The sequence below is a fragment of the Enterococcus casseliflavus NBRC 100478 genome, assembly GCF_001544095.1.
Lineage (GTDB): Bacteria > Bacillota > Bacilli > Lactobacillales > Enterococcaceae > Enterococcus_D > Enterococcus_D casseliflavus.
Genome location: NZ_BCPT01000004.1, coordinates 173,014 through 222,871, shown reverse-complemented (window position 1 = coordinate 222,871; position 49,858 = coordinate 173,014). Strand labels below are relative to the sequence as shown.

Sequence of the window (49,858 nt, the reverse complement as noted above, 5' to 3'; positions counted from 1 at the left end):
TTTGTCAACAACTTTTTTTAATTAATTTTGTTGATGTATCAACATCAATTAACTGTTTTAAAATTGCGACTTCGTTATAATATCATCTGTCGAGCTGTGCGTCAACTACTTTTTTCAATTCTTTTTAGGAATTCATTTAGTCATTTGGCACATGTAATAATATACCAACTAAATCCCTTACGGTCAATCATTTTCTATGGCTTTTTTCAATTTTTACAAACCCGTCTAATCGCATTGGATCCAGCTTTTATCGTTCGCATTTAATCCGTTTTCTGGCAACTATCGTGGCGTTTTTCCCTCTAATTCCTCGCTGTTTTTCTCCCTGATCCAGCAGACAAGAAAAAAAGCCGCCCATCTCTTGCGAGTGGACGGAGTTTTTTTATCTCATTGTTGGGAATAATAAAACGTCGCGAATCGATTGCGCATCGGTCAATAGCATCACTAAGCGATCGATCCCGATCCCTAATCCACCAGTTGGCGGCATACCGTATTCAAGTGCTTCTAAGAAATCTTCATCCACCCCATGGGCTTCATCATTTCCTGCTTCGCGCTCTTTTTCTTGCCCTTCAAAACGTTCTCTTTGATCGATTGGATCATTTAGTTCCGTGAAGGCATTCGCAAATTCACGACCAACGATAAATAATTCAAAGCGGTCGGTAAAGCGTTCATCTTCTGGATTCTTTTTCGCTAATGGCGAAACTTCCACTGGATGACCGAAGACAAAGGTTGGCTGCTGTAACGTTTCTTCAACAAATGTCTCAAAGAATTCATTGATGATATGGCCAACAGTCATGGTATCAGTGATTTCAACATGATGTTCTTTCGCTAAGCTGCGGGCTTCTTCAACGGACATTGGTCGCCAGAAATCAACACCTGTTTGATTTTTGATTGCATCGACCATATGGATTCGTGCAAAGTCGCTAGCTAGATCTACTTCTTGTCCATCGTATTGGATCGTTGCTGTGTGCAAGACTTTTTCAACAGCATTACGGATAATGCCTTCGGTCAGATCCATCACATCTTTGAAATCTGTATATGCCGTATACGCTTCTAACATCGTAAACTCAGGATTATGGGTCGTATCGATCCCTTCATTTCGGAAAACGCGGCCGATCTCATAGACTTTTTCCATGCCGCCCACGATCAATCGTTTTAAGTGAAGCTCAAGAGCGATCCGTAAATACAGATCCATGTCTAAGGCATTGTGGTGGGTAATGAAGGGACGAGCCGCTGCACCACCTGCTTGATTATGCAATACTGGCGTTTCGACTTCGATATACCCATGACCGTCAAGGTAACGACGAATTTCGCTGATGATTTGGCTTCGTTTCATGAAACGATCAAAACTTTCTTTATTACTGATCAAATCCAAGTAACGTTGACGGTAACGTTGTTCTACGTTCGTCAAGCCGTGGTATTTGTCAGGCAATGGACGCAATGCTTTTGATAAGATCACGATTTCTTTGGCTTTGATGGTCACTTCACCGGTATCGGTCTTCATGATTTCACCAGATACGCCGAAGAAATCACCTAAGTCTGCGTGTTTGAATACTTCGTAAGGTTCATCCCCTACTTGGTCTTTACGTACATATATTTGAATACGGCCTTCGCGGTCTTGTAAATGCGCAAAACCAGCCTTACCTTTTCCACGTTTTGTAACGATTCTTCCTGCAATGCTTGCTGAAAGATTCATTTCGGCTAATTCTTCTTTGGTTCTTTGATCAAATAACTCATGTAACTCGGCAGAATTATGGGTGCGTTCGAATCGCTTGCCAAAAGGATCAATGCCTTCTTCCCGTAGTTTTTCCATCTTTTCACGGCGAACCAACATTTGATCATTCAATTCTTCTTGTGTTTGTCGTTCCTCTGTCACGAGTTTTCCTCCATTCTTAACTTGGGTTTCCTTCTTATAATGCCAATGATGACGCAAAAAATCAAGCCGAACTTTCGAATCGACTTGATTTGTTTCTTATTCCTTAAGAGTTGCTAGCGGCTGTTTTTCGGTCTTTTCCACAAATGCATCTAATAAATCAAAAATCGTCTGCTTATCTTCCGCTTGGTTAATTGCCGCTTTGACTTTGGCTGCCCGCGAAATACCTTTTAAGTAGTACGCAGCATGTTGACGAAATTCTCGCGAAGCGATTTTTTCCCCTTTTAGATCAGCCAAACGTTCTAAATGAAGTTTCGCTGTCGAAATTTTTTCTCGCGGTGTTGGTTCTGGCAATAACTCGCCTGTCTCCAAGTATTGCTTGGTGCGGTGGATCATCCATGGATTGCCTAACGCTGCCCGTCCGATCATCACTGCATCTGCACCGACTTCTTCCAACATTCGCTTGGCATCTTCAGGGGTTTTGACATCGCCGTTGCCCATAAAGGGAATCGTGATACTTTGCTTCACTTGTTTCAACACGTCCCAATCAGCCGATCCTTCATACATCTGTACACGGGTTCTGCCATGCATACCGATCGCTGCGGCACCCGCTGCTTCTGCGGCTTGGGCATTTTCAACCGCAAAGATATGCTGCTCATCCCAGCCGATCCGCATTTTTACGGTAACGGGCTTGTCGATCGCACTGGAAACAGCATGGACCATTTCATAAACCTTGTCGGGATCTAAAAGCCACTTCGCACCAGCTTCTGCTTTGATGATTTTGTTTACAGGACACCCCATGTTGATATCAATGATATCGGCAGTTGTGTTTTCTGCGACAAATTGCGCTGCTTCTACTAAGGATGCTTTATTCCCACCAAAAATCTGAATACTAAGAGGATGCTCGGTCTCGTCAATAAATAGCATCTCAAGGGTCTTCTTGTTCCGCAGTTGAATCCCTCGATCACTGATCATCTCACAGACGACTAAACCCGCGCCAAATTCTTTGACTGTCACACGAAACGCAGAATTGGTGATCCCTGCCATTGGCGCAACGACGACGCGGTTGGGAATCTCAACCGAGCCGATCTGCCATGTTTGTCTATCTTTCACTTACGCTTCCGCCTCTTTCTTCAATGCCGCCAATTCCGTTTCATCAAAATGATACTTGTTGCCACAAAACGAGCAGACTGCCTCTGCCCCGTGGTCTTCATCGATCATCGCTTGGATCTCATCAGCCCCCAAGGTAATGATCGCCGTCGCAAATTTTTCTTTCGTGCAATCACAATGGAACTGGACTGGCATTTTTTCTAGTACTTCGATCGTCGTGTCTGGCAACAATGTCTCTAAGATCTCTTCTGGTGATTGTCCTTCATCGATCAAGGTTGATACTCGAGGCAATTCTCCCAAACGTTTTTCGATGGCATCAATGATCTCTTCACTGGCACCAGGCATGATCTGCAGCATAAACCCACCGGCTGCCCGAATCGAATCATCGGTTTCTACTAATACACTCAGACCAACAGCAGAAGGAATCTGTTCTGACACTGCTAAATAATAAGTAAAGTCTTCCCCAAGCTCCCCAGAGACGATCGGTGTTTGTCCAGAGAAGGGTTCTTTTAGCCCTAAGTCTTTGATCACGGTAAAGATCCCTTGGTCACCCACTGCGCCCCGAACGTCCAATTTCCCTTGAGGGTTCAACGGCAGACTGATCTGCGGATTTTTTATGTATCCTTTTACGTCCCCACGGCCATTGCTGTCTACGACGATTGCCCCAGCAGGACCATTTCCTTGAATTTTGACGGTCAATTTGTCTTCCCCTTTTAAGGTACTGCCTAATAACAAACTTCCCACCATCGCTCGCCCTAAAGCAGCGGATGCCGTATTCCATGTTTCATGGCGTCGTTGTGCTTCGGCGATCGTTTCTGTTGCCGATACTGCATATGCTCGGACGAAGCCGTCATATGCTAGTGCTTTTACTAAATAATCCTTCATCTTGATTCTCCTTTTTATTCATTAATGAATCATACTAGGAAGCGCCGCTTTTTTCAACTGAATGTGTTTGAATTTAAGGAAAGTCTTCTTAAATAGAAACAAAAAGGCACCGAGTTTCCTCGGTGCCTTGATACGTCTTATTTTAGGCGTTATCATCTTTGTTTTCTTGATCAGTCGGTTGGCTTTCGCTATTGCGGCGAACATCTTCCAATTGTTGATCAAAATCGTTTGATGGTGCATCTTCGCTGTGTTTTTCTGCAGCTTGCTTCTCTGCATCTTTTTCTTCCAGCGCACGTTTCGCTTCTTCAAACGTTTGAGCTTTTTCACTAGGATACTCAGAGCTTTCGGTTCCTTCAGGCATTTTGCCTTCTTCAAACAAGGATTTGATTGCTTTTGCATCTAATGTTTCATGTTCAAGCAGTTTTTCAGCGATCAATTTGTGCTGCGCACGGTGTTCTTCAATGATTTCATGGGCTTTTTGATGGGCATCCATTAAAATCTTGCGAACTTCTTGATCGATTTCAAAGGCAACTTGTTCAGAGTACGCTTTTGTTTGACCATAATCACGACCGACAAAGACTTGATGGTTTCCTTCATATTGAACTGGACCTAATTTGTCGCTCATTCCATATTCTGTCACCATGCTTCTTGCAAGCGCAGTTGCTTGTTCAAAGTCATTGGAAGCACCTGTTGATTGTACACCGAAGATGATTTCTTCTGCCGTACGTCCGCCAAGCAACCCAACGATTTGTTCAAACATATCTTCTTTGGTCATCAAGAATTGATCTTCTTTCGGTAAGGCGATCATGTAACCACCCGCACGTCCCCGAGGAATGATCGTTACTTTGTGTACCACACGGGCACGACTCAAGACTAACCCAACAATGGTATGTCCTGCTTCATGGTAAGCAACCATTTCACGTTCGCGTTTGTTGATGACCCGATCTTTCTTCGCTGGACCAGCGATCACGCGGTCTTCTGCTTCATCGATATCTGAAGCATCGATTTTTTTCTTGTTACGACGAGCAGCAACTAATGCCGCTTCATTCAAGACGTTTTCCAGATCCGCACCGGCAAAGCCTGGTGTTTGTTGGGCAACGACTTTCAAATCAACATCATCTGATAAAGGTTTGTTGCGGGCATGGACACGGAGGATCGCTTCACGACCTTTCACGTCTGGACGACCAACCAAAATCTGACGGTCAAAACGACCTGGACGTAGCAACGCTGGATCTAAAACATCCGAACGGTTCGTTGCGGCAATGACGATCACGCCTTCATTCCCATCAAAACCATCCATTTCAACCAACAACTGGTTCAATGTTTGTTCCCGCTCATCATGTCCGCCACCCATACCGGCACCACGTTGGCGACCGACTGCATCGATTTCATCGATAAAGATGATGGCTGGTGCATTTTTCTTCGCTGTTTCAAATAAGTCACGCACCCGGCTTGCACCGACACCGACAAACATTTCAACGAAATCTGAACCAGAGATCGAGTAAAACGGTACGCCAGCTTCACCAGCAACGGCTTTGGCTAGTAATGTTTTCCCGGTTCCTGGAGGCCCCTCAAGTAAGACACCTGCTGGGATACGAGCACCTAATTCAACGAAGCGTCGAGGGTCTTTCAAGAATTCCACGACTTCGACAAGCTCTTGTTTTTCTTCTTCTGCACCGGCTACGTCTGAAAAACGCACGCGGTTGGCTTTTTTATCTGCTTCTTTGGCTTTTGATTTGCCAAAGTTCATCACACGGCCGCCACCGCCACCGCCGCCACCTTGTTGGCTCATCATCATGTAGAAGAAGAAAATGATGATCACAAGTGGTAAGAAGCTAACCAAAAGCGATAACCAAATGCCGCTGTTGGATTCTTCTTCGATCGTGGTTTTGACCCCTTCTGCCGAGGCCAAACTGGTGACTTCGCTTAGTGTGGAATCATTCGGTAAAATGATCGTTGAAAAGCGGGTCGAACTCGCCTGTGTATTACCTAAAACAGACAAGCTGTTGTCATTGCTGACGGTTTGTTCTTCATTGTATTCACCCACGATTCGATACACACCGTTAGCGGGTTGAACAGTAAACTGTTTGATCTTCCCGTCTTTCAGCTGCTCTGTAAACGTGGAGTACTCGATCGTTGGGGTCTGCTGATTGCCATTTCCAAAAATGAAATATACGACCATGACCATCGCCAACAAGACAAGTACATAATATAAGGTATTTTTTACCATACCGTTATTTTTCTTATTCATGCGTACCTCCCTGGCTATTTTGTTTTATCAATCCTGACCATTTAATTGTATCACAATTGATTTAGAACAGTCACTAATTTGACTGATAAACACTAGGTTTTAAGACGCCAACGTAAGGTAAGTTTCGATATTGCTCTGCATAGTCCAGTCCATATCCAACAACAAACTCATTTGGCACATCGAAGCCGACATAATCTGCATCGATCTCAACAACACGACCTTCTGGCTTATCTAATAACGTTACGATTTTCACTGATTTCGCTTTACGGTATTTGAATAGATCCACCAGATAAGCCAATGTGCGACCGCTGTCAATGATGTCTTCAACGATCAAAAGATCGCGGCCCTCAACATTTGTATCTAAATCTTTGATGATCTTGACTTCTCCAGATGAAATCATGGCATTGCCATAACTTGAGACATCCATGAAGTCTAACTCCAAGTAACAATCCATCTCACGAACGATGTCTGCCATGAAAGGAACGGCACCTTTCAGCACACCTACGACTAGAGGATTTTTATCCGCATAAGCCGCCGTTAATTCTTGACCAAGTTCCACACAACGATTTTTGATTTCGTCACGGGAAATCAAAATTTTCTCAATATCTTTATCTAGCATAAAGTTCTCCTTCCAACTCTTACTTCTGGTATTTATAAAGAAGTATGTAGTGTATTTTATCAGTTTCTGGCGCAATACTCAAATAGGAAAATGTATGAGGTAGTAAGGCAATCACCTCTTTTTCAAGGTTTGTGACGACCCAACTTTTTTCTCGCACTTCATTAGGAATTTTTGAATCGATAAAAAAACGACTGATCTTTTTGGTCAGACCACGCGCCAAGCGGATTCGGTCTCCCGGCTGGCGCTTACGCACCACCAGCTCAGAGGAATAGTTTAGCGGTAAATCTTGGGAAAACTCTGACCAATTTGTGATTTTTTTGGGAATATGCTGTTCATTTATCGGAAAATACCCAATCCATTCCTTTTCAGAAAGATAGATCCCCTCCCCTAAAACCAGTCGCTGACTAACTTCTGTCAACGGCGCTGCAGGCCTTTGGGAAACAGTAACAGGTTCCAATAACAATTGATCATAACTGCGCCGCAGCTGCCACTGTTTGTGCAACGCCAATTGCCATTGCCCTTTCTTTTCATCCAGTAGACGCAATAACTGCGGCAGCTGTTTTTGATTGAGGGGCTGCTTCGTAAAAGCTTCTGCTTGCTGTAAAAAACCCGCATAGAAAAAATAGCGCTGCGCTGGAGAAAACGTCGGCAGCTGTTGCAGATCGATCACTAAGCGAGCAGCTTGCTGTTGAACGAACGCAGACAACCATTGCTGCTGCTCTTGTTGGATCAACTGATTGGCAAACTGTACTTCTTCAGAAAGCTGTTGAAAATGCGGCAGCAGCTGCGGATTTTCCGCTTTTAAGGCTGGCACTACTTGCTGGCGTAGTCGGTTTCGCAAATACAGCGGTTCGTGATTGCTTTCGTCTTCAAAGTAGGGAATCTGCTGTGCTTGCGCATAGTCGTAAATCGCTGCCTTGCTGACAGTAAGCAGTGGACGCAACAAGATCCCTGTGTGAAAAGGCTGCTGCTGTTTCATCCCGCCAGCCGATCGCAAACGACCTTCTCGCATCATCTTCATCAACATCGTTTCTACTTGGTCATCACTGTGGTGAGCAGTTAGCAAAACATCATAGCCTTCTTGAGACATGACATCGGCAAAAAAGGTATAGCGAAAGTTTCGAGCGCTAGCTTCTACGCCGGTTTCTGGCGGATTTTCCCAGCACCGTTCATAAAAAGGAATGCCGCGTTCTTGGCAGTACTGCCGTAAAAAAGCCGCTTCCTTGGCAGATGCTGGGCGCAATTGATGGTTCACATGTGCCACACCAAAACATGGCTCTTTTTGCATTTCAGGAAACAACTGACAAAAGATCTGCAACAAGACCATCGAATCGACGCCCGTCGATACCGCCAACAAAAAGCGGCGTTTTTTTTCAGGATCGATGGCACTGAGTTGCGCTCGAACGGTTTGAATGACCATCATTTGCCCTCCTTCTCATATGGTAATCCCACAAGAAAGAAAGCTGAAACAAAACGAACCAACAGTTTTGTTCCAGCTTTTTCCAACTTGCTATTCATGTTTAGTTACGGCGTCCGCCGCGGCCACCGCGTTTTCCTTCTGTATTTCGACGTAATGACGAAAGACGATCATCACTATCTTTTAGAAAAGAACTCATCAATGAATCGAAGTCTTGTTTATTTACATTCGTATTTTGATTGCGTGAAAAAGATTTTTTCGGATTTGGTCGATTGAATTCTTTTTTCGGGTATTCACGTTTTTCTTCCGGTTTATCTTCTGCTTTGCGGATCGATAGGCCGATTTTTCCATCGTTGCCGATTGCCGTAACAAGTACTGTCACTTCATCCCCAACAGACAACACGTCGTGAATGTCTTTGACGAATCCGTTTGATACTTCACTGATATGCACCAAACCAGTTTTCCCTTCACCAAGATCAATGAACGCACCAAAATTTGTAATACCAGACACTTTGCCCTTTAGTTTCGCTCCAACTTCGATTGACATATAAAAAATGTTCCTCCTAATTTTTACCCATTTAAAATAATTCAAACTACTGCGCTGAGTAGGTATGACATTGCTTAATCTTGTGACTCTGTGGATGATGATTCTTGTCCGCTTTGCGAAGAACGCTCATTGGTGTTTTGAGAATCCGTCCCGTCTGGCAAGACTGGATAGATTTTTTCACCATCTTTTGAGTAGAAGAATCGGCTGCGGGCCAATTTTGCCACATACTCATCGTCTTGCAGCAAGGCAACGTCTCGCTCCAGTGAAGCCACCTTTTGTTCTGCCTCTTTTTGTTCGGCGACTGTTTCCGCCTTATATTCCTTTAGCTTTTGCAGGCGCATTTGATCGTTGAACATTTGAATCCCTACGATCGCAAATATCGCTAATGCCGCCACGAAAAACGCCACCAGCCGACGTCGGCGAAACACCACTTGCCGCCGCTCTTTTTCAAACTTGGCAAATTGCTCTTTCGCATAATCGGTCTGCAATAGTTCTATTTTTTTATTTGATTCTTTTGCCACCTGAACTCGCTCCCGTCGCTGTCTTTGTTTTTTACATTATACCAACATCCGCAAAGCTTGTCTAACTGAAAATGCCGTAAAAATCAAGCATTTTCTGAGATTCTTTCCTCTGAAACGATCTCATACATTTTTGCAGCGTCTTCTTTTTTCGTCGATTCATGCAATTCATTGACTTTTACTTCCAAGACCTTATTCCCGAATTGAATGCGCATGGTATCGCCTACTTTGACGTCACTGCTTGACTTGGCTAATTTGCCGTTGATCTGAATGCGTCCCTTGTCTGCCACTTCTTTGGCCACAGAGCGACGCTTGATGATGCGGGAGATTTTAAGAAATTTATCTAATCTCATGTTTTTCACCTCTTCTTAATAGTTTCTTTCCAAATGGAACTAACAGCCATTCGCGAATCGTTAACAATTTGATTTTGATCGCTGCCCCGATAAAGGCTGCGCCTCCCAGACCGACACCGCCTAGGCAAAAAAGCAGTGCCTGTAGTCGATGGGTCAAATGACCGTTCAATAAGATCGCAACGAAGCTATAATATAAGAATAGCACGCTTGCCATGATCCCTAAACAAATAAATAGTTTTTTTCCATAATTTCCTTCATGCCAAAAGTGATTGATGCTGCTTTGTGCTCGACGCTGTTCGGAAACCACAAAACAGCATAAGGTCGCGCCTAACCCCAACAGTGTACTGATACTCGCTCCTGCAGTCCCATAAGAAGCAGTCAGCGGCCACATCGATAGACATTTGATCAAAAGACCGATCCCCGCAGCGAGCAAGCCGAAGGTGTAGGTATTGCGACTTTGTTGAATGCTTTGATAGGCTTGGATCGTCGCCATCAGAGCGATGGAAAAGACAAACAATACCAGCGCCGCATTGCCAGAACCGTCTTTGAATAAGGCAAAGTTGATATAAGGCAGCAAAATCGCTAAGCCCACGGCGGAAGCCGAAGCAATCCCGATCGTCAGGCGCAAATACATTTTTGCCGACTTTTCAAACAGCTGCTGATTTTTTACCGTCAAATACTTGGTCAACGTTGGCAAAAACGTCGAGCTTAACGCCATCGCCACCACAAGACCTAGTTGGACGAGGGGTTGTCCGCGATCATAGATCCCTTTTGAAATTCGGGCTGCTTGTGCCGTCATCCCCCCCGCTTCTAGCGCATTGGTCAATAAAAACGAATCCGCTAACTGGAACAAGATCAAATAGCCGCTATAAATCGTCAACAGACCGCCTTCTAAGAAGAACCGTTTCTTCAACGAGGCGGATAAAACAGCGGGATTTTCTCCTGTACTGGTGACTGGTTTATGCCATAGCGATAGGCGTTTACCGTTGATTTGTCGGCTATAATAACTTAAGATCCACCACGCTGCAAGGCCCCCGACTAAGGCACCCATCATGGCGACAGTCCCCGTTTGATAAATCGTCCAGCCCAATTGCTGGAAAGCTGCCGCAGCACCTAAAATCACACCAACTCTAAGCAGCTGCTCTACGACTTGGGAAACTGCTGTCGGCACCATTTGCAAATTTCCTTGAAACATTCCTCGATAAAAGGTCAAAGGCGGGACAAATAAGAAGGTAAAAGAAACGACTCGAATCAAGCCCGCCAGTTGGTGGTCCCCCATCACTTGCGCAATCGGACCGGCAAATAAAAAGGTCACCGCCCATAAACCAATCGCAGACCAAAGCACGAAAGGCGTCAACGCTTGCAGCCGTTCCTTGCTTTTCAAAGGATCGGGTTCTTCAGCGACGATGCGGGAGATAAACTGTGGCAACCCTGACAACGCTAACGTCATCGCCAATCCATAAATCGGATAGACTTGTTGATACACATAAAACCCTTCGTCCCCTACCAGGTTCTGAAAAGGGACCCGATAAACGGCACTTAAGATTTTTGCGATAAAGGAAGCGATCGTTAAAATAAACGCCCCTTCCATCGTACGCTTCAATTGTGATTTCGGCATCCCGCTGGTTCCTTTCTAGCCTTGGCTGGCGTATTTTTGTTCCCGTAACGCTTTGACAAAATCTTGGATTTCTAATAGCCAGGTGCTTTCCTTCATCACTGGCGGAATCTGTAATTTGATGGTCATTTGCTCATGATCGACACCCATCGTGGCTTTTAATTTAGTAGCTTTCAATGCTTCAAACAGCTGCTCCACCGAATAATTTTTCGTGCCGACTTTACTCAAAGTAAACGACACCGTCTGCTGCTGCTTGCGGATAGTTTCTAACAAGGCACGATCGCCGTTCATTTTGATCTCGCCCACCGTTAAGAGATGCGCCACTTCTACAGGGTATTCACCGAAACGGTCTAACAGATCATCTTGAAGTTCATCAACTGCTTCTTGGGATTCCAGCTCACGAATTCGTTTGTAAATCTCGATTTTTTGCCGTTCGTCTTCAATATACGAAGTCGGTAAGTAGGCATCGATCCCCAGATCGATCTCGACGGTCGTTTTTTCTGTTTGGGTATTTTTCCCTTGTTTACGAGTGACTGCTTCAGAAAGCATTTGCGAGTACATGTCAAACCCGACTGCATCGATAAAGCCGTGCTGCTGCGCCCCCAATAGATTTCCTGCCCCACGAATCGAAAGATCTCGCATCGCGATCTTGAATCCTGAACCTAACTCCGTAAAGTCCTTAATGGCTTGCAGCCGTTTTTCACTGACTTCGTTCAACACTTTTTGCTGTTCATACATGAAATACGCATAAGCGACTCGATTGCTCCGACCGACACGGCCACGCAACTGATACAACGTCGAAAGCCCCATGTAATCGGCATTTTCCACAAACAACGTATTGGCATTGGGAATATCCACACCGGTTTCAATGATCGTCGTCGTCACCAACACATCGTATTGCCCTTCAATAAAGTCAAACAGGGTATTTTCCAATTGGATCTCGGTCATTTGCCCGTGGGCATACGCGATTCGTGCATCTGGCACTAACGCCTGCAGTTCTTCGACTTTTCGCTCGATCGTATCGACACGATTATAGAGATAAAACACTTGGCCCCCGCGTGCCATCTCCCGTTGGATCGCTTCTCGCACCGCTCCTGGATTCATCTCCATCACATAGGTTTGGATCGGGTAACGATTTTCCGGTGGTGTTTCGATCACAGATAAATCCCGCACCCCTAGCATCGACATATGCAATGTTCGTGGGATCGGCGTTGCCGTCAACGTCAACACATCGACTTGCGAACGCAGTTGTTTCAAGCGCTCTTTGTGTTTGACCCCAAAACGTTGTTCTTCATCAATCACCAACAAGCCCAAATCAGCAAACTCGACATCTTTTGACAATAATCGGTGGGTCCCCACCAAAATATCGACTTGCCCTTTGCGCACTTGCTCGATCGTTTCATTCTGCTGTTTTTTCGTCCGAAAACGACTCAGCACCCCAACATTGACGGGGAATCCTTCAAAACGATCGACCATCGTTTCATAGTGCTGCTGCGCCAAGATCGTTGTCGGCACTAAGAAAGCCACTTGTTTGCTTTCTTTGATCGCTTTAAAAGCAGCCCGCAGCGCCACTTCTGTTTTCCCAAAACCGACATCCCCAACTAACAAACGGTCCATCGGCTTTTCTTTTTCCATATCCCGCTTGATCTCTGCCGTACTGCGCAGCTGATCATCGGTTTCCGAATAAGGAAAGGCATCTTCAAATTCTTTTTGATAGGCATCGTCTGGTTGAAAAGCATAGCCTTTTTCTGATTCGCGTTTGGCATACAATAAAATCAAATCATCCGCGATGTCTTCAATTTTAGCCGTCACTTTGCGCTTGGTCTTCGCCCACTCGCTGCCACCTAATTTATTGATTTTCGGTGTTTTCGATTCGGAAGCCACATATTTTTGAATCAAATTCAACTGGGTGACTGGAATAAAGAGCTTGTCTTCGTTTTGGTACAAGATCGTCATGTAATCTTGATGGACGCCATCGACTTCTAAGGTTTCCATGCCGATGTACTTCCCGATCCCATGATTCGCATGGACGACATAATCGCCGGCTTTTAACTCATTGTAGCTTTTGAGCCGTTCCGCATTGGTGACATTTTGCCTGCGGGCTCTTTTTTTGTTCATCTTTTGGAAAATTTCTTTTTCCGTAACCACCACTAGCTTGTCTTGCGGCATTTCAAAGCCGCTTTGCAAACGTTCCACCACGATTTGGGTGCGTCCCGTAAACAGGCGATCTGGTTGCGTCTGCACGGCATAGATATCATGATCTCGCAGATCTTGCTCTAACTTCTTGGCCCGTTCTTGGTCACTGACCAGAAAAATCACCGTTTGCTGTTGCTTCTCCCAGCGATCGATCTCAACTTTCAAGAGACCCATTTGGCTGAAAAACTGTTGCATCGGCCGGTATTGGAATTGATGGATCGCTTGGAAGCGAATATTCCCCATTCCTTTTTGGAATAAAGAAAAGAAGCTGGTCACAAAGGTTTCTTTTTGCAGCAGCTGATGGACATCGATCCCGAATTGCTGTTCAGAAAAGACCCGCAGCTCCGCTAATTTTTGGGTATGCCACTCCGCCTCTTCCCGTTCGATCTCACGATTGGTCTCCATGATCCGAGCATAATCATCGATCATCAAAAAGGCATCTTCAGAAAAATAATCTAAGACGCTCGTTTGCTGACGATACAGTAAATCCGTGTAATAACGGGCACTTTCACCAGGAATCCCTGCTTGCCATTGAGAAGCCAACTGGCCAAAATAATCTTCTAAAAAGGCGCGATCGGTTGCTTCTTTGGTGACTGCCAAGCGTTTGTTCAATAATTCTTGCAGCTGCTTTTGCCCCGCCGCTAAATCTTCCGCTGAGAAAACCAATTCAGTAGTGGGTAAAATAGCCACTTGCTGCAGCGTTTCTACTGAGCGTTGCGTTTCCACGTTGAAAGAACGCATCGAGTCGATTTCTACATCGAATAACTCGATCCGTACGGGGTATTCGGCGTTTAATGGATAAATATCGAGGATGCTCCCACGAATACTGAATTCGCCAGGTTTGCCAATCATTGACTGACGTTCGTAACCCATCAAGATCAATTGTTGCGGCAAACGCTCTAAATCGATCTCATCGCCGATCTGCCATTGAAATTGATTGGCTAACCAGGTTTTCTTTTCAGGCAAATACTTTCGCAAAGCCGCTACCGGCAACACATAGATCCCCGTTTTCCCTTGAGAAACAGCATTCAGCGCTGCCACTCGTTCTTCTCGTGCTTCTGGTGAAGAAAAAGCCATTTCGGCTGACAACACTTCATCCACTGGAAAAACATAGACATCTTCCGTCACATTGCGCAGATCTTCGGCTAGTTGATTTGTATAATAGAGATTTGGTGTCACGACGATCACTTGTTTTTGAAATGCCTGATACACACCAGTGATCGCTAATGTTTTTGCCGATCCAGCTAGACCGGTCAGTAATTGCCGGGGGGCCTGTTCACGTAAACCTGTATGCCAAGCCGCCACTGTCGGCACTTTATTTATTAATTCAATTAAATCCATCTCGGCCCTCCTTAGTTAAATCGATTCATTGTGGCAAGAAAGTCGCCGTTGGTCAAGTAATCACTACTTGCCTCGACCGCTTTATCAATACTTTGTAAAACGATGGGCAGATCGTCTTTTGCAAAAGGACTCAGGACATGATTGACCACGGTTTGTCCTGGACGTGGACGATCGATCCCGATTTTGATCCGGTCAAAGACTGTTGAATCCAAATGAGCGATCAAACTCTTGATCCCATTGTGGCCACCTGCACTGCCTTTTTGGCGCAAACGAATTTTCCCTAATGCTAAATCGAGGTCATCATAGACCACCACTAGTTCTTCTTGGTAGATACCAAAATAGGTCATCAACGGGCCTACCGCACGACCCGATTCATTCATGAAGGTTTGTGGTTTGACCAAAAGGATTTTTTCACCCTTCAAGAAAAACTCTGCCACCTCTGCTTCAAAAGCCGACTTTTTAAAGGTTGCTTGGTACTTTTGTGCCAACGCATCCACTACCATAAAGCCAACATTATGTTTGGTTTTTTCATATTTTTTGCCAGGATTTCCCAAGCCTACAATCATTTTCATTTTTATTTACGCTCCATTATTTCTAGTTTCAAGCTGATTCTTCATCTATTTTATCGGTTTTCTTATCCAAACACAAAATACTGGGCACACAAATGCGCCCAGTTCTTTTGCTTAGGTAATTATAACACGAAATGGACTGTTATGGTGGCACCCTCTTGCTCAGTTTTTATCTTTCTTAACGAATCTTAATAAAACCTTGATATATCTTCTTTTTGACGTAATAATAAAGAAAGCATTTACAACTGAAACAGCGATATTTTGTGTAATATTGTTGTGCAAATCACATGACAAACATACTTGAAAATGGTAGGATGATAGCGAGTAAAACAATTATGCGGAAGGAATGATACACAGATGACTGCAAAAACGAACAAAAAAGATCACCAAAAGGTAATTCTTGTTGGAGACGGTGCGGTTGGTTCTAGTTACGCGTTTGCGCTGGTGACCCAAAACATTGCGCAAGAAGTCGGAATCATTGATATAAATACAGCAAAAACAGAAGGCGACGCAATTGACTTGTCCCATGCTTTGGCATTTACTTCCCCTAAAAAAATCTATGCCGCTTCTTATGAAGATGCACATGATGCTGATTTAGTCGTTATTACTGCTGGTGCGCCTCAAAAACCAGGCGAAACCCGTTTAGACTTAGTTCATAAAAACTTGAAAATCAACCGTGAAGTAGTTACCCAAATCGTTGATTCAGGCTTTAACGGAATTTTCTTAGTTGCAGCAAACCCAGTCGATATTTTGACTTATTCTACTTGGAAATTCTCAGGCTTCCCGAAAGAGCGCGTTATCGGTTCAGGTACCTCATTAGACTCTGCCCGTTTCCGTCAAGCATTGGCTGAATTGGTCGATGTCGATGCCCGTAACGTCCATGCCTATATCTTAGGGGAACACGGCGATTCAGAATTCCCTGTTTGGTCTCATGCCAACGTAGCTGGCCTACAAATCTATGAATGGGTCAAAAATAACCCAGACATCGATGAAGAAGCAATGGTCAACATTTTCTTCAGTGTTCGTGATGCAGCCTACACCATCATCGAGAAAAAAGGTGCGACCTTCTACGGGATTGCGGTAGCCTTAGCACGGATCACTCGTGCGATCTTAGACGATGAAAATGCTGTTCTCCCATTATCTGTGTACATGAACGGCGAATACGGCTTAAACGACTTGTACATCGGTGCGCCTGCAGTCATCAATGCTCAAGGGATTCAAAAAGTAATTGAGATCCCATTAACAGATGGTGAAAAAGACCGGATGGCCGCTTCAGCAAAACAATTAAAAGATATTCTTGATGAAGCTTTTGCAAAATTAGATGCGGAAGACAATCAATAATTTCTTTTCCCTCGTGTTAAATAGTCAATTTTAGTTAGTCAATTATGCGACTGAACGAATCCTCCAGCTCACTCTTTTTCAGACCCCTTTGATCAAGATGGCTTGCTGCCGATTCGTTCAGTTTTTTTATCGTAAGAAATGCGTTTCTACAGCTTGCCTAAAGATAGTTTAAGAATTTTCTATTTTTCATGGAAGTTTCATTTGCCATATTCGCTTTCCCGTGGGAATATGGTATGATTTAAGCGTTATTATCTATTATGCCATTAGAAAAAAGGAGTAGTTGAATGACTCGTTCAAACAAACATACTGACGCCAAGAATAATACGAAGAAAATTGTTCTGATCGTTGTGGCTGCTTTACTCGTCGTGATCGCTGGCGGCTATACCTACCGAAGTACATATTATGCAAACCGTTTTCTACCAAAGACTGAAATCGATGGAATCGACATCAGCAACAAAACCGTTGCCGAGGCCAACGACCTGCTGCATGATCGCTATTCACAAGAAGACTTTACCATCAAAGATGGTGATAGCGAATGGAAAACAGTCAACCTTGCTCAATTTGGTTTGCAGACGGATTTCACCGATGAGCTGCAATCATTAAAAGATGAACAAAATCAGTGGAGCTGGGGAATGGCTTACGTTTCGGCTGCCGAAGAAAAGAAGCTAGACAATCTCTCAGTAGACCAAGACACCTTGACTAGCGAGACCAACACGATCCAAAAAGAACTCGAAACCTTAAATGAAGATCGTACCAAATCGGCTAATGCCACGTTGGAAAAAGGCGAAGACGGCTTTTCTATCAAACCAGAAGTTGACGGCGATGCCATCGATGTTGACAAAGCAGTGGCAGACTTGCAAGAAGCCATCGTCAGCGGCGAAAAGGAATTGAATCTCGTTGATTATGTCACAAAACCAAGTGTGACCGCCGATGATCCAGACTTAACGAAAGAAATGGATTCGTTGAATAAAATCGCCAAAGTAACCGGCAATTATACGATCAACGGAAATACGTTTCAAATCCCAAGAGAAACGATCATGGATTGGCTCTCTTATAAAGACGGCAACACAACGATCGACGAAGACAAAGTACGAAGCTATGTCACATCGATCGGCGAACAATACAATACTAGCACCAATTCTTCGACCTTCAAAAGTACCAAGCAAGGCGAAGTGACAGTCCCAGCCGGTACTCTTAGCTGGACGATCCAAACCGATGCAGAAACAGAAGCATTGATCGAGGCGTTAAAAGCAGGTGAAGACTTCACCCGCACACCGATCGCTCAAGGAAGCACCGATGCAGGCAGCCCGCTGTTTGGCAACACCTATATCGAAGTTGATCTAAAAAACCAACACATGTGGTATTACAAAGACGGACAGCTTGTTCTTGAAACAGCCATAATTTCCGGAAAACCAGCCACACCAACACCAACTGGCGTCTTCTATGTCTGGAACAAAGAAGAAGATGCAACCTTGACTGGTGAAGATTATGCGTCCCCTGTTGATTACTGGATGCCCATCGATTGGACCGGTGTCGGTATCCATGATTCTGATTGGCAGACGGAATACGGTGGCGATCTTTGGAAAACCCGTGGTTCTCACGGCTGTATCAATACTCCGCCAGGCGTGATGAAAGAATTGTACAGCAAAGCCGAAGTCGGTACACCCGTGATCGTGATTTAATCAAAAAAGAATCAAACCTTTTTATAGACGAACCAAAAGCTGCAAAAGAAAGATCTTTTGCGGCTTTTTTGTTGTCTCCCAAATGTTCCTATTTACAAAGAACCATTTAATTAATATACTTAATTAATCATTTTAATTAATAAGGAGAATCATTTTGGAAAAAGTCGTTTTTATTGATCGTTCTACTTTGGCTGGAAGTCTAATTAAAATTTTCGCCCGCAACATCCAACTGCTGTCCGAGGATCAAATCAGCGTAACTGTTGTGACACCAGAACGTCTGGCGAATTATCGTTTTGCGCAAGAAAAACTCGTTTTGGTCGATCCCTTGCTTTCTTTAACAGATCCGATGATCGAGCAGGCCATCCCACCACGCATCAAGCGCTTTTCGTTTCCTGTCAATCATTACAGCGGGATGAATACTGAAGCCATTCTAGAATTGATCCAACAAACATAACCTAAAAAGGCCGACGGAAACCAATGGTTTCTGCCGCCTTTTCTCATGCCACTTGCCCTTTGTTAGACCATCGCTTCTTCTTGTTCTAACAAAGTAACTTGCTCTCCTTTGCCTTGCAGTGCAGCAACGTGCATCGTGCCCCACTGGCAAAGAGTATCCAATAAGCCGCCTAAGGTTTCTCCATATTCACTCAAGGAATACTCAACTTTGGGTGGTACTTGATTATAGGATTTGCGAGTAACGATGTCAGATTCTTCTAATTCCCGCAATTGCTGGGTCAACATTTTTTGACTGATGCCAGGGATCTTCCGCCGTAAATCACTGGGACGTAATGCCCCATGGCGCAAATTACAAAGAATGATGGGTTTCCACTTCCCACCGATGATATCCATCGTTGCTTCAACACCGATATTATAAATTTTTTCTGCCATTTTTTCCACCTCATTACGCTTGATACCACACAAAGGTTACCAAAAGGTGGGTATCAAACAAAAAAGTACGTACTATACAGTATCACCACCTCATTATATGATGATACCAGAAAAAAATAAAGGAGATGTTTTTATGATCGAAAAATTATCAGATACCGTCACCCTGAACAACGGCAGCAAAATCCCTGGTTTAGGGTTAGGTGTCTTTCAAATCCCTGAAGCTGACACAGCAGAGGTTGTGAAGCAAGCGATTATCAATGGCTATCGCTTGATTGATACGGCGGCTATCTATGGCAATGAAACAGGAACAGGGGCAGGAATCAAACAAGGCTTGCAAGAAACGGGGTTGGTTCGTGAAGAACTCTTTGTCACTTCCAAACTTTGGAACGATCATTTAACTTATGATGAAACGATCCACGCCTTCAATGAAAGTTTGGCCCGCTTAAACCTCGAGTATCTCGACTTGTACTTGATCCATTGGCCAGGAAATCAAGCATTTCAAGAGTCCTGGCGTGCCTTGGAAGACCTCTATGCGGCAGGAAAAATCAAAGCGATCGGGGTCAGCAACTTCCAGATCCATCATCTGGAGCAATTATTGGCCGTTGCTAAGGTCGTTCCTGTTATCAATCAGATCGAACTGCACCCCAAACTGACGCAACAAGACCTGCGGGCTTTTTGTGCCGAAAAAGCAATTACGATCCAAGCCTGGTCACCTTTGATGCAAGGCAAACTGCTGAAAGATGACACCGTCTTGGCGATCGCCGATGCACAGCAAAAATCAGCGGCACAAGTGCTTTTACGCTGGGCTATTCAACAAGGGATCTTAGTCAATGTCAAATCGACACACCCCGAGCGAATGATCGCCAATGCAGCGATTTTTGATTTCCATTTATCAGAAGCTGACATGGCCCGCTTGAACGCATTAAATGAAGACTTACGAGTGGGTCCAGATCCAGACACATTCGATTTTCATTAACCAAACGATATACTAAACAAAACCTTAGGAGGAAGTATAATGACAAACACAAACACAGGCTTTTCAATGGTTAACCACGTGGGAATCACCGTCAGCAATCTCGAACGTTCCATCCAATTTTATGAAGCATTAACGGGAAAAAAAATCGCCAATCAAGATACGATTGGCGGCAAACGCATGGCGCAAACGCAAGGATTAGAAGATACACTGATCAAATATGCCAATCTTCATTTAGACAATCTCAACATCGATCTTTTAGAATACGTCGAACCAAGATCCAACAAAGCTAGCTATTCCAATGAGCAAATCAGCGCGATGCATCTTTGTTTTGAAGTCGAAGCTATCGATGAAGCCGTTGCTCGTCTAAAAGCCATTGGCGTTGAGCCTGACGGCACCCCCATCGTTTTTGAAGAACAAGATGGTTTAAAAAGCGGTTTCGGGACAGGTGTTGCCTACTTTACAGATCCAGACGGTACCAATCTTGAATTGATTGCACCAAAAGGCCCTTTTCAACGGGGATAAAAAACCGGATGGCGCTGCAAATCGCCAGCCGTTTTTTTGCTAGAAGCACGTATTTTTCGATTGTTCCCCTTCATAGAAGCGTTCATAGCGGATACAATAAGTATGTACTCATCTTTAGTTGCTTCACTTACTTATCCAACAAATCGCACGTGAAAGGTAGTGATCTCGATCGATATTGGACTTTTGTTGTTGATTTTTACGGGTATTTTTTTCATCGTCTTCTGGTGCTTTTTCCGAGAAGAACCCAATTATGTATTCGGCTTTCGCACCAAGCGCAGTACAGCCAGTGTCAGCAATTGGCGTTTTGCCCAGCAGTGGTTCTCCTTGTTAGCGATGCTCTTTCTAGGCGGGGTCGTTTTATTGCATCACAACGAGCTGATCGCAGAGGCTTTTTACCAAGTAGCCGTTTTTGGCAGCTATCTTCTAGCAGCGCTACTCGTAGAAACGGCACTGTATCTCAAAGATTCACGCACAAGCACCAAAAAGTAAGACAAAAAAGACATTCCAGCGAATGTCTTTTTTCTATTGTTTATTTTGATGATGGATCGTGATCCCCAACACCAAGGCTAAAATCCCTGAAACCACCCAGATAGTGCGGTGGAATAAGAAAATCCCTAGCAAGCTGCTTAAGACTGCACCAAAAAAGAAGCCGCCGATGATCAAGGAAATAGAAATGATCTTGGGTGTCACTGATCGGTCCTTTTTAAACCAGCGCATGTACACATAATCAGCCAGTGAACGTAAGTTGCCGGTGGTCATCGTGGTGGCATAGGGCATCCCTGCCAATCGACGATAGGCGGCATATTGAATCGCTGCAAAAAAAGATAACCCCGAATCGATCATGACATTGGGGAATGATCGAGCAAAAAAGCCCAGAACCAAAATACCGATTGCTTCAAAAATCAATGCGGCATTTTGCCAAACGATCCAGCCCCCTGTCGGAAAATGATGCTGCAGATAATTCGTCACTACGATCCCCACTAAAAACATGAAGATTGGCGGCAGATATCGAAAGGCTTGTTCAAACTGCCCCGTTGAAAGATTGATCCCTAACAAAATGACATTCCCCGACTGCATACTTGCAAATACTTCCCCGTGAAACAAGTAGGTATACGCATCTAAAAAACCACCTGCCATCGCAAGAAGAATCCCCACCGGCAAACTTTCATGCACGACAAACTCCGATTTGCTTTTAACACTGCTCAAACTTTTTTCCATTGGTTTCGCCTCTTGTTTTTTATACTTTCTGACAGCTTACTGCTTAAAAAACGTCGACAACTCGTTATGTTTTGCGGCGTTTAGGTGACTTTTTCGATAGCTGACAAATCAACCACCCCAAAAGAACGGCGGTCAGTGCTCCAGCTGAATCCAGCATGACATCTTGAAAAAGCGGCGTCCGTCCTCCCGTCAGCATTTGATGGTATTCATCGATCCCAGCGTAGCCGGTGGCTGCCAACCAAGCAAAAAAAGCGGCTAGCCAAAAAGGCTGTTTTCGCAAACTAAGCGTTAAGAACAAACTGCCCCCTAAGACAAAATAAGTGAAGAAATGCGCACCTTTGCGAATGAAAAATTCCACAAATGAGAAATAGCCTTTTTCCGCAATACTGATCTCCGACCCAGCATAGGAAAAAGAGATCGTCTCCAACCAATCTTTCAATGGTTCATTTTTTAAGATTCGTGAAAGCAACCCGATTTGTGATTGCTGCTCATAGGTTTGTGAAGAGCTGATAAAGAGGATGACCATTACCGCAATTGCGATACAAAAGTAAAAGTTCGGTTCTTTCAGTAATTTTTTCATAGTTTTCACTCCTCATTTTCCTATCTTACCATTTTCATTTGGTGATGCAACTGTTTTTCCAGCAAACCGTGGAGACATTGCACACACAAAAAGAGTGCTTCCGTCAAGTTTAGAAGCACTCTTTCTTTTTAAAAATAGCCATCGGTATGAAAAGCCGTCACCCGTTTGGTTGTGAGATCTTTGGGCTTGTGACGTTCAGCTTCCTCAACGATTCTCAGGGCTGTTTTGCGTTTTTTTCTCCAGTAAATAATGACGAACCCATCTCGTAGCCTTCTACATAATGATTCAACCGCTCGACGACCTCTGCTGCCGCTTCTTGTGACGGCGTGATGATCAATAAAATATCAAACCCTGCAATCGTGCCGACAATTTCTGGCAGCTCCATTTCATCAAGATAATTGGCGATCACATCGGCGCCGTTTTCAGCCGTATGAACGACAACTAAAAAGTCAATCTGCGTAATCTTTTTTAGATACTCATACATCGAAAACGCAATTCTGTCTTCTAGATCCTGCTCTTTGGATTCAAAGATCGAATAATACGGTCGGCCATTTTTGGCATACGTTTTAGCGATGTTCATTTCCCGCATGTCTCTAGAAATCGTGGCTTGGGTAGCTGAAACATTTTCTTTTTTTAATAAATTCATCAATTCTTCTTGAGACTCAATCCGATGTAGGACAAAGAGTTTTTTGATAATTGCTTGTCGCTCTTTTTTTTTCATTTACTTGATCCGCTCCTCTCAAGTCGCCTCGCTTACTGAAATAGTTGATCCGTCTCGTTCACTTCTTGAAACGCAGCTTACAAGAACAGCATCGAGAAGATTAAAATGGCAAGATTGGAAATTCCGATAACCAGTAACGGTTTGCGCATAAAGCGAGTCCAAGTAGAATAGTTGACCCGCGCCAGCTCCAATCCGCCCATCACGACGCCAGAAGTTGGTGTGATCAAATTCACTAATCCGCAACCAGCAGTAAAGATCATGACCATGACGTTCGGATTGAGTCCGATGCTTTGCGCCAAGGCACCCATGATAGGGATCGATACATATGCCAGTCCTGAAGTCGATGGAATCAAGAACGATAAGAGCAGATACAAAATATAGGCGCCAATTACGAACAGGACAGGTGATAACCCTTCTAAAAGATGGGAAGCCCGATCCAAAATAAACAGATCCAAGTACGTCGTTTGCATAATGTAGGAAGCCCCCCGTGCCACAACGATGATCAAGACAACGGATAAAATGTCTTTGACCCCATCGATAAAGTTGGTCACGATTTCTTTTTCTGAGAATCCTTGAATCAATGCAATGATGATACTGATGTAGAAGAACCACATAGCCAAATCACCAAAATACCATTCACCGAAGCTATTACCGGTCAAAAAGGCGGTCCAACCGTCAAACACGTGGATATCAAAGTCGCCCCAAGGAATCAAGGAAACCACCATGATCACAAAGGATAAGCCAAAAATCGTCAAAATCAGGCGATGCTTTTGCGTAAACGCTAAGTCTTCGTTCGTATCTTTGACAAAATGTTCTTCCATTTCTTTTTGCTCTTGCAGCGATAAGATCGTGGAGCCTTTGTCGGCTTTAACTTTTTTGGCATAAGACATCACCACAAAGATACAATACGCGGTCGTGACTAGCCAAAGCAATGCGCCAACTACTAGGATCGTGCCATTATTCGGAGCAATATCGATGCTTCGTAAAGCATCCATTGCCACCCCTGTAGCAAAGGGATTAACGGTGGAGCCGATCACACCGGCACCCGCCCCCAACATGACGGTTCCTGCTGCGACGATCGTATCAAAGCCCGATGCCACCATTGTGATTGCTAATAAGGAATAGAACGGAATCGTTTCTTCCGCCATTCCATAAGTTGAGCCACCAATCGAAAACAACACCATCAAAATCGGGATCAAAATCAACTCGTTGCCTTTGAGTTTTTTGACCAAATGCTGAATACCAGCTTCTAAAGCGCCTGTTCGTGTGACAATATTCAAAAAGCCACCCAAACAAAGAATAAACACACAGATCTCGATCGCATCACGAAATCCGTTAAAAGGCGCCATAAAGAAATCAGAAAACTTGGCACCGACGACTTGGCTGACCATCTCTTCTTGCCCTGCTGGTAATGAAGGTGCAAAGGGCTGACCGGCTAGTAGCCAAGAAGCGACCGTCAACGCAATAATGATCAGAAATAAGATACTGAACGATGTCAGCGACTTTTTTTCTTTTTGCTTTTTTTTCATCTTCGTTCCTCCTCTATTGAATCAATCTTAGATGCAAATTGCCAACAGCTAATCTGTCTGTGGTCAATTCGCAACATGGGAAAAATAATCTTTGTCATAAATAATGAGTTCTTTGTAACGATAATAAATCTTTCTTTTATGCACGAGCGCCTTGATGGTTTGACTGACCGTCTCTCGCGTCGTTCCACTGTATTTAGCAATATCATTGATAAAAACTGGAAAAGGAATGCGAATCTGCTCTCCTTGTGACTGTCCGTGCTCGATCATCAAGAGACCGATCGTATTGACGACTCTTGTCTGCGCGCTAGAGGTGACACAGTACTCCACTCGGCGTCTTTGCTTCTCCAACTGCTGGCTCATTTGCTGATTCAGCCACAGCAACTGACTTGTAGATGAAACAACCAGCGGTTCAAACAGCGACATCGCTGCAAACTGCACGACAATGTCTGTTGCAGCGAATGCCGATACATCATAGTTGTCTCTTTCAAACAAGCCAATCAAAGGAAATAACTGATCAGGCCCAACAAAATCTACATAACAATAGGAATCAGTTCCGTCGGTTTTTTCGATCCGTACGAGACCTTCGATCACATGGAATATCCGATCTCTTACGTCGCCTTCATAAAAAAGCACTTGGCCTTTTTTGTACGTACGGCAGTAAATATGCTCCTTCAATCGCTGTTGATTTTCTTCTTCCAGCCATTGAAAGCTATTCGCTCTTGTTGATGGATCTTTTATTTGGTAGTCGATCATTTCTCTCACTCCAATGTTTTGGACTTGCTTTGCTACTTCGCTTATTTCCAGGTGATCTGTGTACCAGCGTCTTCAATTTCTGCCAGCTTATCTAAGGAAGTAATCACTGCCCGTTTCTCTGTGCCCATTTTGACAAAATTCAAAGCTGCTTGTACTTTCGGTAACATGCTTCCCGGTGAAAAATGCCCTTCATCGACATAGGTTTCCAATTCAGCGGCGGTCACATGATCCAACCACTGCTCATTTTCCTTGCCAAAGTTCAAAGCGATTTTTTCCACGCCCGTCAAAATGATCAGCTGATCCGCATCGACTAAACGAGCCAATTTTTCAGAAGCAAAATCTTTATCGATCACGGCTTCAACCCCCAGCCCATTATCTAACACGGGAATGCCCCCGCCGCCTGCGCAAATAACGATCGTGTTTTGTTCAATCAGCGCCTTGATGCTGGCAACTTCTTGAATCGCTTGTGGTGCAGGACTGGCAACGACTTTCCGCCAACCACGACCAGCATCTTCACGATAGATGGCATCTGTTGCTGCCATGGCTTCTTTGGCAGCTGTTTCCGTTAAGAAAGGACCGATCGGTTTGGTCGGATGGGCAAATGCTGGATCTTGCGCATCGACTGTAATTTCCGTCACCACTGTTACCACCGGCTTAGCCATTTGGGCTTCTTTCAACTGGATTCTCAGCTCATTTTGCAGCCAATAGCCAATACTGCCTTGCGTCATTGCCACGCAAGTATCTAAAGGCATCGCTGGGTTTTTGCTAGAATCACTGGCTTGTTGCTGCAAAACCAAATTTCCCACTTGAGGCCCATTCCCATGGGTAATGATCAAATGAACGTCTTTTTGGATCAGGGGAATTAAATACTCGACGGTCTGTTTAAGCCGTTCTTTTTGCCCTTTGGCACTGGCATCATCTGCTAGGATAGCGTTGCCGCCAAGGGCGACAACGATCGTTGGTTTCTTTTCACTCATCTGCTCACTGCTCCTTCTTACACTCTAGGAATAAAGAGATCGCCTAAGGTTACTGCCATGATTGCTTTGATCGAGTGCATTCGGTTTTCAGCCTCTTCAAATTGACGGCCCCAGTGACTGCGGAAAATGTCGTCTGTGATCTCCATTTCAGAAATGCCGAATTTTTCTTCGATCATTTTTCCATACGTCGTATTCGTATCATGGAACGCTGGCAAGCAGTGAAGCACGATCAAGCCATCGTCTTGTTTTCCAGTCGCCATTACCATTTCGCGGTTGATTTGGTAATCTTTCAACAGCTTCACCCGTTCTTCAAACTGGTCTTCTTCCCCCATTGAAACCCAAACATCGGTATACAGAACATCGGCATCTTTGACGCCTTTTTGAATATCGTCTGTTACCATCAGCTGACTGCCAGATTCTTTGGCAAATTTGTTGGCATAGTCTGTCACTTCTTCAGCTGGGAAAAGTTCTTTTGGTGCACAGATGCGAACATTGACACCTAAAATCGCCCCCGTCACTAACAAACTATTCGCCATATTGTTTCGGCCATCGCCCACATAGACTAACGTAATGTTTTCTAATGTACCGAAGTTTTCTTTGATCGTCATGAAGTCAGCGATCATTTGGGTTGGATGCCATTCATCGGTCAAGCCATTCCAAACAGGAACGCCAGAGAATTTGGCTAAATCTTCAACGACTTGTTGGCTGAACCCGCGGAACTCAATGCCATCAAACATGCTGCCTAAAACTCTGGCGGTATCTTCAACGGATTCTTTTTTGCCTAGCTGGATATCATTCGCACCTAAAAATTCTGGATGGGCACCAAGATCGATGGCAGCCGTCGTAAATGCCGCCCGTGTCCGAGTCGACGTTTTTTCAAATAAGAGGGCGATGTTCTTGCCTTCCAAATAGCGATGAGAAATATTTTGCTTTTTCAACTGTTTCAAATAGATTGAAAAATCAATCAGGTATTCTAACTCGGCTTTCGTAAAATCTTTTTCTGCTAAGAAGCTTCTTCCTTTAAATACTTGTTTCATTAGTAATTCCTCCTCTAGATTAAATATCTTCTCTAATAAATGGCATGCTCATGCAGCGAGGGCCGCCACGGCCGCGAACCAATTCACTGCCGGAGATTTTATGCAATTTGATGCCGGCTTCAGTTAATTTTTGATTGGTGATCGTGTTGCGGTCATAGACCACGACTTCGCCAGGTGCGATCGTCAAGGTATTGGAACCGTCATTCCATTGTTCCCGAGCTGCAGCGACCAAATCGTTCCCCCCACAGCGAATCAATTCCACTGCATCTAATTCTAAGTAGCGGCACAAAATGTTTTCTAACGTATCTTTTTCTTCTTTGATGGTTACGCCATCCCCGTCACGTGAGATTGAATAAACGGTCAGTTCTCCTTCAATTTCTGGATGGATCGTAAATTTGTCATAATCAACCATTGTAAATACCGTATCTAAATGCATGAATTTGCGTTCTTGACCAATATCAAAAGCTAAGACGTACTCAAAACTTGGTTCATGTTGGAACACATTACGAGCCAACTGTTCAATGGAAGTGGCATCTGTTCGTTGGGAGATCCCGATCGCTAACACTCGTTTTGACAGAACCAATTCATCGCCACCTTCAATTCGTGTTGGCTGATCACGGTCATAAAGCAAGTGCGGTGGCTGTTGTTGGAACATTGGATGATGAGCAAAAATGTATTTGCCATACAACGTTTCACGACGTCTTGTTTCTGAATACATGCGATTCAAGGAAACCCCGTTACCGATCGTCGCAAACGGATCACGAGTGAAATACAAATTCGGCATTGGATCGATCAAAAACGGATACTGGTCATCCACAGCACCAGCTAAGCTTTGACTATGGGGCAATTTCAGTTCATTTTTCGCTAGACCTGCCATCGTTTTATCGATGAATTGACGGTTATCTTCAAAAGATAAGAAATAATCGGTAATTTCAGCAATGATTTCTGGGCTTTGTAACGTTGTTTCTTCTAAATATTCCTTGATAAACTGCTCTTTGATTTCTTGACTAGTTAACGCTTCTGCTGCTAAATCTTCTAAATACAACACCTCCACATTATTATTACGCAATACATCGGCAAATTGATCATGTTCAGCCCTTGCTTGTTCCAAAAAGGGAATATCATCAAATAACAAGCGATTTAAATGATCAGGCACGAGGTTTTCTAATTCTCGACCAGGGCGATGGAGCATGACTTGCTTCAAGCGGCCGATTTCTGAAAAAACATGAATAGCATTTGACATTTCTTTACATCCTCCTTTGTTTTGATTACGCCTACATAGTACAAGAATGTATGCGCTTACCAAGCGACGTATTTCGCCTTCATTATGCAAAGCATTTGTCATTATGCAATAAAGAGTGAATATCTTCTTGCGAGCGTTTTTTTACTCGTTGTTATTTTTTTTTATGTAATATTTATTCAGCAATTTTTAAATAAGAATTTGATGAGAATCAAAAAATGATCGATTTTGTTCTTTTCTTTGATTTTGACCTCCCCGCCCAATGCAGGCAAAGCTTACGAAAGAAAAGAACTTTTTCAACCAATAGCTTTCCTTTTTCGATTAAAAAAATCCGATGGTTGCGACTAAATGTGGCTATGCTATACTTAATAAGATCGTAGGAAAAGAAAGGGGTTTGATAGGAATGACCTATTCAATCAATTGGGATCTAGAAACAATTTTTCCAGGAGGCAGTGATTCTGTTCAATTAAAAGAACGCATGAACCAACTGGAAGAAGAAATCAAAACTTACCGTGAAAAAGTTGACGCTTGGGTACCAAACGCTTCAGACAATGCGACAAAATTAGAGGAATTAATCGAACTTTCTGGCACAATCAATCAAGGATTTTCACAATGTGGCAGCTTTATCAATGCCTTGCTTTCAGCGAATGTCAACGACAGCAAAGCCAAAATCCTGACCGGCGACCTCTACGCAAAACTGCCAGCACTGCAAGCAGCACAAACCGTTTTCTCGAAAAAATTGACAGAAATTTCTGAGGATGATTGGACCGCATTACTTACCGCGGAAAACTTAGCACCAATCGCCTTTCGTCTAAGCGAGATTCGTCGCGACGGCAAAGAATTGTTATCCGAAGCAGAAGAAACCATCATCAACACGTTAAATTTAGATGGCTTAAATGCTTGGAGCCAACATTACGATACGATCGTTGCCTCAATCGAAATTCCTTTCCTTCAAGAAGACGGCACGACGATCAACTTGTCCGCTGGTCAAGCCTTCAATAAAATGATGGGTGATCCAGATCCAGAAGTTCGTGCGCGTTTATTTGACACTTGGGAAAAGACGTGGGCAGAAAAAGAAGACCTCTTTGCAGATACCTTGAACCATTTAGACGGCTTCCGCCTTTCTACCTTCAAGCTTCACGGGGTCACTGATTACTTGAAAGAACCATTAGAATACAATCGTCTGCAAAAAGCGACATTGGATGCTATGTGGGGCACGATCCAAAAGAACAAACAGCCGATCGTTGATTTCTTGACCCGCAAAGCCCAGCTTTTCGGCAAAGAAAAAATGGAATGGCAAGACCAAGATGCACCGATCATCCTTGGTGACATGGAAGAAAGAACCTACACCTTTGATGAAGCAGCTGACTTTATTTTGACCAACTTCCGTAAGTTCAGTCCTAAAATGGCTGACTTTGCCCAAGTTGCTTTTGAAAAAAGCTGGATCGAAGCAGAAGATCGTCCTGGCAAACGTCCTGGCGGCTATTGCACCAGCTTGCCAGAAACCAAAGAGTCACGTATTTTCATGACCTACAGCAATTCAGTCAACGAAGTAGCGACGCTTGCCCATGAGTTAGGTCACGCGTTTCACAGCAGCGTTCTTTGGGAGCTGCCGGAATTAAACCGCAACTATGCCATGAACGTTGCCGAAACAGCAAGTACCTTTGCTGAATTGATCGTTGCTGATGCAACCCTCAAAGAAGCGACAACGAAGGAAGAAAAAATCAATCTATTGGATGCCAAAATGCAAAATGCGATCGCGATGTTCATGAACATCCATGCACGCTTTATTTTTGAAAACAGCTTCTACCAAGCCCGTCAAAACGGCTTAGTTTCAGCGGAGCAAATCACGGAAATGATGACAGCGGCGCAAAAAGAAAGCTATGCGGATGGGTTAGCAACTTATCATCCACATTTCTGGGCAGCCAAATTGCACTTCTTTATTGATGATGTGCCGTTTTACAACTTCCCTTACACCTTTGGTTACCTCTTTAGCATGGGGATCTATGCGTATGCCAATGAAAAAGGGTCTAGCTTTGAAGAAGAGTACATTGCTTTATTGCAAGATACTGCTTCAATGACGACGGAAGAACTGGCGCAAAAACACCTTGGTGTTGATTTAACAAAACCAGACTTCTGGCAAGCAGGGATCGATATGGTCCTAAAAGATGTTGCCAGCTTTATGGAATTGACTGAAGACTATATCTAAAAGAAAAAACCCTCTTCCAACACGACGCTTGGAAGAGGGTTTTTCTATCAGGCATTCAATAAAGTTAAGCCAATCGTTAAGTAGCCTGCGTACAGACACCAAATCAAATAAGGAATAAACAAGTACATTGCTTTTTTGTCGATGCGAGCAAAGAGGATCATGCAAATAATCACTGATAGGACTAACAAGACAATAATGACCGTTCCTGCCCAGTAAGCATTCCAGCCAAAGAAAACGATACTCCACAAGAAGTTTAGTACTTGCTGGATCGCAAAGAAGATATAGGCATTCTTTTTAAGCGCTGGATTGACTTTGGCTACGATCAACAGATACAACGCTGTTCCCATAAAGGCATACAAAATCGTCCAAACGATCCCAATGATCCCACCAGGAGGGGCTAAAAAAGGTTTTTCCATTTGCGCATACGTTCCAGCGATGTCTCCTGCAAACAAACTCGAGATGATTCCTGTTGCTTCGATGCCGATCACACAGACCAGCCAAATCAAAAATTTCATGTTCTCCACTCCTTCTTTTTTCATGACTCTCTCATTTAATCGTACCATCGAATCGAAAAAAAGCAGAATAGAACGCTTAAAAAAAGAAACGGCCGTGTGGACGTTTCTTTCAAGGTAATTTTGATTATATTCAATGACAGCTACTTTGATTGTTCCTCTTCAAACTTCCGGCGTTCATTTTCTACATATTTGTATAGCGCCCCGTAGCGGCTGCGGTAGCCTTTTTTCCATGGCTTCTCTTTGCCGCAAAAATGTAACAAAACGGTATGCTCGATGACCCAATCCAAACTCCATTCCCCTAAACTGATCGTTTCATACGTACGGTTTTTCCGTACATCATAGTTATAGAGCTGATCAGGAATCGCCAGCACCCGATCGCCGTACAACCCATTCAAAATGTCTTGATCTGGCAAAAAGAGGTTCAAATGATTTTTCTCAATGAACGCAGCGATCTCTGTTTCTTTGACCTCTTGCCGCAGCTGGTGCACATTCATCAGCAAGACACCTGAATTATAGTAGCCTTCTGACTCATAATTGCGCAAACGGACTTTATTGATGACCGTCGTCACTTCTGTCAGCTTGGAATGACTGGCAGCGGCATACAGAAAATCCCCTAACGTCAGCTCATACAAGGGGCGCAAATCATTGATGCACAAAATATCCGCATCCAGATACAGGATTTTTTCCACTTGCTGCGGCAAGTAATTTTGTGCCAATAATCGATAGTAGATCGACTCAGGGTAGCGATCACTGACTGGCGCGGTTTTAAAAATCGAGCCAGAACCGATGATGATGGGATGATAGGTCATCGCCAGCTTTTGACAAAAAGCCTTGAGCTCTGCACCTTGTTTCAATTCTTTTTCTTGTAAGACATAGACATCGAAAGATGCTGCTGTCGTATGACGTTTGATTGAATATAACGTTGTTTTTAATTGTTCGCTGAACCGATCATCAATCGCAAAAAGTAGATTCATGCTCTTGTTCACTCCTCTGTTACTGGTTGCGTGCTCGTTTTTGGAAAAATCGAAAGCAGTTGCCCGCATCTTCTGTTCTTCTAGTATACCCGATTTTTGGTCTTTCTTTCAGTGAAACACCCTTGCCAATCGAACCCTTGATTGGCAGACGCCAAAAAAGCTGTTCCATCCATGGGATGAAACAGCAAAGGATCGCTTATAAATGATTGCGTCTTAAAAACAGATCAGCGAATCGTGGCAAAAGCCGTTGACCACAACAACAATTCATCTAGCATATCATTGACACCCGCAGCCATGTGCTCACCGGGTTTGAAGGTACTGAAACTTTCAAAATCAGTAAATAAGTTGAAGGCTGGGTTGGTCCGCACGGTGGCAACTTTTTGTTCAGCTAATACGTTGCGCAATTGTTCAGCGGCCCGAATCCCACCGCCAGAACCGTAGCTGACAATCCCAGCAGCTTTATCAAACCATTCTTCCCGAGCAGAATCTACGGCATTTTTCAAGGAAGCTGCAAAACCGTGGTTGTATTCTTGCACGATGAAGATATAGCCATCTAATTCAGAAATTTTTTTGTTCCATGCCAAGTTTGGCTCAGCCGTTCCCATAAACGGTAAATCAAATGCCTTTACATCAACGATCTCAAACTGATGCTCTGACCGTTGATTAGCAATTTCTTGAATATATGCTCCGACTTGCGGACTTACGCGTCCTTCTCTTGTACTGCCTAAAATAATACCAAATTTCATGATAGGTTCCTCCTAAGGTTGTCTTATTTTGTTTTCTTAACGATTGGCAAATGTGTCTGCCCAGTCCAATAATTCCGTCAACATGTCGTTCATTCCTACAGTCATATGCTCGCCAGGGGTAAAGGTGGCAAAGTTTTCAAAATCAGTAAATAAGTTGAAGGCAGGATTGGTGCGCACCGTGGCTACTTTTTGTTCCGCCAAAATCAAGCGAACTTGCTCAGCGGCACGAATCCCTCCTGCCGAACCATAGCTGACGATCGCTGCTGCTTTGTTGAACCATTCCTCTCGAGCGCTGTCCAACGCATTTTTCAAGGAAGCTGATATGCCATGATTGTATTCTTGTACGATGAAGATGTAGCCGTCTAACTCAGCGATTTTTTCGTTCCACGCTTGGTTCACTTCACCTGTACCCATAAAGGGCAAGTCATAGTCTTTGATATCAATGATTTCAAACGAGCGGTCGCTATGCGCGCGTGCTGTTTGTAAAACATAATCGGCTACTTGCGGACTCACGCGGCCTTCTCTCGTACTGCCAACGATGATCCCGATTTTTTGCGCTTTTTTCTTTTCAGGGGTGCGATACACCTCTTTAATTACTTCTTTTTCAATTATCTGTTCTTTTTTCCCAAATCCAAAGACCATTCTTTTGTACTCCTTTTGTTGTGGTTTCTTTAACGATGGACTCAGCATACCAAACTTACTTTTAGTAAGTCAATCATTCTGCTTACTTTTTGTTAGAAAAAAATCTCAGCTGCTTCTTATTGACATTCATTCGGTACCGAACTATAATCAACTCATCGATATCGTTAGGTACCGAACGATAAACCAAAAGGAGTGTACACCATGAGTACAATGACCGACCACTTAATGAAACAGCTTCGTTTTATCAGCGAAGCCAGCAATGCCTTTATGAGTCAAAACAACCAGCGCCTTTCGGGACAGCAACGTGTCCTGGCCGTTTTAAATTTAGAAGACGGCTTGGTGCAAAGTTATCTTGCAGAAGTCTTAGACCTACGGCCAAGCTCTCTAGCGGAACTATTGAAGAAAATGGAAAATAGTGGCGATATTCAGCGCAAAGAAGATGCTGCTGACAAACGGATCAAACGAATCTATCTGACAGAAACTGGCCGAAAAAAAGCAGAAAAATTACTGGCACAAAAAGAAGCAGCCAGCAGTCAGTCGTTTTTTGCAGGGCTCTCAGAGGAGGAACAAACCGAATTTGCTCGTCTTCTTGAAAACATTGCTGCTGGATGGGAGACGGACTTCCAACAGCAGGCACAACGCTTTATTGACCCAATGGATCGTTTGCAAGCCATGCAAGAGATTCGGGAAGAAATGATGAAGCAATGGGGCGGAAATTGGCAGGAAATGTCGAATGACGAGCGCCGAAAAATGAGGCAACAAATGAAAGATACTTGGCAAGAAATGGGCGTTGATGAGCGACGCCAAACGAAAAAACAGATCAAGGAAGCCATGCGGCAAATGCCGTTTCCTGGACATCGCGGCATGTTTGGCAATCGGCCATTTGGGCCGTTTGGGCCGTTTGATAATAGCGAGGCGAATGATCCACGGTACACATGGGTAAAAGGCAACTTTTTTGATGCCTATGGGTTTGGACAAGACCGCAAAGCAAGACCGACTTCCGCTTCTAAAGACGAAGCAGCCGAGGAGGATTGGCAGGATTTCTAATAACACCTAATTAAAAAGAAAAAGCGGTGAGCCATCTTGCTTGCTGCGGAGGAAAACGAATGGAAACAACGACACCAACAGTGAACAAAAACAAATTTAAAATGAAAGACTTTATCCACCTGATCGTCAGTGTCAATCCTAAAAAAGGCTTGTTTCTTTTAGGGATGCTCTTTAGCCTGATCACAAGTGCCGCCAGTTTGGTCGTGCCGCAGCTGACGAAAACACTGGTCGATGCCAGCGGCACCCCCACGTTTAGCACCTCCATGCTGGTCGTTTTGATCCTAGCCTTTGTGCTGCAATTAGGCGTAGGGACTTTAGGCGGTTTTCTCTTGCGCTATGTGGGAGAAAGTGCTGTGAAAACGTTGCGGGAACGTCTTTGGAAACATCTGCTGCATTTGCCAGTCAGCTATTTTGATGACCACAAGTCGGGGGAAAGCAGTTCGCGACTCGTCAATGATACTTCCGTGATCAAAGAACTAGTCACCTCGCAATTTCCCAGCTTTGTCACTGGCTTGATCCAATTGGTCGGTTCGATGATCATCTTGTTTTTGATGGATTGGAAGATGGCTGCGATCATGTTCAGTGCGGTGCCTTTGATCACCTTGATCATGTGGCCAATCGGCAAGATCATGTCAAAACTAGGACGCCAGTTGCAAGCAGCGACCGCCGATTTCAATGCGGATGCCAGCGAAAAGCTCTCAGAGATCCGTTTGATCAAAGCCAGCAACGGAGAAGCCAGTGAACAAGAAAACGGTCGGCGCAACATTGGGGCAATTTTTACCCTCGGGGTCAAGGATGCGAAAGTCAGTGCGATTTTGCAGCCAATCATGACGACGGCCATGCTGGGCTTACTCGTAGGAATCCTCGGTTATGGCGCGATCCGTGTGCAAGCCGGCACCTTGACGAGCGGCGCATTGATCGCTTTTCTACTGTATCTCTTTAATATTATTGCGCCTGTGACGACGTTTGCGATGTTCTTTTCACAAGTCCAAAAAGCGATGGGTGCTACGGAACGGATCCAAGAAATTTTGGATACGCCGCTGGAGCCGATCCAGGCAGCACCCAAAGCCGCCATCGATGGCGCAGTCTTACGAGCAGAACAAATCGATTTCAGTTACGATCCCAAACGGCCGATTTTGCAAAACATTTCTTTTGAAGCCAAACCCAACACCGTGATTGCTTTTGCAGGACCAAGCGGCGGCGGAAAATCCACGATCTTCGCTTTACTAGAACGCTTTTATGAACCCACCAGCGGGCGCTTGCTGATTGGAGATCAGCCGATAGCTGACATTGATCTACAGGACTGGCGGGCACAGATCGGCTATGTTTCCCAAGACAGTGCGGTCTTTGCTGGTACGATTCGGGAAAACTTGCAATACGGATTGGGCCGAACACTGTCAGAGGAGGAATTGTGGCAAGGACTGGCATTGGCTTATGCCGATCAGTTCGTCCAAGAGTTCCCCGAAAAACTAGAAACACAAATCGGTGAACGCGGCGTCAAACTATCTGGTGGTCAAAAACAACGGATCGCCATCGCTCGAGCATTCTTGCGGGATCCCAAGCTGCTGATGCTGGATGAAGCGACTGCCAGCCTAGATTCTCAGTCAGAAGAAAAAGTCCAGCGGGCGTTGGATCATCTGATGGAAGGGCGCACGACATTAGTGATCGCTCATCGCTTATCGACCATCGTGGATGCCGACCAAATCTACTTTATAGAAAAAGGCACCATTACCGGTCAAGGTACCCATGCACAATTGATCAACAACCACCCGCTTTATGCTGCCTATGTCAATGAACAAATGATCAACTAATCGAAAAAACTGCTTATTGACGGATAAGCAGTTTTTTTCTATTAGCCAACGGCTGAATGTTGCTTCCCTTCACGCGTCCCAGGCACTTGATTCACTCGCTGCAATTCTTTCAGCACCTGATTTTCTGCCCGCAAAAAATCCCGTTCGCTTTGGGCAGTAGCAAGCTTTCCTTGATAGACCAAGACTTCTTCTTGGTAGGTTTTGGCGGTCTTTTGGACTTCTTCTTCTAACTGATCGATTTTATGGGTCAATTCTTGATTGATCTGTTCATATTTTAGGTAAAGCTTTTGGGCATTTTCGATATTCGTTTGTTCCAAATTCGCTTTGCTGGATACTCGGGTAGCCAAATAAGTAAGTACACCAGTAATGAGTGACGGCAAGACAACTGTTACGATCGATGTATCCATGATCCTCCCCCATTCTTTTTGATACAATTCATATCATCTGTTTCCAGTATAAAAGATACGATTCGTATCGTCAACTGATGTGATATTTTTTATATCAAATAATACAAAAATAGATACAAATTATATCTAACGTGCTATACTACAAAAAAGGAGGCGATCACTCATGCTTGGCGAACGGCTAAGAACACTCAGACTACGAACCAACCAAACACAACAGCAGATCGCAGATCAGCTAGGGATCACCCGCGCAGCGTATTCGCATTTCGAAAATGATCGTAACGAACCCGATGGCGAGACCATCGTCAAACTCGCGGAGATTTTTCAAGTATCCACCGATTTTTTATTAGGCAGACAAGTCCCGGCAGGCTTCACGCCACCCTCTGCAAAAGTTCAAACCGTTGCGGCCCATATTGATGATGACGTCACCGATGAGCAGATGGAAGACATCCTCAGCTATATTGAATTTATAAAACAGCGGCACGCCCAAAAGGAATGATGGAAATGGATAAAGTAGAAGAACTGATGGCCGCCTACCCAGACTTGCACTTTATTTTCGATAAAAATATGCCTGATGGTCAGCAAGGATTGTACATCGATCACCATATTTACTTGAACCCTGACCAATCACAAGAAGACCTCTTGAGCACCATCGGTGAAGAAATCGGTCATTATCTGACCAGTGCTGGCGACATTACCGCCCAAGACACCAACGAAAAACGCAAACAAGAACGCAAAGCCCGCGACATTGGTTCTGCGATCGTGGTCACGCCCTATGATATCATCGCTTGTTTTGAAGAAGGCTGCAAAACATTGGCGGCATGCGCTGATTATTTAGGGGTTCCCCCACAAACCTTCAAAGACGCGGTCACGTATTATGCTCGCCGCTTTGACGGTATCAAAACCGAAGAGAACTATACCTTGTTTTTCCATATCGACGGCACGATTGAAGTTATCAAAACCTTTGGCAATCAAGGCTAAGCCTTTTTCACACAAAAACAGACGTTCCTTTTCTGCTGCTAAGTGCAGCGTTGACGGAACGTCTATTTTTTATCCTTGCATGTTGACCCGCATCAATACACGGTTTGGTCGATAGTTTTCTGAGGATTGATGAACCAATGCACCTTCCTCAAAACGATACAAATTGTATCCATAGCGTTCTTCAAAACGGACCATCCCATCGCCTTCATCTTCCCCGACAAACGACATACTTGCCACAGTATAGTAAGGAATCCCTGCGATCGTTCCCGTAAACGCATGATGGGTATGTCCACTGAGAATACAAGAGATTTGATACTGCTGCAATAATGCCACCAAACGATTGGCACCGGCCCATGCCGGCGTGCTTGCTTGGTCGGGCAACAAATGATGGTGCGTCACAAAAACGATCTTTTTCTCTTTGAGCTGCGCCAGCGTGGCTTGCAGCCATTCAAACTGTCGCTCATCCACGATACCGTTGGCATAGCCATAGCAGGAATTATCGAAAGTCACGATCGCCAATGTCTCCGTTTCATAGACTTGATTAAAAGGTGTATCACTGGCGGTTTCTACTGACTTGCCTTGCCAGCCTTGGCGAAAATGCCGTTTGATATCATGATTACCTAGCGTTACTACGATGGGCACTGAGCCAAAGGCTTTTTCTAAATATCGCTTCAAAGAGGCATAATCGGCAGGCGCGCCATCTTCGGTCAAATCGCCACTGATCACCACCAAATCGATCGCTACTCGCGCCTTGGCATCTTGGATACACTCTTCAAGAGGAATCAAGGGATTTTGCATAGCTGCCAGCATTCCTTGATACCCTTCTTCACAAGGCAGGTAACTTTCTCGAAAATGGATATCTGATATATGCAATACATTCATAGGTTTATCTCAATTTCTTTCTGATGATTCCAGTCAACTGGTCTAATAAGAAGACGGTCACAACGACGCCCAACAAAATAATACTTACCTTGCTCCAGGTTCTGGTTTGAATAGCAAAAATCAATGGTGCACCGATCCCGCCAGCACCGACTAACCCTAACGTTGCCGCACTGCGGACCGCAATTTCAAAATGATTCAGTGCAAAGGAACTATAGATAGGCGCTAAGTAAGGGACCCGCACGAAAAACATCGTCTGCCAAAAGTTGGCACCGACGGCTTGCATCTCTTCCGTCAAGCGCTCATCCATGGCTTCCATTTCTTCGGTAAACAACTTGCCCAGCATACCGATCTGGTGGACACCGATCGCCATAACTCCAGCAAAAGGTCCTGGACCTACCACACGGACAAAAATAATCGCATAAACCAGCTCGGGAAATGCCCGCAAGATATTGCAGATCATTTTGCCGATTTTTGCGACCCACGGTGCAGAAGACCATAGGTTGGCGGCACTCAGCAAGGTCACCGGTATCGCGCAGACTGTTGCGATCATCGTTCCTAGACAAGCGATCCCGATCGTCAGTAACAATAAGCTCCACAGATCCTCCCCGCTACCGTCGTAAAAGAAAGACCAGTCTGGCTGACTCAACCCTTGCAGGACATCTCTTCCCATCGCTAAGGAAAAAGTACTCAATCCGGAATAATCCAGCGTCGCTGCAGATAATGCCAGTAAGATAGCAAAGAGTCCCCATAACAGCCAAGTCGTTTTCTTCACTTCTCTGATCATCATAGGAAAGACCTCCTTACCCGCTCACTGAGAAAATCAACGATCGCTACCGTCAGCAAAATCGTCAAGATAATGATCGAGACCCGCTCATAATTCAACAATGCCAATGAGGCGTTCAAGATGACCCCGATCCCGCCGGCACCAACATACCCTAACACCGTCGAAGCTCGAACATTGACTTCAAAGGCATAAAAAGTATAGCTGGCAAACTGGCTGATGACTTGGGGAATGATCGCCCAAACGGTCACTTGAAATTTATTCGCTCCTACCGCTGCTGCTGCTTCGATCGGCGCAAAATCAATGGTTTCGATCGCTTGAAACATCAGCTGTGAAACCATACCAAAGGTAAAGACCGCGATGGTCAAAACACCAGTGGCTTCACCGATCCCAAAAATCGCTACGAACAATGCCGCCAACAATAGATTGGGGATCGTCCGCACCAGCCCTAAGAGAAAACGCATCGGCACCGAGACCCAACGGCTTTCTGTCACGACTGTTGTCGCCAACAGACTCACCGGTATCGCTGCGACTACTCCTAAAACGGTGCCTAAAAAGGACATCTGCAATGTCTTGATCAAGGGCATCATCAGTTGCGGTAGATAACTAAAGTCTGGGTGCAAAAAGCGAGCCATGAAAGCCGTCATCTGGCTGCGATTCGACCACACTTGGGCAAAATCAGCCCCTGTGATCCAGGCACTGCTTTGAAAAAAGAGCAGCAATAAAAGAACCAGCAGCAGGTGTTTGTACCAATTAAAATGAACTGTTTCTTTCAGTTTCATCGATTTCTCCTGCCTTTTCTTCAAAAATTGCTTTGCCATAGATTTGTTCTAAACGCTGATCTGTCAAAGCGGCTGCGTTGCCGTCAAAAACGATCGCACCTGCTTTTAAGGCAATGATCCTTGTCGCATACTGACGAGCCAAGGGAATCGAATGCAGATTGATGACAATCGTTTTGCCCATTTCTTGATTGATCTTCTTCAGATCCTCCATCACTTTCTCTGTCGTGATGGGATCTAGTGATGCCACGGGTTCATCTGCTAAAATCACCGGCGCTTGTTGGACCAAGGCACGGGCGATGGATACCCGCTGCTGTTGCCCACCACTCAACTGGTCACTTCTCGTTTGCAGTTTGTCTGACAAGCCGACAGTCGCTAGCGCTTCTTTCGTTCTTTCGTAGTCTTCTTTCGTAAACAACCCTAAAATACTTTTCCAGGTCCCGTAATACCCCAAACGCCCAGACAAAACATTTTTTTGAACGGTACTGCGTTTGACCAAATTGAAGCTTTGCGAGATCAATCCGATTTGTCGACGAATCAAGCGCAATTCTTTTTTATTGGCTTTCGTGACTGATTTGCCGTCTACTCGGATATCTCCTTCAGTGATTGGCACTAAGCGATTGATCGAGCGCAAAAAGGTACTCTTACCAGCACCGCTCAAGCCAATGATGGCCACAAATTCACCTTGCTCAATCGTTACATCTATGTTCTGTAATCCTTTGACCCCATTTGGGTAGACTTTGGATACATTCTCAAAAGTTATCATCTGTTTTCTCCATTATGTAGGGACCGCGGCAAAGTTTCCCCAATCGGTCACGGTCTATCTCACTAAAAAATGCACTGGTACTGCGTATTCCACCTATTCCCCTAGTAAATCGCTGCACATCTCCGTGTCCCGTTATCCTTCTACCGCAATCCCTGATTTTTTACTCTGCTGCTCGTTGTGTATAATCGCGAATGGTATCGTAAGCAGAATCTGCTGCTTCTTCATACCCTTGGTGTCCCCACAAGCTCATTGCTTCGGCACCCTCTTCATCATCTGCCATGTTCAAGAACACTTCTTTGATCTGCTCTTTTAGTTCAGCATCCATTGATGGTTGGACGGCAATGGCGTCATTTGGAATATCCCCTTCGGTCAAGTAAAGGACTTTTAGGTCTTTGAATAAGTCGTTGTCTGGGAAGCTTGACGCAAAGACATTTCGTGCCCCTTGGAACACAAAGGCGGCGTCCATCTGACCATTCAAGACTGCAGTGATCTCACTTGGAATATCATTCACGGTCGTTAATGTAGCATCCGTCGTTGGATCAACTCCTGCATCTTTCAACTCGGCAACTGGGTAAATATAGCCGCTAGCAGAGTTTGGACTCAATGTAGCGATTTTTTTCCCTTTTAAGTCCGTCAATTCTGTCATGTCGCTATCCGCACGGACCAAGATCTCCCCTTTGAAGGTATTGGTTTTTTCCCCTTCTAATGGCAAGCCCGTCTCTGGATCATAAGCACCTAATTGAGAAGTCAAAATCGCTTCAGCTGCATCCATGTCTTTGGCTTGAACATAAGCGGCTGGCGGCATGATCCCTAAATCAACTTGTCCAGAAGCCATAGCTTCTACGATCGTCGAATAATCCGTTGCTAACGTTACTTCTACTTCACGGTCTAATTTTTTTGATAAATACTCAGCAAACGGTTTTGCTTTGGCTTGCATCGAGCCGTCATTATTGGTCGGTACGAATTGTACCACCAGCTTTTCTTTTTCGGCTGCGGCACTGCTGTCGCTGCTGCTGCTCCCATTCCCACAGCCGGTCAATGCGGCAACTAACGCAATTCCTAACATTCCTTTAACAATTCGTTTCAATGGCATTTTTTCTCCTCCTAATGGTTTGAAGCATTCTTACATTCAAATCATACCAAGTATCCCGTCAAAATGAAGTGACACATGTCCTATTTTACCTTATTTTTACATACAATTTACATTAGTTTTTATTTATCGTTCGTGTTGAGTCAAAAGGGGAACTAAGCTATACTTAAAGAAAACCATTCAGGAGTGGCTGATTCCCATGAAAAAAATCGATGATACCGCACGCCTCAGTAATTACATTGACACATACGATCTGCAATCTTATATGGACAATGATTTGTTAGCGATGGCCACTTTGCATTCCTTTGAAAAAGAAGAGCACCTGATTCGAACGGGCACGCCTTCTGAATACTTGTATTTTCTCGTAGAAGGAACCGTGATGGTCTACTCCTTCTCTTCGGATACCCAAACGATTTGTATTGATTACGCTAAGCCGGCTGCACCTTTAGGGGAAGCTTCCTCTTTGTGGGAACTCTTGCCGAAAAGCAGTGTCAAAGCCGCTTCTGCTTGCGTCTGCGTCTGCATCCCTTTGAATCGCTACCGCAACACCTTGCAACAAGACGTCCGCTTTTTGCAAACCATCTGTCAGTTGCTAAGTTCCCGCTTGAATTCGGGGATCAACTTAGCGAATTCATTGACGGAACCTGTAGAGACACGGTTGGCCAAATTTATTCTTGCGCATCAAGAAAATCAACACTTTTCCTTTCAGTTGACCACCTGTGCCGCGATCTTGAATGTCAGCTATCGCCACCTGCTGCGAACCTTTACCAGCTTTCGGGAAGACAAGCTGATCGAAAAACAAAAACAGGGCTATGCGATTCTCGATTTCCCCGCTTTAGAGTCGCTTGCCGAAAATTTAAGCCATGTGTAAGGAGCAGTCCCCAAGAATGTTCGGGTTTTCCCTGAGCAGGCGTTCCTGATGTTGGTCTTGCCCTTAACTCGCGCTGTGACAAGCGTTTGCTACCGTGTCAGGCAAGCGAGAAGGGCAACTGCGCCTTATTTTCTTACAAAAAACCCGATCCTTGCTGATATTCAGTCGAGGATCGGGTTTTTTTTGCTTATTTCACGATGGCTAAGAAGTCTTCTCCTTGCAAGACATCGGTTTGGTTCATATCCATCACATCTAAATATTGGGGGGTGTTCGTCACAACGATCGGTGTGATCGTGGATAAGCCAGCTGCTTTGATCGTATCTAGATCAAACTTCACTAACAAATCGCCGCGTTTGACTTGATCGTCTTGTTTAACAAAGACCTCAAAGCCTTTGCCGTCTAGTTCCACAGTATCCATACCAATATGCATCAGAACTTCGGCTCCATCCGTGGTGGTCAAACCAACGGCATGGCCGGTAGGAAAGAGCGTCGTGATGGTGCCATCTGCTGGCGCATATAAAGCCCCGACAGTTGGTTCGATAGCGATACCTTTTCCTAATGCACCAGAAGAAAAGACTTGGTCTTTGACTTCTGCTAAGGGAACCACTTTGCCTTCTAACGGACTGCTGAGGATCACACGTTCTTTAGACGAACTATCGGTGGGTGTAACTGGCTCTTTTGCTGGTGCTGCACTGGCATCGGTTGCTGGCTGATCTTCAAAACGTAAGAAGAAGGTCAAGACAAACGCGGCGCCAAAAGCGATAGCCGTTCCGATCGAAGCGGCGATCAGACCACTTAGATCTTTCGTATCTTGTGGGATAAAGGAAGGCAGACTTAGTAAGCTGACTAACCCAAAGGTATAGTTTTCGACTTGGCTGAAGCCGATGAAGGCTCCCCCGATGGCACCACTGATACACGCGGCGATAAATGGTTTTTTCAATGGCAAGGTTACCCCATACACCGTCGGTTCTGTGATCCCAAAAATTGAGGTGATCGTTGAAGAAAGGGCCAACCCTTTCAATTTCACATTTTTTGTCATAAAGAACACTGCTAGCGCTGCACCCCCTTGAGAAAGGACAGCTGGCAACAGCATCGGCACCATGGTATCGACACCGGTTTGACTGAGATTCAACATCATGATCGGTACAAAGCCCCAGTGCATGCCAAACATCACAAAGACTTGCCATAAACCACCCATGACAGCGCCAGCGATCAGTGGGCTGAAGTGGTAAATGCTGTCGTAAGCACTACCTAACAAGTTTCCTAAAATCGTTCCTAGTGGACCGACGACAATAAAGGTCAACGGCGCCATGATCAAGAAGACCGCTAAAGGCACGCAGATGATCTGTAAGAAGCTAGGAATGACTTTTTTAAAGAAACGCTCCACATAACTTTGTAAAAAGACCGCTAAAATAATCGGAATGACGGAAGACGTATAAGCACTCGCACCAATAATGACAGGGAGGCCTAAGAAACTCAAGGTTTGTCCAGCCAAAGCGGTAATATTTGGATGAACCAATGCCATCGCTAAGGAAACCGCTAGAAATTCATTGGTACGAAACTTCTTCGCTGCAGTAAAAGCCAACATCACTGGTAAATAGGTAAATAACCCATCAGCAATCGCATACAATACGGTGTAGACCCCAGAATCAGCTGCCAGCCAATTCAAGGTGACTGCCAGCGTCAAGAATCCTTTTAAGACCCCGGCACCTGCCATTGCGCCTAAAAATGGCGTAAAAATCGACGAAATAATATCCACCAGTTGATTCAAGAGGTTGCCTTTGTCGCCTTTGCTGTCTGCTTCGCCATCGAAGTTCGCTACTCCATTCAATTCACGGTAAACGTCGCTGACATGACTGCCGATCACCACTTGGTATTGTCCGCCGCTTTGAACGACTTGGATCACGTCGTCGTCTTGATTCAAGCGTGCCGTATCCGCTTTGTTCTCATCTTTTAATTTGAAACGCAAGCGGGTCGCACAATGCACCACGCTGTTGACATTTTCTTTGCCGCCCACCGCATCGAGGACGCGAACTGCAATTTCTTTATTTGAACTCATTTTTTCAACACTCCTTTTTTAATAAAAAAACCCAGATTGAAAAAACGACCGTCCAACGAGTCTTTTCCTCGCTGACTGTTGTCTTTTCAATCTGGGTATTGCCTGCCTGACAGTAACAATCCGTTAATGATTGAATGTTAATTGGTTTGATCATTGACGACACGTTCGATGTGGATCGTTAAGTAGATCATTTCTGATTCACCGATCGATTTGTCGTAGGTTTTGATCAAGTACTCGTTGATCCGTTGGACCGTTTGAAACGCTTTAGGGTACTTCGATTGCACAAGGGCAAATAAAAATTCATCTTTTTCCCCCGAAAGTTCATCGCTTAAATAGCGCTGCGCAAAATACTGTAAATGCGTGGTGATCCGTTGATAGTTCAAGGAATCTAGGTTAAAGACTCGTCCATAAAAACGACTGATGATCGCCAGTACGTCACGAACGATCTCTACCGCTTGCATCGTGGTTTCCATCGTACCATTGGCTTGTTCGCTATTGACGATATGAAAGGCGATAAAGCCAATTTCCGATTCCGGCAATGAAATCCCGAAGACTTTTTCAAAATAAGCAACGGCATCTGCTGCAACCGCATACTCTTTCGGATAAAATTTGCGGGTCTCAAACAACAATGGATTCGGCAGCTCAATGCCTTCACGTGCCCGAACCAGCGCATAATGGATATGGTCGGTCAGTGTCAAATAAATATTTGGCGACAGCTCGATCCCCAAGGACGCTTCTGCATCATCCACCACTTGCTTGACGGCTTCGACTTCTTCCACAGGAATGTCTGAAAACAATTGCTGAAACTGATTTGCGGTAAAGGTATCCTTTAACACAAATTCTTTTTCGACAAAGGCTTCATCCACTGGATCGCCGACTTTTTTCTTAAACGCAATGCCGCGACCCATATAGATCACTTCCTGACCGGCATCATTGGTCGAGATGACGACATTATTATTTAAAATTTTTCCAATAATCATCGCTTTCCCTCACTCCAAAATAAAAAAACCTAGAATCTCCCCATTAGCGCGCTACGGTCAATTCTGGTTTTGCCTGCCGAACAGTAACAATCCTTGTAACTGAAAGAATAATAACACACCCCTGTGGCAGATGCAACCCTTTTCAATCAGAATTTCTGCAACGTGCTTTTCCTTTGTTATACCATTGAACAATTCTCCTTGCAACTTCCTTCACTATCTAAATTGAGTTGTTTTTTAATAAAAAAAGGAATGGCTCAGCTGCAGCCATTCCTAATGTATCAAAGTTGCTTTCTTTGCTGTCCCATGCGCCGCTCTTTCATCGCCGTTCCTAACGTACCATAGGTGAAGACAGCGATCCCCAGCCAAATAAACGCAAAGGCGGAAAATTGGGCCAGTGAATAGGTTTCGTGAAACAAAAAGATGGCTAACAAAAGCATGATTGTCGGGTTGACGTATTGAATAAACCCAAGCGTAATGTAAGAAACATTTTTCGCGGCTTCCGCAAACAGCAATAGCGGAATAGCCGTCACGATCCCAGCACCCATCAATAAGAGATTGGTTTGCAAGGGATAATTCATAAAGCCGACGGTTGAAAATCCTAAAATATACACGAGGGCAAAGGGGAAAATCACCATCGTTTCGATCGTTAACCCAGTAACCGAACTAATGGGGATCCTTTTTTTGATCAAGCCATACGTACTAAAGGAAAAGGCCATGATCAGTGAGGCATAAGGAATCGTTCCTGTTTGGATCGATAATAAGATCACCCCGATACTTGCCAGCAGACACGCCAGCATGCCAGTACGACTAAGACGTTCCTTCAAAAAAACGGTCGCTAACAAGACATTGACAAGCGGATTGATATAATAGCCTAAGCTGGCTTGCATCACGTGGCCCGCACTCACCGCGAAGATAAAGGTGAACCAGTTGATGGAGATCAGCACAGAAGCTAAAACGATCAGTCCAGCAAATGCTTTGTTCTTCCACAGCAGACGCGCTTCTTGTAAAAATTGCGTTTTCTTCCCAGAAAGCACGATAAACAACACCATAAAAACAAAGGACCACACGATTCGGTAGCACATCGTTGCTAATGGCGAAACCCCAACGATTATTTTCCAATATAGTGTGACCAAGCCCCATAATACATAGGCAGACAACCCAAAATAAACGCCTTTATTCTTCATTTTCTCCCTGATTTTTTTCCATTAAAACAAGTCTTTCCTGAAAAAAAATACTCCTCCTAAACCATAAGTTATCTTATTATATCGAATTTTTTGGTTTTTCATAGAGTTTCATGAAATAAATCAAGAAAAGCACCCTTCAAAGAAAGGTGCCCTCTTTATTCCAGTGGTTCTTCTGCACCTTCCAGCCACACGGCTTCTGGCTTCTGATCACGAATCAAGAATACCCCCGTTGCAAACAACATTCCCGAAGCGATCGTCATCAATAAGAAAGAAACATTCATCCCATGAAGCAGTGCACTTGTTCCTGTTAAGGTCGTGCTTTTTTGCGCCACACTATTCATGATCCCGACAAATAATGCTGTCCCGATGGCGCCTGCCACCGTTCGCAAAGAAGTCAATAACGCTGTTCCATGCGCCGTCAGCTGCGGCGGAATATTTTTATTTCCCCACGTCACGAAGGGCATCAACAAACAGCCTGTGGCGGCACAGCGCAGCATGTTCAAAACCACTGCTACCCAAATACCCGTGTGCATATGGATGAAATACATACCGATGTTGCTCAAGACCAGTGAGCCGCCGCCAAAAAGTGTCAACAGACGGATGCCGACTTTGTCATAGATTCGCCCAGCCACGGGACTTAAGAAAGCCGAGACCAGTGAGCCTGGCAAAACGACTAATCCCGAGATCGTCGCTGATTTGCCTAAAATCGACTGCACGTAAAGCGGCATCAGCATCGCCGAACCCATCAAGACCAAGTAAAGCATGATACTGCCAAAGACACTGATGGCATACTCTTTTGTTTTTAAGACCCGCAGATCCAAAAATGGGGTTTTCGCTCTTAACTGACGGAAGACAAAGAAGACCCCTGCTACCAAACCGATCCCTAAGGTTCCTAAAACCGGCAAGCTGAAAAAGCCATAGCTGCCGATATTGCCAAAGCCTAAAGTGATCCCACCAAAGGCGAAGGCACTCAAAACAAAAGAGGTCTGATCAAATTTACTGTTGCTTACTGGCAACACATCATCAAAAACCTTTATGGCCCAAATCAGTGAAATCAAAACGATCACGGCAACGATATAAAAAATCGCATGCCAGTTCAAGCGGTCCACGATCACCCCAGCAAGAGTCGGTGCGATCACGGGTGCCGCGGTGATCGATAATCCATACCAGCCCATCACCACACCGATACGATTGATCGGATAGATCGATAAGAGGATCACTTGCGCCATCGCGGTCAAGATTCCATTGCCTACGGCCTGCAAAATACGAGCAAGCATCATGACTAGAAAATTGGGCGCTGCAGCACAAAGCAGCAAGCCCACCAACGCAATTCCTAAGGCAGCGAGATACAGCTTTTTGGTTGGCACACGATTCATAAGATATGCCGTCAAGGGCATAACGATCGCCATCGCCAAGGAATAACCGCTAGTCAGCCATTGGCCCGTAGTGACGGAAATCTGCAGGTCAGTGACAATGGCGGGTAAAGCCGTCGTCAAGGCGGTCGCCAACATGGATACGGCAATACATGTAATCATTAAATTAATAAAAATCAGCGTCCGCTGACGTTCCGTTCGTTGGACTGTTTCACTCAATCAACGTCCGCCTCCTTCTCAAGATAAAACTGTTCGATTTTTGCTAAGGCTTGACCAAAGGCTTGTTTTTCTTCTGCCGTCAAATAGGTCAGCATTTCTTGGTGCGCCTTGCTGCGTTTTTCTTTCATTCGCTGTGCCTCTTCCTTGCCTGCTTCCGTCAGCGAAATCAGATGGCTGCGTTTATCTTTCGGATCGACTTCTTTTTGGATCAGCCCTTTTTCAGCCAGTTTTTTTAGTAGTTCGCCAGTGGATGTCGAGCGAATCGCTAAATACGCGGCGAGATCTTTTTGGGTCAACGTCCCTTTTTCGTCCAATACCAGTAGGCAATTGAACTGTCCCCGACCTGGCATAAAACGCCCATATTTTTGTTCCGCATACCGCCGATTTAATTTATACACTTCAAACAATCGTTCCACGATTTCTTGTTCGGAAACCATCGACCTTCAGCTCCTTTCGCCTCTTCACTATTTAGATAGGTACCTAATTAAAAGTCTGTTCTCCATTTTACATAGGTACCTACCTATTGTCAAGGAAGGATTGACAATGAGAGCGGGTACAGCAACCAAAAACGAAAAAAGCATTGAAACTTACGCTTCAATACTTTCCTCGTGGTTCTTTTTCTCCGCAAACTCTGCCAGCAGTTGCCGGACTTCATCCGTTGATTTGGTATTCATCAATTTTGCCCGCAAATCACTGGCTCCAGGGAAGCCTTTGACATAGATTTTAAAGAAACGATGCAATCCTGCGATCGAGCGTGGCACCATTTTGGCGTAATGGTCCTGCAGATCTAATT

Annotated in this window: 49 protein-coding genes (1 of these 49 cut by a window edge); 12 read left to right on the top strand and 37 right to left on the bottom strand. The window is 44.6% G+C overall.

Translation table 11 applies throughout. From position 1 onward, the window contains the following. Nucleotides 1-379: 379 nt before the first annotated feature. From lysS to pth, 12 genes are all read right to left on the bottom strand, one after another. Nucleotides 380-1,873 carry a lysine--tRNA ligase gene (lysS, locus tag ECA1_RS05405; RefSeq protein WP_060791890.1) on the bottom strand — a complete coding sequence of 498 codons (1,494 nt, stop codon included), beginning with the start codon at nt 1,871-1,873 and terminating at the stop codon, nt 380-382. A 96-nt stretch (nt 1,874-1,969) separates the two neighbouring features. Continuing rightward, on the bottom strand, nt 1,970-2,983 hold the full coding sequence (dusB, locus tag ECA1_RS05400) for a tRNA dihydrouridine synthase DusB (RefSeq protein WP_060791889.1): 1,014 nt from the start codon (nt 2,981-2,983) through the stop codon (nt 1,970-1,972). After that, the gene (gene hslO, locus ECA1_RS05395) at nt 2,984-3,865 is read right to left on the bottom strand and encodes an Hsp33 family molecular chaperone HslO (RefSeq protein WP_060791888.1); all 882 of its coding nucleotides are present in this window, start codon (nt 3,863-3,865) and stop codon (nt 2,984-2,986) included. 142 nt (nt 3,866-4,007) lie between these two features. Next, a complete protein-coding gene (gene ftsH, locus ECA1_RS05390; RefSeq protein ID WP_010749000.1) occupies nt 4,008-6,116 on the bottom strand; it encodes an ATP-dependent zinc metalloprotease FtsH in 2,109 nt (702 codons plus the stop codon). A 73-nt stretch (nt 6,117-6,189) separates the two neighbouring features. Then, nucleotides 6,190-6,735: a hypoxanthine phosphoribosyltransferase gene (hpt, locus tag ECA1_RS05385; RefSeq protein ID WP_005230750.1), complete on the bottom strand. Its 546-nt coding sequence runs from the start codon at nt 6,733-6,735 to the stop codon at nt 6,190-6,192. 19 nt (nt 6,736-6,754) lie between these two features. After that, nucleotides 6,755-8,155 (bottom strand): tRNA lysidine(34) synthetase TilS, encoded by a 1,401-nt coding sequence (tilS, locus tag ECA1_RS05380; protein ID WP_060791887.1) that lies wholly within the window; start codon nt 8,153-8,155, stop codon nt 6,755-6,757. A 100-nt stretch (nt 8,156-8,255) separates the two neighbouring features. Further along, nucleotides 8,256-8,699, bottom strand: a complete 444-nt coding sequence (locus ECA1_RS05375) for a S1 domain-containing RNA-binding protein (protein ID WP_010748998.1) — start codon at nt 8,697-8,699, stop codon at nt 8,256-8,258. A gap of 74 nt (nt 8,700-8,773) precedes the next feature. Next, nucleotides 8,774-9,220: an FtsB family cell division protein gene (locus ECA1_RS05370; protein ID WP_005230746.1), complete on the bottom strand. Its 447-nt coding sequence runs from the start codon at nt 9,218-9,220 to the stop codon at nt 8,774-8,776. 83 nt (nt 9,221-9,303) lie between these two features. Then, nucleotides 9,304-9,570, bottom strand: coding sequence for an RNA-binding S4 domain-containing protein (locus tag ECA1_RS05365; RefSeq protein WP_005230745.1), 267 nt, complete (start codon nt 9,568-9,570; stop codon nt 9,304-9,306). Continuing rightward, nucleotides 9,557-11,188, bottom strand: a complete 1,632-nt coding sequence (locus tag ECA1_RS05360) for a polysaccharide biosynthesis protein (protein ID WP_060791886.1) — start codon at nt 11,186-11,188, stop codon at nt 9,557-9,559. The genes ECA1_RS05365 and ECA1_RS05360 overlap by 14 nt, the downstream gene beginning before the upstream one ends. Before the next feature lie 15 nt (nt 11,189-11,203). Then, nucleotides 11,204-14,722: a transcription-repair coupling factor gene (mfd, locus tag ECA1_RS05355; protein WP_060791885.1), complete on the bottom strand. Its 3,519-nt coding sequence runs from the start codon at nt 14,720-14,722 to the stop codon at nt 11,204-11,206. An 11-nt stretch (nt 14,723-14,733) separates the two neighbouring features. Further along, complete coding sequence (gene pth, locus ECA1_RS05350) at nt 14,734-15,294, bottom strand: aminoacyl-tRNA hydrolase (protein ID WP_015510502.1); 561 nt, start codon at nt 15,292-15,294, stop codon at nt 14,734-14,736. Between the two features lie 354 nt (nt 15,295-15,648). On the opposite strand from pth, the gene ECA1_RS05345 reads away from it, so the two are divergent. The 3 genes from ECA1_RS05345 (at nt 15,649) to ECA1_RS05335 (ending at nt 18,768) form a co-directional block, all read left to right on the top strand. Beyond that, nucleotides 15,649-16,632, top strand: coding sequence for an L-lactate dehydrogenase (locus tag ECA1_RS05345; RefSeq protein WP_005230720.1), 984 nt, complete (start codon nt 15,649-15,651; stop codon nt 16,630-16,632). 284 nt (nt 16,633-16,916) lie between these two features. After that, nucleotides 16,917-18,314, top strand: coding sequence for a L,D-transpeptidase family protein (locus ECA1_RS05340; protein ID WP_060791884.1), 1,398 nt, complete (start codon nt 16,917-16,919; stop codon nt 18,312-18,314). 154 nt (nt 18,315-18,468) lie between these two features. Then, nucleotides 18,469-18,768: a hypothetical protein gene (locus tag ECA1_RS05335; RefSeq protein WP_005230717.1), complete on the top strand. Its 300-nt coding sequence runs from the start codon at nt 18,469-18,471 to the stop codon at nt 18,766-18,768. Nucleotides 18,769-18,830: 62 nt separating this feature from the next. Here the strand turns inward: ECA1_RS05335 and ECA1_RS05330 are convergent, their stop codons facing one another. After that, complete coding sequence (locus tag ECA1_RS05330; RefSeq protein WP_005230715.1) at nt 18,831-19,199, bottom strand: winged helix-turn-helix transcriptional regulator; 369 nt, start codon at nt 19,197-19,199, stop codon at nt 18,831-18,833. 97 nt (nt 19,200-19,296) lie between these two features. Between ECA1_RS05330 and ECA1_RS05325 the strand changes: the two genes are divergently transcribed. The 3 genes from ECA1_RS05325 to ECA1_RS05315 all read left to right on the top strand — a co-directional run bounded on the left by ECA1_RS05325 (nt 19,297) and on the right by ECA1_RS05315 (nt 21,186). Next, a complete protein-coding gene (locus ECA1_RS05325; protein WP_370447899.1) occupies nt 19,297-20,175 on the top strand; it encodes an aldo/keto reductase in 879 nt (292 codons plus the stop codon). Nucleotides 20,176-20,214: 39 nt separating this feature from the next. Next, the gene (locus ECA1_RS05320) at nt 20,215-20,697 is read left to right on the top strand and encodes a VOC family protein (RefSeq protein ID WP_005230712.1); all 483 of its coding nucleotides are present in this window, start codon (nt 20,215-20,217) and stop codon (nt 20,695-20,697) included. Between the two features lie 159 nt (nt 20,698-20,856). Then, nucleotides 20,857-21,186, top strand: coding sequence for an SdpI family protein (locus ECA1_RS05315; protein ID WP_005230709.1), 330 nt, complete (start codon nt 20,857-20,859; stop codon nt 21,184-21,186). Nucleotides 21,187-21,219: 33 nt separating this feature from the next. Here the strand turns inward: ECA1_RS05315 and ECA1_RS05310 are convergent, their stop codons facing one another. From ECA1_RS05310 to arcA, 8 genes are all read right to left on the bottom strand, one after another. Next, nucleotides 21,220-21,915, bottom strand: a complete 696-nt coding sequence (locus ECA1_RS05310; protein WP_005230708.1) for a YoaK family protein — start codon at nt 21,913-21,915, stop codon at nt 21,220-21,222. 64 nt (nt 21,916-21,979) lie between these two features. Further along, on the bottom strand, nt 21,980-22,495 hold the full coding sequence (locus ECA1_RS05305; RefSeq protein ID WP_034869460.1) for a VanZ family protein: 516 nt from the start codon (nt 22,493-22,495) through the stop codon (nt 21,980-21,982). Nucleotides 22,496-22,709: 214 nt separating this feature from the next. Further along, a complete protein-coding gene (locus ECA1_RS05300) occupies nt 22,710-23,216 on the bottom strand; it encodes an arginine repressor (RefSeq protein ID WP_005230706.1) in 507 nt (168 codons plus the stop codon). A gap of 77 nt (nt 23,217-23,293) precedes the next feature. Then, complete coding sequence (locus ECA1_RS05295; protein ID WP_005230705.1) at nt 23,294-24,745, bottom strand: YfcC family protein; 1,452 nt, start codon at nt 24,743-24,745, stop codon at nt 23,294-23,296. Nucleotides 24,746-24,808: 63 nt separating this feature from the next. After that, nucleotides 24,809-25,498, bottom strand: coding sequence for a Crp/Fnr family transcriptional regulator (locus ECA1_RS05290; RefSeq protein ID WP_005230704.1), 690 nt, complete (start codon nt 25,496-25,498; stop codon nt 24,809-24,811). A 41-nt stretch (nt 25,499-25,539) separates the two neighbouring features. After that, on the bottom strand, nt 25,540-26,475 hold the full coding sequence (gene arcC / locus ECA1_RS05285) for a carbamate kinase (RefSeq protein WP_005230702.1): 936 nt from the start codon (nt 26,473-26,475) through the stop codon (nt 25,540-25,542). A 17-nt stretch (nt 26,476-26,492) separates the two neighbouring features. Further along, nucleotides 26,493-27,512 (bottom strand): ornithine carbamoyltransferase, encoded by a 1,020-nt coding sequence (gene argF, locus ECA1_RS05280; RefSeq protein WP_005230693.1) that lies wholly within the window; start codon nt 27,510-27,512, stop codon nt 26,493-26,495. A 19-nt stretch (nt 27,513-27,531) separates the two neighbouring features. Further along, entirely contained in the window at nt 27,532-28,755 is a 1,224-nt protein-coding gene (arcA, locus tag ECA1_RS05275; protein WP_010748983.1) for an arginine deiminase, read from the bottom strand. Between the two features lie 400 nt (nt 28,756-29,155). Here arcA and ECA1_RS05270 point away from each other — a divergent pair, with 400 nt between their 5' ends. Beyond that, nucleotides 29,156-30,961 (top strand): M3 family oligoendopeptidase, encoded by a 1,806-nt coding sequence (locus ECA1_RS05270; protein ID WP_060791883.1) that lies wholly within the window; start codon nt 29,156-29,158, stop codon nt 30,959-30,961. A gap of 47 nt (nt 30,962-31,008) precedes the next feature. Here ECA1_RS05270 and ECA1_RS05265 read toward each other — a convergent pair whose 3' ends face one another. The 4 genes from ECA1_RS05265 to ECA1_RS05250 all read right to left on the bottom strand — a co-directional run bounded on the left by ECA1_RS05265 (nt 31,009) and on the right by ECA1_RS05250 (nt 33,838). Next, nucleotides 31,009-31,476 (bottom strand): TspO/MBR family protein, encoded by a 468-nt coding sequence (locus ECA1_RS05265; protein WP_010748985.1) that lies wholly within the window; start codon nt 31,474-31,476, stop codon nt 31,009-31,011. A gap of 140 nt (nt 31,477-31,616) precedes the next feature. Continuing rightward, nucleotides 31,617-32,450, bottom strand: coding sequence for a glycosyltransferase family 8 protein (locus tag ECA1_RS05260; RefSeq protein ID WP_005230685.1), 834 nt, complete (start codon nt 32,448-32,450; stop codon nt 31,617-31,619). A 224-nt stretch (nt 32,451-32,674) separates the two neighbouring features. Further along, nucleotides 32,675-33,196, bottom strand: a complete 522-nt coding sequence (locus tag ECA1_RS05255) for an NADPH-dependent FMN reductase (protein ID WP_005230681.1) — start codon at nt 33,194-33,196, stop codon at nt 32,675-32,677. Between the two features lie 36 nt (nt 33,197-33,232). After that, nucleotides 33,233-33,838: an NADPH-dependent FMN reductase gene (locus tag ECA1_RS05250; protein ID WP_005230680.1), complete on the bottom strand. Its 606-nt coding sequence runs from the start codon at nt 33,836-33,838 to the stop codon at nt 33,233-33,235. A 201-nt stretch (nt 33,839-34,039) separates the two neighbouring features. On the opposite strand from ECA1_RS05250, the gene ECA1_RS05245 reads away from it, so the two are divergent. Both ECA1_RS05245 and ECA1_RS05240 read left to right on the top strand, forming a co-directional pair. Then, nucleotides 34,040-34,885 (top strand): MarR family winged helix-turn-helix transcriptional regulator, encoded by an 846-nt coding sequence (locus tag ECA1_RS05245; RefSeq protein ID WP_034869462.1) that lies wholly within the window; start codon nt 34,040-34,042, stop codon nt 34,883-34,885. A gap of 59 nt (nt 34,886-34,944) precedes the next feature. Continuing rightward, entirely contained in the window at nt 34,945-36,696 is a 1,752-nt protein-coding gene (locus ECA1_RS05240; RefSeq protein WP_034869465.1) for an ABC transporter ATP-binding protein, read from the top strand. Between the two features lie 41 nt (nt 36,697-36,737). On the opposite strand, the gene ECA1_RS05235 is transcribed toward ECA1_RS05240, so the two are convergent. Beyond that, entirely contained in the window at nt 36,738-37,103 is a 366-nt protein-coding gene (locus tag ECA1_RS05235) for a hypothetical protein (RefSeq protein ID WP_005231942.1), read from the bottom strand. A gap of 163 nt (nt 37,104-37,266) precedes the next feature. Between ECA1_RS05235 and ECA1_RS05230 the strand changes: the two genes are divergently transcribed. Both ECA1_RS05230 and ECA1_RS05225 read left to right on the top strand, forming a co-directional pair. After that, nucleotides 37,267-37,599, top strand: coding sequence for a helix-turn-helix domain-containing protein (locus ECA1_RS05230; protein ID WP_005230670.1), 333 nt, complete (start codon nt 37,267-37,269; stop codon nt 37,597-37,599). A gap of 5 nt (nt 37,600-37,604) precedes the next feature. Further along, complete coding sequence (locus ECA1_RS05225) at nt 37,605-38,081, top strand: ImmA/IrrE family metallo-endopeptidase (protein WP_005230668.1); 477 nt, start codon at nt 37,605-37,607, stop codon at nt 38,079-38,081. Nucleotides 38,082-38,150: 69 nt separating this feature from the next. Here the strand turns inward: ECA1_RS05225 and ECA1_RS05220 are convergent, their stop codons facing one another. The 5 genes from ECA1_RS05220 to ECA1_RS05200 all read right to left on the bottom strand — a co-directional run bounded on the left by ECA1_RS05220 (nt 38,151) and on the right by ECA1_RS05200 (nt 42,382). Beyond that, nucleotides 38,151-38,963 carry a metallophosphoesterase family protein gene (locus ECA1_RS05220; protein WP_005230667.1) on the bottom strand — a complete coding sequence of 271 codons (813 nt, stop codon included), beginning with the start codon at nt 38,961-38,963 and terminating at the stop codon, nt 38,151-38,153. Between the two features lie 4 nt (nt 38,964-38,967). Beyond that, nucleotides 38,968-39,750: a phosphonate ABC transporter, permease protein PhnE gene (gene phnE / locus ECA1_RS05215; protein WP_005230666.1), complete on the bottom strand. Its 783-nt coding sequence runs from the start codon at nt 39,748-39,750 to the stop codon at nt 38,968-38,970. Beyond that, nucleotides 39,747-40,526, bottom strand: coding sequence for a phosphonate ABC transporter, permease protein PhnE (gene phnE / locus ECA1_RS05210; protein WP_010748971.1), 780 nt, complete (start codon nt 40,524-40,526; stop codon nt 39,747-39,749). The genes phnE (ECA1_RS05215) and phnE (ECA1_RS05210) overlap by 4 nt, the downstream gene beginning before the upstream one ends. Continuing rightward, complete coding sequence (gene phnC / locus ECA1_RS05205; protein ID WP_005230661.1) at nt 40,498-41,289, bottom strand: phosphonate ABC transporter ATP-binding protein; 792 nt, start codon at nt 41,287-41,289, stop codon at nt 40,498-40,500. The genes phnE (ECA1_RS05210) and phnC overlap by 29 nt, the downstream gene beginning before the upstream one ends. Before the next feature lie 160 nt (nt 41,290-41,449). Then, complete coding sequence (locus ECA1_RS05200) at nt 41,450-42,382, bottom strand: phosphate/phosphite/phosphonate ABC transporter substrate-binding protein (RefSeq protein WP_005230658.1); 933 nt, start codon at nt 42,380-42,382, stop codon at nt 41,450-41,452. Between the two features lie 196 nt (nt 42,383-42,578). Between ECA1_RS05200 and ECA1_RS05195 the strand changes: the two genes are divergently transcribed. Further along, nucleotides 42,579-43,250 carry a cyclic nucleotide-binding domain-containing protein gene (locus ECA1_RS05195; protein ID WP_005230657.1) on the top strand — a complete coding sequence of 224 codons (672 nt, stop codon included), beginning with the start codon at nt 42,579-42,581 and terminating at the stop codon, nt 43,248-43,250. A gap of 187 nt (nt 43,251-43,437) precedes the next feature. Here ECA1_RS05195 and ECA1_RS05190 read toward each other — a convergent pair whose 3' ends face one another. The 6 genes from ECA1_RS05190 to ECA1_RS05165 all read right to left on the bottom strand — a co-directional run. Further along, the gene (locus tag ECA1_RS05190) at nt 43,438-45,309 is read right to left on the bottom strand and encodes a beta-glucoside-specific PTS transporter subunit IIABC (protein WP_005230656.1); all 1,872 of its coding nucleotides are present in this window, start codon (nt 45,307-45,309) and stop codon (nt 43,438-43,440) included. Nucleotides 45,310-45,446: 137 nt separating this feature from the next. Then, on the bottom strand, nt 45,447-46,289 hold the full coding sequence (licT, locus tag ECA1_RS05185) for a BglG family transcription antiterminator LicT (protein ID WP_005230655.1): 843 nt from the start codon (nt 46,287-46,289) through the stop codon (nt 45,447-45,449). Nucleotides 46,290-46,567: 278 nt separating this feature from the next. Continuing rightward, a complete protein-coding gene (rarD, locus tag ECA1_RS05180) occupies nt 46,568-47,473 on the bottom strand; it encodes an EamA family transporter RarD (RefSeq protein ID WP_005230654.1) in 906 nt (301 codons plus the stop codon). Nucleotides 47,474-47,628: 155 nt separating this feature from the next. After that, on the bottom strand, nt 47,629-49,065 hold the full coding sequence (locus ECA1_RS05175) for an MDR family MFS transporter (protein ID WP_034869469.1): 1,437 nt from the start codon (nt 49,063-49,065) through the stop codon (nt 47,629-47,631). Further along, nucleotides 49,062-49,502: a MarR family winged helix-turn-helix transcriptional regulator gene (locus tag ECA1_RS05170; RefSeq protein WP_005230651.1), complete on the bottom strand. Its 441-nt coding sequence runs from the start codon at nt 49,500-49,502 to the stop codon at nt 49,062-49,064. The genes ECA1_RS05175 and ECA1_RS05170 overlap by 4 nt, the downstream gene beginning before the upstream one ends. A 150-nt stretch (nt 49,503-49,652) precedes the next feature. Then, on the bottom strand, nt 49,653-49,858 hold the 3' end of the coding sequence (locus tag ECA1_RS05165) for a tRNA dihydrouridine synthase (RefSeq protein WP_005230648.1). The gene runs 781 nt beyond the window's last position; 206 of the gene's 987 nt are visible here — the last part of the coding sequence; its start codon lies off the right edge, out of view — the gene reads right to left on this strand; its stop codon occupies nt 49,653-49,655.

Excerpts from the sequence above, each read along its gene's own strand:
- ECA1_RS05295 (WP_005230705.1), bottom strand. The coding sequence starts at position 24,745 with ATGAAAAAAAAGCAAAAAGAAAAAAAGTCGCTGACATCGTTCAGTATC.
- licT (WP_005230655.1), bottom strand. The coding sequence starts at position 46,289 with ATGATTATTGGAAAAATTTTAAATAATAATGTCGTCATCTCGACCAAT.
- hslO (WP_060791888.1), bottom strand. The coding sequence starts at position 3,865 with ATGAAGGATTATTTAGTAAAAGCACTAGCATATGACGGCTTCGTCCGA.
- ECA1_RS05270 (WP_060791883.1), top strand. The coding sequence starts at position 29,156 with ATGACCTATTCAATCAATTGGGATCTAGAAACAATTTTTCCAGGAGGC.
- argF (WP_005230693.1), bottom strand. The coding sequence starts at position 27,512 with ATGAAACAAGTATTTAAAGGAAGAAGCTTCTTAGCAGAAAAAGATTTT.
- ECA1_RS05170 (WP_005230651.1), bottom strand. The coding sequence starts at position 49,502 with ATGGTTTCCGAACAAGAAATCGTGGAACGATTGTTTGAAGTGTATAAA.
- ECA1_RS05375 (WP_010748998.1), bottom strand. The coding sequence starts at position 8,699 with ATGTCAATCGAAGTTGGAGCGAAACTAAAGGGCAAAGTGTCTGGTATT.
- ECA1_RS05320 (WP_005230712.1), top strand. The coding sequence starts at position 20,215 with ATGACAAACACAAACACAGGCTTTTCAATGGTTAACCACGTGGGAATC.
- ftsH (WP_010749000.1), bottom strand. The coding sequence starts at position 6,116 with ATGAATAAGAAAAATAACGGTATGGTAAAAAATACCTTATATTATGTA.
- arcC (WP_005230702.1), bottom strand. The coding sequence starts at position 26,475 with ATGAGTGAAAAGAAACCAACGATCGTTGTCGCCCTTGGCGGCAACGCT.
- ECA1_RS05200 (WP_005230658.1), bottom strand. The coding sequence starts at position 42,382 with ATGCCATTGAAACGAATTGTTAAAGGAATGTTAGGAATTGCGTTAGTT.
- ECA1_RS05300 (WP_005230706.1), bottom strand. The coding sequence starts at position 23,216 with ATGAAAAAAAAAGAGCGACAAGCAATTATCAAAAAACTCTTTGTCCTA.
- ECA1_RS05225 (WP_005230668.1), top strand. The coding sequence starts at position 37,605 with ATGGATAAAGTAGAAGAACTGATGGCCGCCTACCCAGACTTGCACTTT.
- ECA1_RS05250 (WP_005230680.1), bottom strand. The coding sequence starts at position 33,838 with ATGGTCTTTGGATTTGGGAAAAAAGAACAGATAATTGAAAAAGAAGTA.
- pth (WP_015510502.1), bottom strand. The coding sequence starts at position 15,294 with ATGAAAATGATTGTAGGCTTGGGAAATCCTGGCAAAAAATATGAAAAA.
- ECA1_RS05360 (WP_060791886.1), bottom strand. The coding sequence starts at position 11,188 with ATGCCGAAATCACAATTGAAGCGTACGATGGAAGGGGCGTTTATTTTA.
- rarD (WP_005230654.1), bottom strand. The coding sequence starts at position 47,473 with ATGAAGAATAAAGGCGTTTATTTTGGGTTGTCTGCCTATGTATTATGG.
- ECA1_RS05365 (WP_005230745.1), bottom strand. The coding sequence starts at position 9,570 with ATGAGATTAGATAAATTTCTTAAAATCTCCCGCATCATCAAGCGTCGC.
- ECA1_RS05330 (WP_005230715.1), bottom strand. The coding sequence starts at position 19,199 with ATGGCAGAAAAAATTTATAATATCGGTGTTGAAGCAACGATGGATATC.
- ECA1_RS05240 (WP_034869465.1), top strand. The coding sequence starts at position 34,945 with ATGGAAACAACGACACCAACAGTGAACAAAAACAAATTTAAAATGAAA.
- ECA1_RS05230 (WP_005230670.1), top strand. The coding sequence starts at position 37,267 with ATGCTTGGCGAACGGCTAAGAACACTCAGACTACGAACCAACCAAACA.
- mfd (WP_060791885.1), bottom strand. The coding sequence starts at position 14,722 with ATGGATTTAATTGAATTAATAAATAAAGTGCCGACAGTGGCGGCTTGG.
- ECA1_RS05190 (WP_005230656.1), bottom strand. The coding sequence starts at position 45,309 with ATGAGTTCAAATAAAGAAATTGCAGTTCGCGTCCTCGATGCGGTGGGC.
- ECA1_RS05255 (WP_005230681.1), bottom strand. The coding sequence starts at position 33,196 with ATGAAATTTGGTATTATTTTAGGCAGTACAAGAGAAGGACGCGTAAGT.
- ECA1_RS05245 (WP_034869462.1), top strand. The coding sequence starts at position 34,040 with ATGAGTACAATGACCGACCACTTAATGAAACAGCTTCGTTTTATCAGC.
- ECA1_RS05265 (WP_010748985.1), bottom strand. The coding sequence starts at position 31,476 with ATGAAATTTTTGATTTGGCTGGTCTGTGTGATCGGCATCGAAGCAACA.
- hpt (WP_005230750.1), bottom strand. The coding sequence starts at position 6,735 with ATGCTAGATAAAGATATTGAGAAAATTTTGATTTCCCGTGACGAAATC.
- phnC (WP_005230661.1), bottom strand. The coding sequence starts at position 41,289 with ATGATAACTTTTGAGAATGTATCCAAAGTCTACCCAAATGGGGTCAAA.
- ECA1_RS05345 (WP_005230720.1), top strand. The coding sequence starts at position 15,649 with ATGACTGCAAAAACGAACAAAAAAGATCACCAAAAGGTAATTCTTGTT.
- ECA1_RS05220 (WP_005230667.1), bottom strand. The coding sequence starts at position 38,963 with ATGAATGTATTGCATATATCAGATATCCATTTTCGAGAAAGTTACCTG.
- tilS (WP_060791887.1), bottom strand. The coding sequence starts at position 8,155 with ATGGTCATTCAAACCGTTCGAGCGCAACTCAGTGCCATCGATCCTGAA.
- arcA (WP_010748983.1), bottom strand. The coding sequence starts at position 28,755 with ATGTCAAATGCTATTCATGTTTTTTCAGAAATCGGCCGCTTGAAGCAA.
- ECA1_RS05290 (WP_005230704.1), bottom strand. The coding sequence starts at position 25,498 with ATGATCGACTACCAAATAAAAGATCCATCAACAAGAGCGAATAGCTTT.
- phnE (WP_010748971.1), bottom strand. The coding sequence starts at position 40,526 with ATGAAACTGAAAGAAACAGTTCATTTTAATTGGTACAAACACCTGCTG.
- phnE (WP_005230666.1), bottom strand. The coding sequence starts at position 39,750 with ATGATGATCAGAGAAGTGAAGAAAACGACTTGGCTGTTATGGGGACTC.
- ECA1_RS05235 (WP_005231942.1), bottom strand. The coding sequence starts at position 37,103 with ATGGATACATCGATCGTAACAGTTGTCTTGCCGTCACTCATTACTGGT.
- ECA1_RS05340 (WP_060791884.1), top strand. The coding sequence starts at position 16,917 with ATGACTCGTTCAAACAAACATACTGACGCCAAGAATAATACGAAGAAA.
- ECA1_RS05305 (WP_034869460.1), bottom strand. The coding sequence starts at position 22,495 with ATGAAAAAATTACTGAAAGAACCGAACTTTTACTTTTGTATCGCAATT.
- ECA1_RS05325 (WP_370447899.1), top strand. The coding sequence starts at position 19,297 with ATGATGATACCAGAAAAAAATAAAGGAGATGTTTTTATGATCGAAAAA.
- ECA1_RS05260 (WP_005230685.1), bottom strand. The coding sequence starts at position 32,450 with ATGAATCTACTTTTTGCGATTGATGATCGGTTCAGCGAACAATTAAAA.
- ECA1_RS05310 (WP_005230708.1), bottom strand. The coding sequence starts at position 21,915 with ATGGAAAAAAGTTTGAGCAGTGTTAAAAGCAAATCGGAGTTTGTCGTG.
- ECA1_RS05195 (WP_005230657.1), top strand. The coding sequence starts at position 42,579 with ATGAAAAAAATCGATGATACCGCACGCCTCAGTAATTACATTGACACA.